The organism is Burkholderia sp. BCC1972, from assembly GCF_905339605.1.
Taxonomy (GTDB): Bacteria; Pseudomonadota; Gammaproteobacteria; order Burkholderiales; family Burkholderiaceae; genus Burkholderia.
This window is the reverse complement of the sequence record NZ_CAJPGH010000009.1, coordinates 55,048-112,718: the sequence shown is the minus strand read 5'-3', so window position 1 is coordinate 112,718 and position 57,671 is coordinate 55,048. Positions and strand designations below refer to the sequence as shown.

Here is a 57,671-nt window from a genome sequence, read left to right as displayed (position 1 = left end):
TGAATCCTTGGGTGCCGATGCCGGATCGGGCGATGCGCGGCAGGGCGATCGGGGTTACGCGCCGGCGCTCATGCGTCGCTGTCCGGCCAGAGCAATGCTTGGGCGACGACGACGTGATCGCCGTTGAAGGTGGCGGCGGGCGATCCGTACAGGCGATAGCCGAGCGCCAGCGCGTCCGACACACGATGGCAAAACGCGGCGTCGTCCTTGCCCGTCAGCAGGCGGTAGCGGGGCAGGTCGTTCGGCGGGGAATGCGACATGGGCGGGACTCCTGTGAAGGGGGCGGATCGCGCAGTATAAGTCGGACGATCCCACGGCGCGTCTTAAGGCGGCGGCACGGGAATTGACGATGTGAATACCCGCTCATTCACCAAATAAATTTTAAAAATGGTCGCCGGCTCGCTATGCTGAATCCTTCACTCAGGCGGGCATGCAATGGCTGAACTCTTTCTGGTACGGCACGGGCAGGCGTCATTCGGCACCGACGACTACGACCGGCTTTCTCCTGCCGGCGAGCAGCAGGGCGCCTGGCTCGGCGAATACTTCGCGCGGCAGGGCCTGGCGTTCGACCGCGTGATCTGCGGCACGATGACCCGCCACGCGCAGACGGTTGACGCGATCCTGCACGGGATGGGCCGCGAAGGCGTGCCGGTCGACCGCCATCCGGGCCTGAACGAATACGACTTCCATGGGCTGTTCGCAGCGGCCGCCCACGACTATCCCGAGATCGCACGGCTTGCCGCCGGTTCGATGAAGGAGCACTTCCGTGCGCTCCGGCAGGTGCTGCAGCTTTGGACCGAGGACAAGCTCGGCGACGCGGCCCCCGAAACCTGGTCGCATTTCCAGCAGCGCGTGGCCGATGCACGCGCCGCGATCCGCCACGGCGGCGGCCAGCGCGTGCTCGCGGTGAGCTCCGGCGGCCCGATCGCGGTGACCGTCCAGCAGGTGCTCGCTGCGCCGCCGTCGAGCGCGATCGCGCTGAACCTGCAGATCCGCAACAGCAGTCTTTCGCAGTTTTTCTTCAACGCCGATGCGTTCCACCTCGCGTCGTTCAACGGCATCCCGCACCTTGAGGATCCCGAACGGTACACATGGCGGACCTACGGCTGACCCACGAACGATCGCGACGATGACAAACCCTTCCCAGCAACTCGACGTAGCCCGCCTCACGCGCTATCTGGAAACGCACGTGCCGGGCTTCGAAGGCCCGGTCGACACGGAGAAGTTTGCCGGCGGCCAGTCGAATCCGACTTTCCTGCTGAACGCGAAGAGCGGCCGCTACGTGCTGCGCCGCCAGCCGCCGGGCGAACTGCTGAAATCCGCGCATGCGGTCGACCGCGAATTCCGCGTGCTGACCGCGCTGTCTGGCACCGCGGTGCCGGTCGCGCGCCCGTATCACCTCTGCGAAGACCGCGACGTGATCGGCAGCCTGTTCTACGTGATGAGTTTCGAGGACGGCCGGATCTTCTGGGATCCCGCGCTGCCGGAACTGCCGCAGGCCGATCGCGCGACCTGCTACGACGCGCTGCTGCAGACGATGGCCGCGCTGCACGACGTCGATGTCGATGCGGTGGGCCTCGCCGACTACGGCCGCCCCGGCAACTACTTCGAACGCCAGATCGGCGTGTGGACCAAGCAGTATCGCGCGGCCGAAACCGGGCGCCTCGACGCGATGGAAACGCTGATCGACTGGCTGCCGAAGGCGTGCCCCGAGGACACGGGCCGGCCGGCGCTGGTGCACGGCGATTTCCGGATCGACAACCTGATGTTCGCGCGCGACGGCTATCGCGTGCAGGCCGTGCTCGACTGGGAACTGTCGACGCTCGGCAACCCGCTCGCCGACCTCGCGTATTTCTGCATGTGCCTGCGGCTGCCGTCAGGCGGGCAGGTGCGCGGGCTCGCGGGCCAGGATCGCGCGACGCTCGGCATTCCTGACGAAGCGGCGATCGTCGCGCGCTATTGCGAGCTGCGCGGCATCGCGCCGATCCGCGACTGGCACTTCTACCTCGCATTCAGTTTCTTCCGGCTCGCGGCAATCGCGCAGGGCGTGAAGGCGCGCGCGCTGCAGGGCAACGCATCGAGCGAGCAGGCGCTGCGCGTCGGCGAAATGGCCGGCCGGCTGGCCGAACTGGCCGTCGGCGTGATCGACGCGCATCGCTGATATCGGCACGAATCGCAACGCGCGCCGAGCGGCGACACGACAATCCAATCAATGGAGGAGCACAGCAACATGGCAACGAACCTGTTCGACCTGACGGGCAAGATCGCGCTGGTGACGGGCGCAAGCCGAGGCATCGGCGAGGAAATCGCGAAGCTGCTCGCGGAGCAGGGCGCGCACGTGATCGTGTCGAGCCGCAAGCTCGACGACTGCCGGGCCGTGGCCGACGCGATCGTCGCGGCGGGCGGCCGCGCCGAGGCGCTGGCGTGCCACGTCGGGCGCCTGGAGGATATCGCCGCGACGTTCGAGCATATCCGCGGCAAGCACGGGCGGCTCGACATCCTCGTGAACAACGCGGCGGCGAACCCGTATTTCGGGCACATCCTCGACACCGATCTCGCCGCGTACGACAAGACCGTCGACGTGAACATCCGCGGCTACTTCTTCATGTCGGTCGAAGCCGGCAAGCTGATGAAGGAACACGGCGGCGGCGCGATCGTCAACACGGCGTCGGTGAATGCGCTGCAACCGGGCGACCGGCAGGGCATCTACTCGATCACGAAGGCGGCCGTCGTCAACATGACGAAGGCGTTCGCGAAGGAGTGCGGGCCGCTCGGCATCCGCGTGAACGCGCTGCTGCCGGGGCTCACGAAGACGAAGTTCGCGGGCGCGCTGTTCGCCGACAAGGACATCTACGAGACGTGGAAGGCGAAGATCCCGCTGCAGCGCCATGCGGAGCCGCGCGAAATGGCCGGCACCGTGCTGTATCTCGTGTCGGATGCGGCGAGCTACACGAACGGCGAATGCATCGTCGTCGACGGCGGCCTGACGATCTGAGCGCGCGATGAAGATCGACAGCTACGCCGGCCAGGCCGTGATGATCACCGGCGCCGCGAGCGGCTTCGGCGCGCTGCTCGCGAGCGAACTCGCCGCGATGGGCGCGCGGCTCGCGCTCGGCGACCTGAACGGCGAGGCGCTCGAACGCGTGGCCGCGCCGCTGCGCGCGGCCGGTGCCGACGTGATCGCGCAGCGCTGCGACGTGCGCATCGAAGCCGACGTGGCGTCGCTGGTGCAGGACGCCGCCGCGCGCTTCGGGCGGCTCGACGTCGGCATCAACAATGCAGGCATCGCGCCGCCGATGAAGGCGCTGATCGATACCGACGAAGCCGATCTCGACCTGAGCTTCGCGGTGAACGCGAAGGGCGTGTTCTTCGGGATGAAGCACCAGATCCGCCAGATGCTTACGCAGCGCGCAGGCGTGATCCTCAACGTCGCGTCGATGGCCGGGCTCGGCGGCGCGCCGAAGCTCGCCGCGTATGCGGCGTCGAAGCATGCGGTGGTCGGGCTCACGAAAACGGCCGCGCTCGAATATGCGCGCCACGGCATTCGCGTGAACGCGGTGTGCCCGTTCTACAGCACGACGCCGATGGTGACCGACAGCGATATCGGCGACCGCCAGGACTTTCTCGCGCAAGGCTCGCCGATGAAGCGGCTCGGCAGGCCCGACGAAATCGTCGCGACGATGCTGACGCTGTGCGCGAAGGAAAACACTTATCTGACCGGGCAGGCCGTCGCCGTCGACGGCGGCGTCTCGGCCTTCTGAACCGAACGAACGGAAACACCGAATCTCGAGGAGTCGATCATGGAATTTGGCTACACCCCGAAAGTGGAAGCACTGCGCGAACGCGTGCGCGCATTCATGGACGCGCACATCGTGCCGCGCATCCGCCAGTGGAATGAGGAAGTCCATGCGGGCCAGTACCCGGTGTCGTTCATGGAGGAACTGAAGGAGCGCGCGAAGGCGGAAGGGCTGTGGAACCTGTTCCTGCCGCACCTGAAGGACGACGAGCCCGGCACGGGCCTGACGAACCTCGAATACGCGCCGCTCGCCGAGATCATGGGGCGCGTGGGCTGGGCATCGGAAGTGTTCAACTGCAACGCACCGGACACCGGCAACATGGAGCTGCTGCACATGTTCGCGACGCCCGAGCAGCGTGAACAGTGGCTGCTGCCGCTCTTGCGCGGCGAGATCCGCTCGGCGTTCGCGATGACGGAGCCCGACGTCGCGTCGTCGGACGCGACGAACATCACGACGCGCATCGAGCGCGTTGGCGACGAGTACGTGATCAACGGCCGCAAGTGGTTCATCACGAACGCCGCGCATCCGAACTGCAAGATCTTCATCGTGATGGGGAAGACCGATCCCGAGGCCGAGTCGCACCAGCAGCAGAGCATGATCCTCGTGCCGCGCGACACGCCGGGCGTGACGGTCGTGCGCAACATCACGGTCGTCAATCACTACGCACCGGAAGGGCACTGCGAGATCACGTTCGACAACGTGCGCGTGCCGGCGCGCAACCTGCTCGGCGAGGAAGGCAGCGGTTTCGCGCTCGCGCAGGCGCGCCTCGGGCCGGGCCGCATCCACCACTGCATGCGCTCGATCGGCGCGGCCGAGCTGGCGCTGGAATTGATGGTCGACCGCGCGCAGTCGCGCGTCGCGTTCGGCAAGCCGCTGAACCGGCACGGCACCGTCGGCGAATGGATCGCGCGCTCGCGGATCGAGATCGACCAGGCGCGCCTGCTCGTGCTGAAGGCCGCGTGGATGATCGACAAGGTCGGCGCGAAGGCCGCGCGCAAGGAGATCTCGATGATCAAGGCGCTCGTGCCAACCGTCTATACCGATGTGTGCGACCGCGCGATGCAGGTGTTCGGCGCGGCGGGGTTGAGCCCCGATACGCCGCTCGCCGATCTGTGGACCTGGGGCCGCGCGCTGCGCTTCGCCGACGGCCCGGACGAGGTGCACCTGCAGGCCATTGCGCGGATGGAGATCAAGGACGGCGAGCCCGGTTCGACCGCGCCGTACCTGACGCCGCCGCTGCGCGGTTGACCGGCTAGCCTTCGCCTGGCGAACATGGACGAACGGGAGGCGCGCGCCGTAAGATGCCGGCAAGGAGATCCGGCGATGCGCCTTACGAAGATTGATCTGAACCTGTTCGTCGTATTCGAGGCGATCTACAACAAGCGCAACCTGACGCGCGCGGCCGAGGTGCTGAACCTCACGCAGCCGGCCGTCAGCAATGCGCTGGCACGGCTGCGCAAGACGCTGGACGATCCGCTGTTCGTCAGCACGCCGGCCGGGATGATGCCGACGCCGATGGCCGAGAACATCGTCGGCCGCGTGCGCGAGGCGCTGCAACTGCTCGATTCGAGCGCGCACGAAGGCGACGTGTTCGATCCGGCGTCGTCCGAGCGCGTGTTCCGGCTCAGCATGAGCGACCTGACCGAAGCGCTGCTGCTGCCCGCGCTCGGCGAACTGCTGCAGACGCAGGCGCCCGGCATGCACGTGCGCAGCTACACGATGGACCGCCGCGAAGTCGCGACCGCGCTCGCGAACGGTTCCGTCGATATCGCGATCGACGCGCCGCTGATCGGCGATCCGCATCTGCACCAGGCGCTGCTCGTGCAGGACCGCTATGCATGCATGATCCGCGACGATCATCCGTTCAAGGGCGACACGCTCACCATGGACGACTACCTGTCGATGGGGCACATCCACGTGTCGAGCCGCCGCAAGGGCAGCGGGCACGTCGATGCCGAGCTGACGCGGCTCGGGCTGCGCCGCAACATCCAGATGCGCGTGCAGCACTACATGGTCGCGCCGCTGATCGCGATGCGCGGCGATCTCGCACTGACGGCGCCGCTGCGGCTGCTGCAGCGCTATCCCGCGCGCATCCTCGAACTGCCGTTCGAGATGCCGGGGCTCGATTACTTCTGCTACTGGCACCGCAGCGCCGATCAGGACCAGGGCAGCCGGTGGCTGCGCGAGCAGCTGATGACGTTGATGGGCGGGATCGGCGAGGTGCGGTGACGGGTGGGGCGTGCGCGTCGCACGTTCGTCCGCCCTTGCCGGGTCAATACGAATCGTCGTCGAAGCGCGACGAAGCCGGCCGGCGCTTCATGTCCTTCAGCCAGTCGCGGACGTTGTCCGGATCCTCGAACTCGCGCAGCGCCACGGTCAGGTCCTGGTTGCTCCGCTGCATGCCGGCGATATCGCGCGTGAGCATCCGCATCACGGTATCGGGCGCGACCTTCGTGGACGACGCGATGCCGTACGTTCGCCTGAAATCGTTCTCGACGTGCACGATCTCCTGATCCAGTTCGCGGATCTGCTCCTCCAGGATGCCGTTGTAGCGCGTCAGTCGCGCTTCGCTCAGGCCGTCGATCGCGCGCCGGTCGATCTGTTCGATTTCCAGCTGCAGTTCCAGCAGTTGCAGCAGATTGCCCTTCGCGTACGCGTGGTTGACCCGCTGCATCAGCACGGTCTTGCGTTCCTGCTCTTGCGGATCGGTTTCGCGATCGGGGTGCAGCGCGCTCGCGAGCTTGCGATAGATCTCGCGGATCGACTTGCTCGATTCGGCCTGCTCGGCTTCGCGCCTGGCGGTTGCGGCCGATTGCCGGGGCGCTTTCTTGCGCTTCGCGCGCTGCGCCTCCCGGGCCTCGTGGGCGGCCATGTCGCGCTCGAACTGCTCGTCGAGTTCGGCTTGCATGCGCTCGGCGAGTTCGTCGGGCGACAGCGCGTCGAGATCGTCCGCAGGTTCAGCGGCAGGCATCGGCCCCGGTTTCTGCGTTGCCGGTGTGCGGTCGGCCGCTGAGGGGGCGTCGTCGCCCGATGCGCTGTGCCGGTTGTAGATGACTTTCAACGCAGCGTCGTCGGTGAAATCCAGCAGGTTGCGCGCCATATCGGCGATCAGCCCCGACAGCGTGCGCTGCTCGGCCTTGCTCAAGCCCTTCTGCAGGAACGCGTCGTCGAGCAGATTGAGCAACCTGATCCGCAACGCCGTCGACGCCTGTTCGAGCGGCAGCAGCCCGTCGACGTATTTCTTCTGGAAGGCCGGCATCACGGCGTCCCACGCGGCGAGACGCTCGCGCCGCTTTTCGATCTGCTTGACGAGCGTATTGAACGTGCTCTGGGCTTTCGACAGGCTGGCTGTCTCGTGTCCGGGTGCGATGGCGACCGCGGCACCGCGACGTGCGGTCATGATCAAATTCCTCCAGCCGCGGCGGGACGCGCAGCAGGCCGGTATTTTAGCCGGACGGGCTGCGGAGCGGCCCGCAAGGGCGCTTTCCCCCGCAGCGGCCGGCGGCGCGTTACTGCTTCACTGTCGCAACGGCCGCTGCGCCCGACTCCGCGCCCGGTGCACCGTTCGACCCGTAGGCCGCTTCGGCGCTCTTGCGTTCGGCGAGGCGCTTGGCGGCAAGGCGTTCCTGCGCGGCGACGATGTCGCCCGGATAGTTCTCGCCGTCGGCGGCGATCGGCTCGTAGCCGACCGATTCGAGGTCGAACAGCTCCTGGCGTACCTGGGCGCGCGTGAGCGTCGAGTGCGACGACTGTGCGTACGACACGGCCGGTGCGGCGAGGAGAACGGTGGCGGTAGCGGCGGCGGTGGCGATAGTGGCGATGATGGATTTCACGGTTTCCTCAGACGGTTTCGTTGCGGTTCGGCACGCATTTGCGTGGCTGAACCGACGACACAAGTTTAGGAACCCGGACGGCCCGGATAAATGGAGAATCCGTGCCAGCTGTGTTACAGAACGAGCAAGAGTGGATGGGGCGGTACCGTTGCGTCAGTCGCCAAACAGTTGCCCTTGTCCCGAGATCACGCGCTCGAAATCGTCCCGCAGGAACGGCAGGATCGCATCGGCAACCGGCTGAAGCTGGCGGCTGAGGTAGAACGCATAGTCGATCGGCGCGCGCATCGTTTCGAGCGGCTCGGGGCCGGCCGTTGTCATCACGTAGCTGATCCAGCCGCCGCGCTGATACTGCAGCGGCCGGCCCTGCGCGAGGTTGAACTCGTCGGCGATCCGCGCCGCACGCACGTGCGGCGGCACGTTGCGTTCGTATTCGCGCAGCGGCCGGCGCACGCGCTTGCGGTAGACGAGCTGGTCGTCGAATTCGCCGGCCAGCGTGCGCTGTACGTAGTCGCGAATGAAATCCTGGTACGGCTCGCGCCGGAACACGCGCCGGTACAACTCGCGCTGGAACTGCTGCGCGAGCGGCGTCCAGTCGGTGCGCACCGTTTCGAGCCCCTTGAACACGAGGTCCTCGCTGCCGTCGGCCGCGGCCGCGAGGCCCGCGTAGCGCTTCTTGCTGCCTTCTTCCGCGCCGCGCACGGTCGGCATCAGGAAGCGGCGGTAATGCCGCTCGTATTGCAGCTCCAGCGCGCTGTCGAGCCCGAAGTGGTCGCGCAGGTGCGCCTGCCACCAGCGGTTCACGTGCGCGACGAGCGCGCGGCCCTTGGCGCCGGCTTCGTCGTCATCATGCGCGCGGCCGAGCCACACGAACGTCGAATCGGTATCGCCGTATATCACTTCGTACCCCTGGGCTTCGATCAGCTCGCGCGTGCGATGCATGATCTCGTGGCCGCGCATCGTGATCGACGACGCGAGGCGCGGGTCGAAGAAGCGGCAGCCCGTCGAGCCGAGCACGCCGTAGAACGAATTCATGATGATCTTCAGCGCCTGCGACAGCGGTGCGTTGCGTTGTCGCTTCGCGTCGTCGCGGCCTTCCCATACGCGGCGCACGACGTCGGGCAGGCAGTGCGCGGTGCGCGAGAAGCGCGCGCCGAGGAAGCCGGGCACCGACGCGTCGTCGCCGGGGTTGGCGAGCCCTTCGATCAGGCCGACCGGATCGATCAGGAAGGTGCGGATGATCGACGGATAAAGGCTCTTGTAGTCGAATACGAGCACCGAGTCGTACAGGCCGGGGCGCGAATCCATCACGAAGCCGCCGGGGCTGTTCTGTCCCGTCACGTCGCCGAGGTTCGGCGCGACATAGCCGAGCCGGTGCATGCGCGGCAGGTACAGGTGCGTGAACGCAGCGACCGAGCCGCCGGTGCGATCGGCCGCGAGGCCCGTGACGCTCGCGCGTTCGAGTGCGAAGGCCAGCAGGCCGGCCTTGTCGAAGATGCGCGTGACGAGTTCGCAGTCCTTCAGGTTGTAGCGCGCGAGCGCAGGCTTGTCGTGATCGAAGCGGCGCTGGATCTCGTCCATCCGCTGGTACGGGTTGTCGATCGACTTGCCTTCGCCGAGCAGCGCCTGCGACACGTATTCGAGGCTGAACGACGGGAACGTCCACGTCGCGGATTTCAGCATGTCGATGCCGTCCAGGATCAACCGGCCGGCCGCGCCCGCGAAAAAATGGTCGGGCTGCTGGCCGTGCGCGCGCCAGTCGAGCACGCTGCCGCCGCGGCCGAGCTTCAGCGGGATGCCGTATTGCTCCGAATGCGCGTGCAGGATGCGCAGGTCGAACTGCACGAGGTTCCAGCCGATCACCGCGTCGGGATCGTGTGTTTCGAACCAGTCGTTGAGCCGCGCGAGTATCGCGGCCCGGCTGTCGCAGTAGTCGAGGGTGAAGTCGAGCGCGCCTGCATCGCCGCTCGCGTCGCCGTTCGGCGGGCCGAGCATGTAGACCTGCCGTTGCCCGCAGCCTTCGAGCGCGATCGAATACAGCTCGCCGTGGACGCTGGTTTCGATGTCGAGCGACACGCAGCGCAGCGTCGGGCGGTAGTCGTCGGCGGGCTTCAGCTCGCAACCGGTCAACGTGCCGTCGCGGCCGGGCTGGCCGCGGAACTGCACGGAGGCCGTGATGAAGCGCTCCATCGCGTAGCGGTCGGGCGGCTGCACATCGGCTTCGTAGACATCGACGCCGGCGGCGGCCAGGCGCTTCTGGAGCCCGGACAGATGGCGGTAGCGCTTGCAATAGAGGCCGACGACGGGGCGCTGCCGGAAGTCGCGCAGCGCGAGCGGGCGCAATTCGGCCTCGCGCTCGCCGGCCAGTGCGCGTTCGGCGAGCGCCTGCTGTTCGGCGGGAATGAACGCGACGGCTTCCTGCGGGCGCAGGCGCACGCGGCGCGGACCGTGTTCGGTTGCCAGCCAGAACTCGATCTCGATGCCGGATGCGGTGTCCCGCCAATGGCGGGTGAGGATGAAACCCTGCTCGAACGCCGTCAAAACGCTTGCTCGTCGTGGATGCTCAGGCGGCGGATTTTAGCGCTTGGGCGGGGGATGTGCAGGCGCCGGCCGCCGGAGCGAGCTTCATGACGCCGCGGCATCACGACGGCCGCGTCAGCACCCGCATGCCCGGCGCGATGTAACGCGTCACTTCGCCGAACCCGGTGAAGTCAACGCGCGCGGACGCCTGCCGGTCGGCCGCGGACAACCGGCTGCGCGGCTGGACGACGATCTCGCGCATCTCGTCGGGGATGCCGTCGAACACGTCCTTGGTCGTTTTTCCCGGTTCTTCGCCATCTGCAGCCACGATTGCTGATACCGAATCCGCGCTGCCGCTTTCAGGAAGTCGCCGATTTCCGGATGGCGCGGTGCGAACGACCATGGCAGGGCGGAAGGGGCGGGGATCGTAGCCCACGGGCGTCATGCGGGGGGGCGAATGTCAGGCGACGGGTAGCCGCTCGGTGACCTTCCATGCCGTACGCGTAGCGTCGGCGGGCCGCAGCAGCCAGCGGCGCGCGATGACCTTGTGGCGCTTCTGCGTGGCGTATTCGTCGACGGCGAGTTCGAGTGCATCGTCGTCGACACGGGAAAGCGTCGCGGTCGCACCCGATCCGTCCGCGAATTCGATCATGGCGAGATGCGGTTTCGCGTTGTGCGGCGCGTCATGGCCAAGCGTCACGATGCTGCCGGGGTACAGATGCGAATGGGTTGTACGGAGCAGTAGGGAGTGGTTACTAAGTCCATTCATATCGATGACTAAACGATTACAGTTTTCAATTATTTGAATTCCACCCGATTGACGTCACAGAATCGTCATTCGTAGAATCGTCAGTCAAGAACAACATAATTCTGAGAGAGGCGCTATGGATGCGCACAGCATGATCGGGGCGGTCACGGGAGGGCTGGTTCAACAGGAGCGACTTCTCAAGCTCGATACACCGCTTGGCAGCAACGTGTTGATTCCGCACCGCGTGTTCGGGCAGTCCCGCATCGGTCGAGATTACCTGTTCATGATCGACTGCGTGTCGACGTCGAACGATGTCCAGCTCAAGACACTGATTTCGCAGCCCATCACGCTGTGGATTCAGCAGACCGACAAGACCTATCTTCCTCACCACGGCTACGTTCATACCGCAAGAAAGCTCGGCGTGGACGGCGGCCTCGCGTGTTATCAACTCAGTTTTTCGTCGTGGCTGCATTTCCTGAAATTCCGCCGCGACCAGCGTCACTGGCAGGACAAAAGCGTCGACGCGATCATTACCGATGTATTCAATGATCATCCGCAGGCACGCGGGATGTACCGCTTTGAATTGTCGCAACCGCTGCCTTCGCGCTCCTACTGCCGTCAGGACGAAACCGACTGGAATTTCCTGCACCGGCTTCTCGAAGCCGAGGGCCTGTACGGCATCTGGAAACAGGCGCAGGACGGAAAGTCGCATACGCTGGTGATCACCGATCGTCTTCAGACGCTCGAGCCGCTTGCACCGGCAACGGTCGAGTTTTCCCGTGCGAGCGTTCATGGTGAAGTGGACGCTTTTACGCAGTGGGCGGGAACCCGGACGCTGCAGTCCGTCCTGCTGTCGACGCGAACGTTCGACTACAAGAATCCGGCCACGCCAGCCAATCCGAAGGCGACGTCGGTTCCCACGATGGCCAATCAGGGGGATCTCCCGCCGCAGGCCGAAGTGTATGAATACACGGGCGGCTATACGTACCCCGAACAGGAGCGTGGCGACCATCTCACCAAGATCCGCATGGAGGAATGGGAGTCGCAGGCCAAGCGCTACGATGGGATCGGCGGCGTGCGCCGCATCGATGCAGGGCGGCGGTTCACGCTGAGCGGACATCCCGAGCATGATCAGGATGCGGCTGACCACCGGGAATTCGCAGCGATCGAGGTCGAGTGGATCATCGTCAACAACGTTCCACTTTCCGGCCACGAAGCGAATTACCCGCATAGTCTTTATCAGGCCGTGAAGCAGGCCGATGCGGATGACACGGACAAGCGGTTCTCCGTGACGCATGCCGACGGCTCGACGGGCTTCTATCGAGTCGCCGTCGAAGCGCAGCGCACGTCGGTCCCGTATCGCAGCCCCCTCGAACACAAGAAGCCCGAAGCAAAGCTCGAGTCGGCCATCGTTGCCGGTCCGAAGGGAGCGCAGGCGTATACCGACGACCTGAACCGGATCAAGGTGCTGTTCATCTGGGACCGGCACAACGAAGGCGACGAGCGGGCTTCGTGCTGGGTGCGAGTCGCGCAATCCGACACCGGCGACGGGTACGGCGGCGTTCACATGCCGCGCGCGGGCGAGGAACTGCTGATTGGCCATGTCGGCAACGACATCGATCGTCCGATTGCGCTGCACCGCGTGTACAACGGGGGCGCGAAGCCGCGATGGCATTCGAACGCCCTGCTATCGGGTTACCGGTCCCAGGAGTTCTCGGGGAGCGGTTACAACCAGATGGTGATGGACGATTCGACGGGCCAGAATCGCGTGCACTTGTACAGCAGCAGTTCGAACGCGGCGTTGCATCTGGGCTACCTGATCGACCAGACGGACAACACGCGCGGCAGTTATCTGGGCAAGGGCTTCGATCTCAGTTCGGATGCCTATGGTGCGCTGCGGGCCGGGCGGGGGCTGTTCGTGACGACGCACCCGGTCGCTAGCCAACCGCTCGATACCACATTGGCCACGCGACAATTGAACGGCTCGGTGAATATCCTCGATGGCCTGTCGCAGGCGAGCGAGACGTCGAAGGCGGAAAGCCTGAAGGATGGCCACGAGACCTTCAAGGCCTTTGCCGATGCAACGCAGCACAACGAATCAGGGGCGACGGGCGGCGGCGGGGTGACAGCCGGTGGAGGGACGGGCGATGCCGGTGCGTTCAAGCAGCCGGTGATCCTGGTTGCCGCGCCCGCGGGCATTGGCCTGTCGACGCAGAAGTCGATGCACGTTGCAGCCGATCAGCACGTCAATATCGTCAGTGGGCAAAGCACGCACGTGGCGACAGGTAAGTCGCTCGTTGCCAGCATCACGGAGAAACTGAGCCTGTTCGTGCAGAACGCCGGGATGAAGCTGTTCGCGGCGAAGGGGAAGATCGAGGTTCAGACCCACGCGGACAATGTCGAAGTGACGGCGCAGAAGTCGTTGTTGCTGGCGTCTGTTACCGAGAAGGTCCAGGCTTCGGCGCAGCAGGAAATCCTGTTGACGTCGGGCGGCGCGTACATCCGGCTCAAGGGCGGCGACATCGAGATTCATGCGCCGGGCAAGATCGACGTGAAGGGAGCGCAGCATGCGTTCAGCGGCCCGACGAGCATGGACGTGACCAATCCGGCGTTCAAGGATTTGCCGACGCGGCGGCTGATGCTGAATACGATGGCGTCGCCGTCTGCCACCGGTGTCGTTCCGGTCGGCATGCCGTACAAGCTCTACGCGGACGGGGCGCTGGTCAAGCAGGGCGTGTTCGACAAGACCGGGCAGTTGCCGATCGATCATCAGGTCACGACGCAGAAATACACGCTGGAGATGGCCAATGGTGTGAAGCACGAGATTCCGGTGCCGGGGGAGTATCGGGATGCGGTGAATGGGAAACTTGCTAATCAGGGGTTTCAGTTCCTCCAGAGTTCGCCTGACGACGAAGTCGCTCCCGATCGGGCCGTCCACCGACAACAGTACAACGATCTGCTCAACCCTTCTTCGGACGCATAGCTCATGGCAATGCCGAACAACACCTTCACTACGCCGCTGGCTCTGAACCACACGTCGAACGCGACGGCGACGTTGCCATGGTTTCTGCAATTTACGGAATACGCGGCGAAACAAGCGACATTCAGGCCCTTGGTAAACGGTAAGGAAGCATTCGGGACGCTCTACGATGTGCTCATGAAAGCACAGCACACCATCGACATTATTTGCTGGGGGTTTCAGCCGTCCATGTATTTCAAGCGCGACGGTAACTCACTTCGGATCGGAGAGTTGCTTGAGCAGAAGGGGCAGAAAGGTGTCAAGATCAGATTGTTGTGTTGGCGGGACCCGTTGTACCTCACCGAATTGGGTGAGAACAACATGCCGGGCTACGACGCGGTGACCGGGTTGAAGCAACATCTATCTGACGACATCTATCGTCGGAGCACGATGTTGTCCCGTGACTATCAAACTGATGAGGAAAGAAAATTCGACACGGAATGGTATTGGCGGGCTGACTTGAATAACGTAACAAGCGTTTCACTGGTGTCGCCCGTGACGCCCCTGAAGCCGATGGCGAAACTGGCCTATGAAAAAGCGCGTGCAATGTACTACAAAGACCACGCGCTAAAGAATATCGACTTCGCCACTCGGGGTTTCAGTCCCGCCAATCGGGCGGAGATTGCATGGCGTACTTTCTGGCATGGGAAAGACAAGGACCGCGACCTCGAAACCAAGGCGATGAACAGTGTCGGCATGGGTGCCGGGATTCCTACACATCACCAAAAGATGGTGCTTGTCGATTATGAGGACCCGGAGAATGCCGTCGGCTTTGTGATGGGACATAACATGCTTGATCAGTACTGGGATACGGATGATCACAGTTACAAGCCGAAGACGCCTTCGACCGGGCGAAATGGTCCAAGTCCGTGGCAGGACATCTCCAGCTATGTGACCGGTCCGGTACTGCAGTATCTGAATGCGAACTTCTGCCAGGCATGGGACGATGCCACCGGTCAAGGCCTTGGCAAGGCACGGGACGGTCTTAAGGATCGCCTCAAGGTTCGATATGCTCCGGGCGGTGATACGCCGATGATGGCCCAGATCGTGCGCACACAATCCCAGAAGGGGCGACGCGACATCGAGAAGCTTTATCTGCAAGCGGTGAACAACGCAACACAACACGTCTTTATCCAGAATCAATATTTTCGATGGCCGCCGCTTGCGGATGCAATCAAAGCGGTCGCTGCCAAGCACGTCAATTGGGGGCGTAACGTCACCAAGGATGGTCCGCTGTATCTGTTTGCCATCACGAATTCAGGTGAAGAGGCAGTAGGAACCGGGACCGTCAATACTTACCGGATGCTGAACGCGTTGGGGAAGGCGCAGAGCATTCCGGGTGTCGCGACGTTGGAGCAAGAGGATGCTCGCCAGTCGGATTTGAAGAATCAGATGGCGGCGGTTGTGGATCAGCAATCGCAGGCAAACCAGGCGTTGCTTGGGGCGTTCGAAGTACAAGGCGTCGTCGACTCGCCCGACTCGGCAAAGCGAGTTGCCGATGCGAAGGCGAGAATCGAGCAATTGAAACAGCAACGGGAATCGATTGCATCGCAAATGAAGAGTGCGCCGCAGCCTGTTCTCAACAAGGAATACGATGGCCTCAAGGTTCATGTCTGTACGCTCGTGGCTCCGGATTCCCCGCCGGGCAACTGGGTGCCCGTCTACGTTCATGCAAAATTGATGACGATCGACGATGTGTTTACGACACTGGGTTCGGCGAACATCAACACACGTAGCATGGAAGCGGATAGCGAACTCAATATCTGTCACGAGAATGGTGACGTGACTAAGAGATTACGCCGGCAGTTGTGGAGCCTGCATACAAATAAGGAGGGGGCGCAGGATGATCCCGGACAAGCTTTTAATAAATGGGAAATTATTCTTAACAATAACACCGACCTGCAGGGTGGAGGAAAGCATTCACCCGTCGCTTCGATTGTTCGTTTCATGCGCACGTCAAACGAACGCACCTACAAAGACTGAAAAATGAGAAAGTCGCTTGTAATTTATACGGTCGTGTTGCTAGCGTGCGCCTGCACCAACAAGGAAAACTCTGTGGAATCGAATCTACCCGATATGTCGGCTGTACGGGCCAATCTCGCATTTACTTGTACGCACGAGAGTGAACACCTTCCGCCTTTGGATTCGCGGGCAGATCAGTTGTTTCAGTACGGTCGTTATTTGCAGAAAATAGATGGCCCAAAAGACTTTAATGAGATTGTCCGTTACTATAGAATAGCGGCAGCGTATGATCACTACAAAGCTAACACCAACGCACAGAAGCTGATTTCCCAAGGACTGGCCAACTCTCCTGACGGAGCAAAAGAAACCATTGCGCTGGCAAAGAAGTTAATTGATGATGGAGTGCCTGGTGGTTATTACGATATCGGACACTATCTCGAAGTTGGCTATGGGTTAAAGCAAGACACCGAGATGGCCTTGCGGTATTTCAGGAAGGCTGCAGACATGGGAAGTCCTGAGGCACAAACTTATGTTGCCGAGCAGCTAGCGCCACATGATCGGGCTCCCGAGATTGCACTTCAAATGAGGCAGTGTGCGACCGGTCAAGGTTATGGAGATGCCGCCAATTATTTGGGAATTAATTTAAAAAACGACTCAAAATATTCAGATGCCGTTTTATCCTTTCAAAAAGGTGTAAAGGCAGGGAGTGCTCAGGCTGCGTTGGCACTCGAAGACGGATTCAATGGCCCCGAGGCATCAAATCGTCTTTCGTACCTTGCGCTTGCGCACGATCCGGAACGCTCGCGTCGTTATCGTTTGATTGGCAAATTTCTCGATAGTAACGAGAGCCGCAACCCGAAGATTCCCGATCTCGACAAGATCGTTCCGCTGCCGCCAGCAAAGCTGCCACCGTGGGACGGTACGTTCCAGTGGCAAAAGGAGCAGGATGCAGCCACGCCGCCCCAGAAGCCTTCAGACGAACTCATCAACGAGATGGCGAAAGCCAAACATCTCGATCCCGCGACAGGGTTACCGCTTCTAGGATCGGCGGACAAGACTTCGCAGATCGAGCAGCCTGAAAATGTTGCATCTCGCCTGCCATTGGGTACGGTCGCGCACACCGGCCAGACCTGCCCGGAAGACGGCGTATGGTGCGCGAAACTCGGCGCGGGTCAGATTGGCGATACGCAGCGCCGGTTTCTCAAGGGAGACGCATTGCCGTCCGTGGTCGTGCACGAACCGAGAAAACTGGCGGTGCTCGACAGCGTGATGGGAACACGTCGACACGTCGAACAGGTTTCATGGGAACTCGTTGCATACATTGACCAGGCTTGATCGACTCGTGCGGCAAGGCTGCGTAGCCAATCGCTCGCTCGGTTCCGGCCACGGGAAGCAGGCACGGTCAATCGTGCGTAGAACGCCTGTTGTCCTGCTCGTTTCGTGCCTGTTGGCAGCTTGATCGAAGAGCGAGAATGCTATGAACCCATTGCCAGATGTAAGTGCGGTACGTCTGAATTTGGCCTTCACTTGCGTGCACGAAGTCGATTATTTGCCGCCCTTCGATTCGGACGCAGATAAGCTGTTTCAGTATGGTCGATATCTTCAGAAACAGACGGGAGAAAAAACTTCGATGAAATCGCTCGTTGCTATCGAATTGCGGCGGCGTACGATCATTACAAGACCAACATCAATGCGCAACTATTGATTTCGCAAGGGCTTGTCAGCTCTCCAAATGCAGAGGGGGAGTCGGTTGATCTTGCGTCGCAGCTTGTCGATAAAGGAATACCTTCCGGATACTATGATATAGGTCATTATTTGGAGGGAGGGTATGGATTGAAGAGAAATCCGGAAATATCGTTGCGTTATTTTAGGAGGGCGGCTGATTTGGGGAGCCCAGAAGCGCAATACTATGTGGCGGAGCTGCTCGCCCCGATGGATAAGGCCCCTGAGATCGTAAAGCAAATGCGCGAATGCGCAACAGCCCAAGGGTTCGGTAAAGCGCGAGTACGTTGGGAATTGATCTGAAGACCGATAAGCACTATGAGGAAGCAGTAAAGGCATTCCAGAAACGATTTGAGTCAGGGAATATTCAGTCAGCGTCATTCCTGGAAAATGGGTTTGAAGCGCCACCCGAGAGCGATCGCCTGTATTACCTTGCTCTCCCTAGAGATCCGGAGCGAACTCGGCGTTACGATCTGATCGCGAGATTTCTTGACCACAACGACGGCCGCAATCCCAAGGTCCCGGACATCGACAAGATCGTTCCGCTACCACCTGCAAAGCTGCCGCCGTGGGATGGCACGTTCCGGTGGCAAAAGGAGCAGGATGCAGCCGCTCCGCCGCAGAAGCCTTCGGATGATTTCATCAACGAGATGGCGAAGGCGACGCATCTCGATCCCGCGACGGGGTTACCGCTTCCGGGATCGACGGACAAGACTTCGCTCACCGAGCAACCGGAAAGCATCGCGTCTCGTCTGCCATTGGGTACGGTCGCGCACACTGGCCAGCCCTGCCCGCAATACGACGCATGGGCGCGTCACACGAAACCGCCCAGATTGACGATACGCGACGCAGGTTTCTCGGGAGTGACGTGTTGCCGTCCGTCAACCGACAGGCCGGGAAATCTGGCGCCGTGAATCTGATCACCTCATTGACCCAGGAGTCCAAATGAATTCCCCCACCCGGCCCGTTTCATTACCCGGGGCGGCGGCTCTTGTCGCGGCGCTCATCATCACGCTGCTGTTTCTATCCGGCCTCTACGTGCAGTTGACGAGGTTCTCGCTAGATTCGCGGATGCTGGCGATTCAACTGACCAGTTTTATCCAGAACCTGGTGTTTCGAACCGGCCTAGTTTATCTGATTGTTAGCTGGCACGGCGAGCATCGAGATCAGCTTGCGTTCCGTCGACCCGCTCGGCTGCTGACGGCCTATGCGTTATGCCTGCTGGTCTGGCAGATCGCGCAGATATTCATCATCCAGATGGTGGTGGTGAGCCTAGCCGGCAACGGCACCCATCTGACGGCTATCGTGAAGCTCATCGCGCCGGTGAGTGCCGTCCTTTATGCGTTCGTGGCCTGGCTTGCGTGGTGGTTCGTCACGCGGACGTTTCGCCACGATGCGTTACCCGATGTGCCTCGTAGTCATGCAGCGCGGTACATTGCGGGCCTCGCGGCATGGCTGTTCGCCAGCGGATGGTTGCTTTTGATCACGTGGACGGTGCCGATGTTGCTCGACAACTTTGACGACAACCTCGTGCGCGTGATGGTCAGTTACGTTGGCGCGGTTGCCGTTCCCGCAGCATTGGCCTTTGCGGGAGCGAGACTCGGCCTGCCTCGTGATGTCGATCGACTGCACGGCTGGCGTTGGCTGGGCGCATCGCTTGCAGCGATGGCATCTCTCTCGGTGCTGTTCTATCTCGCGTTGCGCTTGCTGGACAGCCTGCTCGGGATCAGCGTGTTGTCCGTCACGATGGCGATCGTGGTCCTCGGAGGCGCTTTTGTGGTTTACCGGGTATGGTTCCGCGTGTTCTACGCTCCCGTTGGCCGCGACGCCGTCGAAACGCCTCAGGGAATGCCGTCATCGTAGAAGCCGACCGCGGATGGGCGCGATTCGCCTGCGCACGGCACGACGGCGGATCACCGGAAGAATTCAGATCCCGGCACCCCTCAAACATGCCCCTCATGCTCGATCGCCCCACCACGCCCCGTCGGTACTGCCACCCTCACGGGCACGCCTGACGCTTTAGCCGCCCGATTCGCCCACATCGCCGTCAGAATCGGCACGAGAATCGCCGTCACGAGGCAGGCCGTCGCGACGATCGCCGTCGCGGCCGGCACCATCGGCTTGAACTTCGGAATCATCTCGCCGATGATCGCCGGGTTCGCGACCGCGGCGCCGGCCGTCGACGACGCGGCGAGCCCGGCAGTCCCGTTGCCGCCGCCGAAAAACTTGTCCGCGAGAATCAGCGGCACTCCCGTCACGACGATCACCGCGAGCCCGAGCGCAATGCCCGGCAGCCCGCTCTTCGCGATCACGTTCAGATCGATGCCGTTGCCGAGCGCGAAGCCGAAGAACGGGATCAGCGGATGCACGCAGCGCCCGAACAGCTCGCGCAAATCTTCATCGAGGTTGCCGAGCGTGAAGCCGATCATGAACGGCAGCACCGCGCCGACGAACAGCCGCGTCTCGAACACCGCGACACCGGCCGCGCCGAGGATCAGCATACTGACGAGCGGCCCCGATTCGATCGACATCAGCACGAACGCGCCGGCTTCTTCCTTGCTGCCGTACTGCTGCATCACGGCCGCATAGAGGCCGCCATTGGTCATGTCCATCGACGTCGTGATCGCGAGCAGCGACAGGCCCGCGAAGAGGCCCGTGCGGATGCCGTCGTCGGGGATGAACCGAGCGGCGATCAGGGTCGCGAGCCACGCGACCACGATCTTCGTCGCGAGCAGCGTACCCGACTTGCGCAGCACGACACCGGTCGCGCGCAGGTTGATCGTCGCACCCATGCAGAAGAACCACACGGCGAGGATCGGCACGGTGCCCGCGATCAGCCCGTTGGTAAACGAGCCGAAGTACTTCCCGGCGTTCGGTGCGAGCGTGTGCACGCACGCGCCGAGCAGCATCGGGACCAGCATGAGCCCGCCCGGAATGCGGTCGATGGCCTGTTTCAGCTTCACGTCTCCTCCGTGGACGTCGTTGCGTCCCGTTGTCGAATGATGTCTGCTGACTGACTATAGGAGAATATTCGGAACGATGGTCCGTTTTTGTGAATTCCAATGATGGTCGTATACCCGTAATCCACGACGGCATTGAAACGACAGGAATCTATCGATCGTTGCCGCTGGATAACGAATCCGGATCGACGTTCCGAATTTTGAGGATGTGTGCTTCAATCTTCATCGGGGTGATCGGTGGCGACGGTGTCGGCGGCGTACCCCTTCCCCATGGAAATCCGGCTCGCGCGCTGACCGTGCCGCGTAGCCGACGCGTTATGCTCTCCCGCTTCGCACTTACGGATTCACGGACATGACAGCAACGCCCAGGCAGCGCAAAGGCGATCAGGCGAACCAGGGGGCCGAAGCCGACGCTTCGGCGGCAGGGGCCGCCGAAAAGGCCGATTCGGTCGCGGCCGTCGGCAAGGTCTTCACGATCCTCGCCGCGCTCGGCGATCGCCGCGAGATCGGCATCAGCGAACTGTCGCAGCATCTCGGCATGTCGAAGACCACGGTTCATCGTTTCCTGCAGACGCTGAAGACGCTCGGCTACGTTGCGCAGGAGGGCGAGACCGACCGCTACCGGCTCACGATCCGGCTGTTCGAGCTGGGCAGCAAGGCGCTGGAAAGCGTGGACCTCGTGCGCGAGGCCGATCTCGAGATGCGCCGCATCGGGCAACTGACGCGCGAAGCCGTGCACCTCGGCGCGTTCGACGAGGACGCGATCATCTACATCCACAAGATCGACGCCGATTACGGGCTGCGCATGCAGTCGCGGATCGGCCGGCGCAATCCGCTGTACAGCACGGCGATCGGCAAGGTGCTGCTCGCATGGATGACGCCCGACGAAGCGCGCGCGGTGCTGGCCGGCATCGAGTTCAGGAAGTCGACCGCGAAGACGCTCGCGTCGGCGGACGCGGTGATGAGCATCCTGCCGCACGTGCGGCAGCAGGGCTACGGCGAGGACAACGAGGAACAGGAAGACGGCCTGCTGTGTCTCGCGGTGCCTGTGTTCGACCGTTTCGATCGCGTGATCGCGGGGCTGTCGCTGTCGTTCCCGACGATGCGTTGCGGTGCGGACACGAAAGCGCATTACGTCGCACTGCTGATGGAAGCAGGTCGGGCGATTTCAGCGCGGCTCGGGCATCGTCAGGAGGTGACGACTATCGAGGCGGCAGCGATCCTGCACGACTGAGCGTGCCGCATGCGGCGCTACAATCAGTGCCGCGCCGGCCGCGAACCGGCGAACCTCGATCACAACGTGAAGGACCAACCATGCGGATGAAAATGTCGATGCGCACGTGCATCGCGATGCTGGCGATCGGCGCGAGCCTGGGCGCGAACGGCGTGCATGCAAAAAGCACGGTGGATTGCGGGCAGCTCAATGCCGCCACGAGCGGCCCGGACGACAACTTCCGGCCGCCGGCGTCCGGCACGGTCATCGGCACAGGGCGCGCGTATTTCTACTCGGCACCCGACGCACAGTGCATGACGAAGCGGACCTTCATCGTGCCGGGCGATTCGGTGACCGTCTACAAGTCGCACGGGCGCTGGTACAACATCATGTACGTGAACGGCAAGACCGGCGACGACTTCGAAGGCTGGGTCGAGCTGGGCCGCGTGCGGCTCGACGGTCAGTACGGCGCGCAGTAACCGCCGGCCGTAAGCGCCGGGCGCGAGGCCGCTATGCCGACGCCCACGCGAAATGGCGTTTCAGGTTCTCCGCGCGCTGCGGCCGCCGATACAGATAGCCCTGCGCATACTGAATCCCGACCGCGTGCAGCGCGCGATGCTGCGCTTCCGTTTCCACGCCTTCCGCGATGATCTTCAGGTCGTAGTGATGCGCGAGGGCCGCGATTCCCTCGATCAGCCTTGCGCCGCCGCCGTTCAACTGCGCGACGAACTGCCGATCGATCTTCACGTAGTCGAACGGGAAGCGCGACAGCATGTCGAGATTGCTGTGATGCGTGCCGAAGTCGTCGATCGCGAACTTCGCGCCTTTCGATCGGAGTGCGTGGAATATTTCGGTGGTCCGCGCATTCTTTTCGAGCAGGATGCGTTCGGTGACTTCGAGCACCAGCGTGAAGCCGGGCGGCAGCGCGCGGATCGCGTCCTCGACGACGGCCACGAAACGCGCACGCTCGAGATCCTGCGGCGCGACGTTCACCGCGATGCGCAGCGGCGCGGACGGCGTCAGCGCGGCCAGTTCGGATACGGCCGTTCTCAGCACGAATTCGGTCACCTTCGGCAGCACCGTGCTCGCTTCCACCTGCGGGATGAACACGGCCGGGCTGATGGCCCCCCACTTCGGATGCTGCCAGCGCAGCAGCGCCTCGACACCCACTGTCCTGCGCGTCTGCACATCGACGATCGGCTGATACACGACATGAAACTCGTTGTGCCTGAGTCCGTGACGAACGGCTTTCAGCAACAGCCGCCGCGGCGCCATCGCCAGCAGGTAGGCGGCCATCACGAGGCCGTCGGCCAGCAGCACGATCGTCACGGCGATCAACCGGTAGTGGCCCTGGACGTGCGAAGCGTACTGAGCCGACTCGACGACCGACACCGTGAACGGCCAGCGTTGCGATGCAATCGAGGTGCCGCCGGCGGGGCCTGCGCGCGATTCCGGCGTGAACTTTCCTTGCTGGTCGAGACGGCCCGATCCGGCGATCGACAGCGTGGCGGTTTCCGTCCCGTTGCGGACGCTCGGTGCGAGCGCGTCGACCACGTAGTCGCCTTCGATCAGGTACAGGACACCCGCGCCATGCGCGGTGGCGCGATACATGGCCAGCACGGGAACACCGTGCTGAAAGGGCGTCTGGCGCAGCAGCGTGACGATCGTCGAGCCCGGTTCGGGCTCGCGCGTGTACGCGTCGAGCGGCAGATCGATCGCACCGAGCGCCGACGAGCACATGACGCGGCCATCGTTCACCAGCGCGACGGCGCGCAGGTAGCGCAGGCGAGTGCTCACTTCGGCGAGCGTTCGGAATATCGTCGGGCAGGGGCGCCCGACGAGTGCGGTCAGTTCGTCCGCATGCCGCATGCGAGCGCCGTCGAGGATGCGGTCCACCGTGGCCACGATGTCGTTCGCGGCGACACGTTCCTGCATGGTGACGGCATCGCGGGCGTAGCGATCGGCAAGCACGATCGCGCCGGCAGGCACGAGCACGCAAACGATTACGGCGATGAAAAAGACGGCCCGCGGCCACGCGCCGCTGCGCTGGAAAACGGACTTCGAGCCTGGTATGAGCGCCGGCATTCCCGCGTTGCCTTTGATGTTGTACGCATGGAGAGGCAAGTCGAACCGATGGGGTGCGCGTGCGGCGCGCACGCGTCATGCCCGGTTCGGGCGATCCGGCTTGCGCATCGATATCGCGATGCAAACCGGGTCAACGATCGTGATGGGCCTCGGCCACAGCTCCGTCGCGATCGGTCATGCAGTCCGGCGGCGCGCGTCGATAACATGTGCCTTCCGCACATCTATATTGACGTAGCACACCGAAAAAAACCCCGACCGCAGGGTCGTGCGGCCGGGTCGAAAGACACCGTCTCTTGGCACGAGGATGGTGCGCGGCAAGTATAAGATGCGGCGCGCTATTACGAAATATTATTGATTAAAAATTGGTGCAGTTTTGTGATTGTGTCTCAAAACGAAACATTGTCGCGACATGCCGTTTTCAGACGACGTGTCGCCGGCGCGCATTTCCGAAAGGATTGCGAAAGAATGGGCTGCCGCTGAAGAGGCTTGACGTGGAACGAACGATGCAGGGGCGTCGGTCGGCGCGGCCGCGATTCAGAAATCGTTGCGCATCTGATGAAGCAGGGCGCCGGGCGACTGGTGCGTATCGACCGCGGTGAGGACATCGGTCAGGAACCACGGCAGGTTCAGTTGCGTATCGGAATCGCCGACGCAGACGCGGATCGGCGGGGCCTTCGACGGCGAGCGGGCGTCCTGCGCGGCCTCTCGCGACGGGACACAGTTTTTCCCATGTGCCTGGACGGGAGCCGGCGCGGTGGCGCCGGACGGTGCGCCGGCGATTGCCGGGAAGCTGACGGCGGCAAGCAGGGTCAGGACAGCAGCAGTGGCAACGCGTTTCATGAGGATTCTCCGGCGATGCTCGTTCGACCGCGCGGGCCGGCGCGAGTTCGTCAGCCGCGCGCGACGCTGGCCGGCCGCGCCGGCTGCCGGCTGCGCCACTGCTGCGGCGATTCGCCGGTCCAGCGCCGGAACGCGCGCGTGAATGCGCTGTGTTCCGAATAGCCGAGCAGCCAGGCGACTTCCGCCAGCGTCAGCCGCGGGTCGTTCAGGTGATCGATCGCGAGCCGTCGCCGCGTGTCTTCGCGCAGGAACCGGTAGTTCAGCCCGAGTTCGGCCAGCCGGCGATGCAGCGTGCGCGACGACACATGCAGTTCGGACGCGATCTGCTCGATGCTGGCTTCGCCTTGCGTCAGCAGGCGCGCGACGGCTTCGCGCACCGACTGTTCGAGGTCATCGGTCTGCCGCAGTTCGGCGAGCAGCGCGCTCGCCTGGCGTTCCATCATGTACCGCAGTGCGTCGTCCGGCTGTTGCAGCGGCTGCGCGAGCAGGCGCAACGGAAAGGCGAGCCGGTTCACCGGCTGGCCGAACCGCACCGGGCAGCCGAAGTAATCGACGTACGGCTGCGCGTCGCCGGGCGACGGATGCACGAAGCAGACTTCGTCGGGCCCGTTGCGCGTGCCGGTGATGTTGCGCGCGAACTGGACGATCGCGGTCAGCGCGACTTCGTCGACGAGCGGGCCGAGCGGCTCGGGCGCATCGTGCCATTCGATCGCGACCGACGTCGCCTCGACCCGCACTTCCATGCGCGCGACGTTCGCGATCAGGTGTTCGTATTGCTGCCAGCGCGCGAGCGCGGCACCTGCGTCGCGGCATGCATGCAGCGCATAGCCGAGCGCACCGAGATGCGCGGGCGTGATCCGCTGGCCCACGTGCAGGCCGAGCAGCGGATCGTCGAGCGCCCGGACCGCGCGTTCGAGCAGGCCGCGCCAATGCGCGCTCGCATACAGCGTCAGCCCGCGATCGTCCTCGGGCGGCCGCGCCTCGCCGAGCACGCGGACCGCATCCTGGCCGCGCTCGGACAGATAGTCGAACAGCAGCCGCACGTAGGTGCTCGAGTAGTAGACGCGCTGGGTCGCGAGCGGAGAAGCGGCGGGCATGGCGGAAAGTGTCAAGTAATCGTCGGCAAGTGTCAACGCGGGCCGACCCGTGCGCGACCATACTGCCCGGCAGTTCCTGATCGAGACTGCCGACATGCCGACCGAGTTGATGACGTGGCTCCATGCGTTCCTGGGTAACGACGTGGACTGGAAGCAGGTGCTGCTAATCGGCATGACGCCCGTATTCCTGATCGCGTTCGCGATCGAATACGCGGTGATGACCGGGCGCGGGCGCCGTGGGCCGTTTCGCTGGAAGGAGATCGTCGCGAACCTGTCGCTCGGCGCCGGTTATCAGGTGGCCGAGACCGTGATGGGGCTCCTGTTCACGGGCGCGATCTTCGCGTGGGTCTACCGGCACCGGCTGTTCGACGTGCCGGTGAACGGCTGCACGATCGTGCCGATCTTCGTCCTCGTCGAATTCTGCTACTACTGGTTTCATCGCACGTCGCACCGCGTGCGCTGGTTCTGGGCTGCGCATGTGCCGCATCACAGCGGCGAAGTGATGAACTTCACGACGGCGATGCGGCAGTCGCTGCTGAATGCATTCGTCGGCGTGTTCGTGTTCTACCTGCCGCCCGTGTGGCTCGGCATTCCGCCGGCCGTCGTGCTGTTCCTGCTCGCGGTCGATCTCGCGTACCAGTACTTCGTGCATACCGAAGCGATCGGGCGGCTGCCGCGCTGGTTCGAGTACGTGTTCGACACACCGTCGAACCATCGCGCGCATCACGGCCGCAATCCGCGTTATATCGACAGGAATTACGGCGGCGTGCTGATCATTTTCGACCGGATGTTCGGTACGTATGTCGAGGAAACGGAACCGGTCGACTATGGAATCACGCAGCAGATTCGTTCGTACAACTTCCTGGTGCTGAACGTGCACGAATTCGTCGACATGTGGCGCGACGTGTTCGCACCCGGGCCGGTGCTGCAGCGTTTGAAACACCTGTGGATGCCGCCCGAGTGGGAGCGACCGGGGCATCGGCCGATCCATACATGGAGCGTCGAGAGGAAGGGAGAGGACGACGCCACGGTGCCGCGCATCGCGCCGGGCGAGGACGCGACGGCATCCGGGCGCAAGATCGTACAAGCCGCCCGGACGCGTTCGGGCTAGGCTGGGCGTTTTCCTCGACGAAAGGCGCGGCGGGCGATGACAAGGAAAGTATTCTGGGACGATCCCTACCGGACCACGCTGGATACCGTCGTCACGCACGTCGACGGCGATCGCGTAAGAGTGGACGCGACCATCTTCTTCGCGTTTTCAGGCGGCCAGGAAAGCGATGCGGGGTCGCTGGGCGACTATCCCGTCATCCAGGCCGAGAAGCAGGGCCTCGACATCGTCTATACGCTTCCGCATGACCACGCGCTGCGCGCCGGGGATCCGGTGACCTGGCGCATCGACTGGGCGCGCCGTTACCGGCTGATGCGCCTGCACTTCGCGGCCGAAATGGTGCTGCAACTGGTCTACCGGCTCAGGCCCGGTATCGAGCGCATCGGCGCGCATATCGCGCAGGACAAGGCACGCATCGACTTCGCGAGCGGCACGAGCCTGTCGCCGCTGTTTCCGGAGATCGAATCGGCAGCGGCCGAGCTGTCGAAGCGCGACCTGCCCATCGTGACCGACTTCAGCGATGTCGTCGCGCAACGCCGCTTCTGGAAGGTCGACGGCTTTGCGACGATGGCGTGCGGCGGCACGCATCCGGCGACGACCGGCGAGATCGGCATGCTGACGCTCAAGCGCAAGAACACCGGGAAGGGCAAGGAGCGGATCGAGGTCGTGCTGCTCGAGCCGTCGGTGGCGGCCCGACCTTCAGGTTCATGATCGACGCGAACGGAATCACGATCTCCGCTGCGTGATTGCCGCCGGATCGATGGCCGGCTGCCGCCGGCCGGTGTGCCGGCGCTCAGTGCAGATCGGCCGATGCGATCGAGCGCACGGTGTCGGTGATGTTCACGCAGCGCGACAGGCCGAAATGCTCGGCTTCGCGGCGCTCCGGCTCGCTGCTCGCGATCGCGAGCGCGCGCTCGGGCGGCACGCCGAGCGCCTGCAGCGCGACGTCGAAAGGATGCTGATTTGATCGGGACTCCTTTTGATTGGAATCTGTGACGACGACCGAGAAGCGGTCGAGGTTCGCACGGCCGAACTGGCCTTCGAACATGTCGCTGAGCCGTGTGGCCGGCAGCGTCGTGACGAGACCGAGCCGATATCCTTCTTCCGATGCACGGTCGAGCCACTGGATGATCGCGTCGCGCTGATGGCGCGATTCGCGCGAATCCGGTGTTGCTTCGATCTGTGCGAATGCTGCGTCGAGACGGGTGACGATGGCTTCGATAACCACGGTGATTCCTCTTCAGAGACGTGATGATCCGTTCGCCGACGGGAATGCCACACACCTTAGCGTCGATCCCGAAAATACGACCAATTAATATTTTTATCCGACTCATACGATCTGACTAATGAATCGGGTTGCGAGCCAGAGTGGGCGCGGGAGGCGTGTCTTGTGGCGTTTGCCTCGCACATTGCGTCGCATCGACGGCCTTCGATGTGATGCACCGGCGTGGCGCACGGTCTGAATGTATCGGGCATATGCATATAGAAAAACGGCATATCGAGCGAGGGCCGCCTGATATGCCGTCATGCAATGCCGCGCGTACGTCGTCGATCAGTGCAGCTTGATCGACGGCTGGTTGCGGCTTTGCAGCCAGTGGCTCAGCGACTGGAACAGCGCGCGCTTCACGCCGACCACGCTGAACAGGTGCTTGCGGTACAGGAACTTGTACAGCCCGATCGCGGCGAGCCCGTCGACGATCAGCGAGCGCGAACGCACGCTGATGTCCGCCTGGTACACGGCGCCCGCATGCCCGAGCGACACGACAGTGCCCGCATCGTGGAACGTGAAGCCGGTCACCGGCTTGCCGGCGATGCGCCGCGCGAATGCATTGACCAGGTACACGGCCTGCTGGTGCGCGACTTGCGCGCGCGGCGGCAGGAACCCGCTCGCACCGGTCGACGGGCACGCGGCGCAGTCGCCGAACGCATAGACGTGCGGATCGTCGGGCGTCTGCAGCGTGTCGGTCACGATCACCTGGTTCGAGCGGTTGAGCGCGAGGTCGCCGATGTCCCGCAGGAGCGCGGGGCCCGCGACGCCGGCTGCCCAGATCGTGATGTCGCTCGCGAGCCGTTCGCCCGTCGCGGTCGTCACCGCATCCGCGCCGACTTCCGCCACACGCGTATCGGTCAGCACGTCGACGTTCAGCGCGCGCAGTTGCGCGTGCATCTTGCCGGACAGCCGTGCGTCGAGTGCCGGCAGGATGCGCGGGCCGCCTTCGATCAGCCGGATGTGCACGTCGCGTGCGGACACCAGCGCCTTGAAGCGATACGTCGTCAGTTGCTGGACCGCGTGCCGCAGCGCGGCCGCCAGCTCGACGCCCGTCGCACCCGCGCCGATCACGTTGATGCAGATCGGCGCCGCGCGTCGTGCCGGCTGCTGCTCGGCGAGGTGATTCGCCTTCGTGCAGGCCGCGAGGAACTTGCGGCGGAAATCCTCGGCCTGGTCGAGGTTCTCGAGCGGCAGCGCATGACGGGCAGCACCCGGCACGTTGAAGAAGTTCGTCACGCTGCCGACGGCGAGCACGAGATCGTCATAGCCGAGTTCGCGCTGCGGCAGGACTTCGGTGCCGTCCGCGTCGTGCACGGCCGCGATCGTCGCGGTGCGGGCCGCGCGGTCGACCCGCTGCAGCGCGCCCTGCACGAAGCGGAAGCCGTGGCGCTTCGCCTGCGCCGCGTATTCGATCGTGTGCGAGGCCGGATCGCGATGGCCCGACGCGGCTTCGTGCAGCAGCGGCTTCCAGAAGTGCGTCGGATAGCGGTCGACGAGCACGATGTCGGCCTGGCCGCGACGTCCGATCGTGTCGCCGAGGCGCGTCGCGAGCTGCAGGCCGCCGGCGCCGCCGCCGACGATCACGATGCGCGGCAGGCGCGGTGCGCGGTCCGTTGCAAGGTTGGGCGTGGTGTTGTCCATGTTGGGCTCCCGCTGAATGACGATTCGGATGACATTGCTCAAGAACCGACGATATAGTTTCGAACCCACTCGAACAATTTAATGTTTATAAGCGACTCATATGTATTCACTTATAGGAAAGACCGCGACGTTCCGGCAGCTGAAGGCGCTGGACATGATTGCGCGGCTCGGCAGCGTCTCGCGCGCGGCCGAGGAGCTGAACCTGACGCAGCCGGCCGTGTCGCTGCAGGTTCGCCTCCTCGAGGAGGCCGTGGGCGCCGCATTGCTGCAGCGGGTGGGGCGCGGCGTGCAGCTGACCGCGGCCGGCGAGATCGTGTCGCGCTATGCGCGCGAGATCCTGCATCTGTGGAGCGAGGCCGGCGACGAAGTGGCCGCGCTGACCGGCGACCTCGGCGGCACGCTGCGGATCGGCGCGATCACGACGGCCGAATACCTGATCCCGCCGCTGCTCGTCAAATTCACCGCGACGCGTCCGCACGTGAAGACGTACTTCAAGGTCGGCAACCGCGACGACATCATCCGCATGCTCGCGACGCATGAAATCGATCTCGCGGTGATGGGTAGTGCACCGAAGGAGCTGCGCACGCATGCGGTCGAGTTCGCGAAGCATCCGATGGTGTTCGTCGCGGCGCCCGGCCATCCGCTGATGCAGCGCAAGCGTGTCGCGTTGAAGGATCTCGAATCCGCGCACCTGCTCGTGCGCGAGCGCGGCGCGGGCACGCGCTCGACCGTCGAGAGCCTGTTCAAGAACGCCGGCTACCGGTTCCATGTGGGCTCCGAACTGTCGAGCAACGAGGCCATCAAGCAGATGGCCGAAGCGGGGCTCGGCATCGCGTTCCTGTCGTTGCACGCGTGTGCACTCGAACTGCGCACGGGGCTGCTCGGGCAATTGCCGTTCCCCGGCAACCCGATCGAGCGCGAATGGTACGTGGTCACGCTCGCCGACCGGCGGATCTCGCAGGTGACGGGCCTGTTCCGCGATTTCCTGATCAAGCAGGGCGCGCCGGTGATCGACGGCGCGACGGTGGCGCTGCACGAGCGGCGGCGCAAGTAGGCGGATACGGCGGCCGGCCGGTCAGACGAGCCCGAAGTCGTCGTTGCTGTCGGGAATCGACGCGAGTAGCCGTTCGAACCGGTACCAGCCGATGACGCGCAAGCACCACGCGGCGACGGCGGTGCGGCCGGTGCGGGAGTGGGGGCCGGATGACGGGCAGGAGGCGGAGGGCGAGCGCGCGATGAACGACGCGTGTAGCGGGCAGGAATAGGGCATGACGGGCTCCGTAGGTGTCGGATGGGGCGATCGTAAGCGTCGCGGCGCCCGCCGGCGCGCACGCAAGGATCGTCGTGAGCAGAAACGGATGATCTTTTTCTGCTCGATGCCGCGGCAGGCGCGCAGGCCCGGCACGCCGGCTCAAAACGCGTCACAATGCGCGTTCGTCACCTGATCTGGTGGAGACAAGCGATGAGCGATCCGATTCTTGCCGCGCCGACGGACAACGGCATTCCGGTCAGCCTGCGCTCCAGCCGCGGGCTGGGCTGGCAGGGCTTTGGCGCGTCGCTGCTGGAGATCCGCGCGGGCACGTACCGGATCCCGGCGGCCGAGCATCACCGGATCGGTGTGCATATCGGTTCGCCGGTTCGTGCGGACTGCGTGTGCGACGGCGAGCGCGTGTCGCGCATCCAGGCGCACGGCGACGTCGACGTGATTCCGGCCGGCCTGCCCGGCCAGTGGACCGACAGCGCCGACTGCCGGATCCTGCATATCGCGCTCAGCGACACGTTCGTGCGGCGTACGGTCGAGCAGCTCGAACTGAAGCCGTCGCAGGCGCAGATCCGCCGCCGGCTGCAGGTGCGCGACCCGCGGCTGCAGCACATCGCGTGGGCGATGGCCGCCGAACTCGAAGCGGAAGACGCGTCGGATCCGCTTTACGCGGAAAGCCTGTGCACGGCGCTCGTCGCGCGGCTGGTCGACGGCCAGCCGGCGTTCCGCGAACGCCGGCGCACGCTTGCGCCGAAAGCGGCCGCGCGCGTGATCGACTATGTCGAAGCGAACCTCGAGCGGCGCATGACGCTGGCCGAGCTCGCGGCGCTCGTGTCGATCAGCGTGCCGCATTTCAAGGTGCTGTTCCGCGAAACGCTCGGGATGCCCGTGCACCAATACGTCGTGCGGCGCCGGGTGGAGCGCGCGAAGGCGCTGCTGCTCGAAGGCCGGCTCAGCATCAGCCAGATCGCGCTGGAAGCCGGGTTTGCACACCAGAGCCACATGGCGAACTGGATGAACCGCGTGCTGGGCGCGACGCCGACGGAGATTGCGCGGTCGGGCGCGCGGGGCGGGTTGCGGCTTGCTTATGACGGTCGGGAAGGCGAGAAGCCTGCGCGTCGATAGCTGACGGGCGGATTGCACGATCCGTGTGCGTCCTCGTATCCCGTCATCCTTTCCTGCTCGATTCATCCCTCCCTGCGCGCCTTTCCGGCCGCGCATGCCGACAATCACAACACTTTCATCCCTCAGGAGCAGATCGTGTTCGTGATCTTCGGAGCATCCGGCAACGTGGGCCTGTCGACCGTGACAGCCTTGCGCAACGCAGGCCATTCCGTGCGCGCGGTGCTGCGCGACGCACGCCATCGTGAACGTTTCGTGCAGCTCGGCTGCGATGTCGCGATCGCGGACCTGACGGACGCGAACGCGATCGCCGCGGCGATCGACGGCGCGCAGGCCGTGCAGATCCTGTGCCCGGTGCCGGCTGCCGACCCCGATCCGGCCGCGACGATGACGCGGACGATCGATGCGGCGGCCGCTGCAATCGCCTCGAACCCGCCGCCTGCGCTGCTCGCGTTGTCCGATTACGGCGCGGAGCTTGAAGGCAATACGGGTATCACGCGTCTGTTCCATGACTTCGAGGAACGGCTGAGGGCGATCCCCACGCAGCTGACGCTGCTGCGCTCGGCCGAGCATCTGCAGAACTGGGCGCGTGTGCTGCCGGTCGCGCTCGGCACCGGCGTGCTGCCGAGTTTCCACCATCCGGTCGACAAGGTCTTTCCGACGGTCTGGGCGCCCGATGTGGGCGTCGTCGCGGCACGGCTGCTGCTCGATGCGCCGGAAGGCGGCAACGGGCCACGCATCGTCAGCGTCGAAGGGCCGCGGCGGGTGAGCGTGACGACGATCGCGGATACGTTGGGTGCGGCGACGGGGCGCGCGATCGTCGCGCGCGAGCTGCCGCGCGACACGTGGAATGCGACGCTGCTGCGCGCCGGGCTCAGCGAACGCCATGCGCAGTTGATCGTCGACCTGTACGACGTGCATAACGCCGGGCGGATCGATGTGGAGGACGGGGTGTCGGAGCGGGCTTACGGGACGACGTCACTGGAGGAAGCGCTTGCTGTACTTGTGCGCGCGCATGCGGCGCCGGCGTGACGCAGGCAGCCGGCATCTGGCGTTGATATCGATGGACCGGGATTCGCAAGTTGCGAAGCCCGGTCCGGACTTCCGGGAGCACTTCAATCGTGTTCGGTAATCCGGCGTTTCAACCACATACGCCCGGGCGGCTCGAAATACGTACCGAACCGCACGAGTCCGGCCTTCCGCAGATGGCACGTCATTTCAAAACTCACGAGCACACCAGGATCGTCGTTTTCGAGGATGGCGACGTCGATGGAGCGGATACGAGGCTCATATTTCAAGAGCGTCGCCTCCATCTGCTGCTTGAGCATGTGGGCTGACACGGGCAGGGCCTTGTAGATGTTCGTCAGATCCGGCAGACCATAGTCCGGCAGATGCTTCAGCGCTCCGGCACGCGAGTTCAGGATGCGCTGCACATTTTTCTGGACGCTCATGCACTCGAGTGTTCGGTCGTCGTAAGCATCGAGCGGCTCACCACTGATCTGACCGACCAACATGTCATGGAGAGAGGGACGCGCCGTCATGATCCTGGCCCCTGGTTACGCGGTCGCGCGTTTCGGTTCCGTCGCGCCCGCCGCGACGTCGCTCCGATCGATGAAATCGATCGTCAGGTTAGCATCGGACGAGCTCGACAGCACGATCCTTTCGGGTGTGGCCCCGGTGGCCATGCGCGCTAGCAGTTCACGCGACAGATTCGGCAGAATCCGCTGGTCGAGGAACGCATCGACGTTGCGTGCACCGAACTCGCGCGCGAGGCAAAGCTCGGCCATCGCGTCGATCAACGGCTCGTCGCACGTCAGCTCGACGCTGTGTTGTCGGCGCAGGCGGTCGGCGACCTTCGACAGCTTGAGCCGCACGATCGACGCGAGTGCGGCGGCATCGAGCGGCCGATAGACCAGCGACTGGAAGCGCGCGAGCAGGGCGGGCTGGAAATGCGCCACAAGCTGCGGGTGGATCGACTCGAGCAACGTCGCCTGGGAAATCTGCGGATCGTCGGCGGTCATCTCGTCAATCCGTGCGCTGCCGAGATTGGATGTCATCAGAATCACGCAATTGCGGAAGTCGATCTCGCGTCCTTCGCCGTCGCGCATCGTGCCGCGATCGAAAACCTGATAGAACATGTCGAGCACGTCGCGGTGAGCTTTTTCGACTTCATCGAGCAGCACGACGCTGTACGGACGCTGCCGCACGGCTTCGGTCAGGATGCCTCCGCGGCCGTAGCCGACATAGCCTGGTGGCGAACCTTTCAGTTGCGACACCGTATGTGCTTCCTGATATTCCGACATGTTGATCGTCGTGAGCGCGACCTCGCCGCCGAACAGCAGGTCGGCCAGGGCCAGCGCCGTTTCGGTCTTGCCGACGCCCGATGGTCCCGCGAGCAGAAAGACGCCGAGTGGCGCATGCTCATTCTTGAGGCCTGCCTTCGCGGTGCGCAGGCTCTCCGCGAGCGCAGCCAGGGCATCGTCCTGTGCGACCACGCGCGTGGCCAATTGCTGTTCGAGATTCAGTAGGCTCAGCAGTTCGTCTTCGACGAGATTGCCGACCGGCACACCTGTCCATTCCGCGACGACGCGCGCGATGGCCGTCGCGTCGACATCGACAGAGATCAAGGGTGTCTTGCCTTGCCGGCCGGCCAGTAGGCGTTTGATGTCGTCGAACTGGCCATGGCTGGACGACGAGCCGCCTGCGGCGATGTCGGCTCGATGCCGGTGCAAGAGGCGGACCAGCTCGAGTTCGCCGACGTGGCGCGCCTGCAAGGCGGTCAGGATGTTCCGCGCTTCGGAAAGCGCGTTCTCCAGCGTCACGCTCCGGGGCCCAACGTCATCGATACCAGCCCGTGCATCCGCGTCGAGCGTCGCCAGTTCGAGTTCGAGGGCGGAGACTGCGGCGCGCGCGCGCTGCAGTTCCGCGGGCGGCGATTCGAGTCCCATTCGCACCCGCGCCGCAGCGGTATCGATCAGGTCGACTGCCTTGTCCGGCAGTTGCCGCGCTGGGATATAGCGTCGAGAGAGTTTCACTGCCGCGATGAGCGCGTCATCCCGAATGTGCACGTTGTGATATTCCGCGTAGCGGCTCTTCAGCCCCCGCAACATCAGGCACGCCGCGTCGTCGTCGGGTTCGTCGACCTTGATGATCTGGAAGCGGCGCTCGAGCGCGGCGTCGCGCTCGAAGAATTCCTTGTACTCCGACCATGTAGTCGCCGCGATCGTACGCAATTCGCCACGCGCGAGCGCCGGCTTGAGCAGGTTCGCGGCGTCGGCGCCGCCGGCGGTATTGCCCGCGCCGATCAATGTGTGTGCCTCGTCGATGAAGAGCAGGATCGGCTCGGGTGAGGACTGAACCTCGTCGATGACGTTTTTCAAGCGTTGCTCGAATTCCCCTTTCACCCCGGCGCCGGCCTGCAGCAGGCCCAAATCGAGTGTCAGGATGCGCACGTCGCGAATCACGTTCGGAACGCTTTCCTCCGCGACGCGCAGCGCGAGGCCCTCGACGAGCGCGGTCTTGCCGACGCCCGGCTCGCCGACGAGGATCGGATTGTTCTTGCGCCGACGCGCGAGCACGTCGACCATCTGCTGGATTTCGCGATCGCGGCCGAATACCGGGTCGATCGCGCCGCGTCGAGCCTTGTCTGTCAGATCGATCGCGAAACGGGAGAGGGCGCCGCCGTCCGTGGTTCGGCGGCGCGTGAGCGTTGCTGCCGCGACGGGGGCGGCCGATTCCGGCGTCTGGTCGGCGGCGGGGCCGATCGGGTGATCCTCCGCTTCGGCTTCGATGTTCTCGGGTCGCGCGCTCTCGCACGAACGATGGGCCAGACGCGGCAGGACGCGCTGGATCTGCGTGCTGCTGACGGACAGCAGGGGCCACGCGTTTTGCGCACGCAGTACGTGGGGGCGATCGACGATCGCCTGCAGCAGATCGCCGGACCGGATGGTCGCGTCGTCCGTCTCGGACGCTGCGCGCACCCATGCGTCCTGCAGCATGGCCGCCAGTTGCGGAGACAGGGCCGGCTTGCCCCGAAGATTGCGTGGAAGATGCTCGATCGACGCGAGCAGCGCATCCCAGACGGTGTCGATATCGATGCCGTAGTGCCGCAGAATCGCCGGGATGTCTCCATCACCGGCCTCGATCAGTTTCAGCAGCCAGTGCTCAACGGTGATCTCGTCCGCGAGACGCGTCTGGCATAAGCTCACGGCCGCTTCGAGCGCCTTCGCACAGTGGGGGTTGAGTCGACGGAGCAGGTGGGTCGTGTCGCGCGGCGTCATGTCGATGTCTGAAGAGGGAGTGGGCCAGGCGCAGTCGTTGCGGCCGGACTGGGTCTTGAGGACAGGAAGGCCAGCCTGAACCGGTCAGGCTGGCAAAAGAACCGCGCGAGGAGCCGGCGGTTCGACCATCGATGGGGATTAGGACCGCTCGTTCCAGGTGTCCTTGTGGATAATGTTGCCGTCCTTGTACGACCAGGTGATCGTTTCGTAGCGAAGCTCCACGTTTTCGAGGTGGTTGTGCTTCTCGTAGTCCGGATTCTTGATGTCGTGCATGACCGGACTCACGGCGACGATCTTCACGTTGTCGAGCTTCGTGTTGAAGTACTCCTTCTCCTTGCCCGCGTCGTCGATCTTGTACCACTTGATCTCGACCGACTTGAGCGTCTGGCCGCTCGTCACGGCCTTGTACAGATACGGTGTCGACGCGTCGGTTTCCTTCGTCAGCGTGATCGGCTTGTGGACGCGCGTGCCGGTCAGCTTGCCGGTATTGCCGTCGGTCGGGATATGCACGCCATGGTCGAATGCGACGAGTTCGACGCTGCCTTCGCGGTCCTGAACCGTCACCGAACCCTTGATGTCGGCGCCGCCGTCGTCCTTGAGCCACATGTAGGCCGGAATTGCCGTTGCCTTGCTCCTTTATATTGCACTATACGTACTACTAAACTCGCCAGGAGCGAGCCCCTGAGCTTGAGAATCCCGAAGCGGGTTGCTTCGGGGACTAAACCTGGTCGCTACCTTCCCGTATCCGGTACCAGGGTAATTTCCACGCGACGATTTCGCGCGCGTCCGTCGGGCGTGTCGTTGCTCGCGAGTGGGCGGGTCATGCCATAGCCCTGAATCGCAAACCGGGTAGCGGAAATGCCGGATGCGTCGACCAGCCAGTCGCGCACGGCTTCCGCGCGCGCGGTCGAAAGCTTCAGGTTGTTGTCCGGATTGCCCACGTTGTCGGTGTAGCCGGCGACGAGGATGCGTTTATCGGGATGCGCGTTGATCATGTCGAGCGCGCCGACCATCGCTCGGTTGGACCCCGGCTTCAGCAGTGCCTTGCCACTGTCGAACAGCGACATGCTGTCGAGCGAGACGACAGCAGGCGGAGGTGGCGGCGGCTCGTAAGAGGCGATCGCGTCGTTCAGCACCGGCATCAGCTGCGCCCCCCGATACATGCCGAACGACAAGCGCAGCGGGATACCGGTGCGCGCGTAGCGATCGAGTTGATCGCGATCGGCCACGAGCGCTTGCAGTGCGTCCCGCTTCGCCGCATCGTGCTTTGCCGGGATCGTCGAATAGCGCCCGAGATCGGCGGCGATACGATCCAGCAGCGCTTCATTGTTCCTGGCCGCACCCCAGAATGCGACGGCAGCGGCGCAGGCGAGCAGGGCGAGTGCGTGGCCCGCGGCGGCCCCACGCGGAGACATCCAGTATCGTCGCGGCATCGCTTCGATCAGCGACTGCGGGAGCGGCCACGGCGTCGGCGAGGCGGTGGAGGCTACACGCGCCACGCGCGTCTGCATTTCGACATCGCGTTCCCAGAGGTTTCCGGACGCACTCGCTGGCCCGCAGTCGATCCAGCCAGCGCCGAACAGCGCCCATGGCGCCGCGGGCTGTTGCCGGTCCGACAGTGCGCCGAAAACCACGCGCTGCGTCCAGCCGACGATGGAGGCCAGTGCGGCGGCGCGTGTCGCCGCGACGCGATCGCCGGCCGCACACTGGACCTCGCATTCCGCCGCGCGAATCACGGGTTCGAAACATGCACCGCCTGCCAGGCGGGTGGCCGACGACATGCCGTACCACGCCGGCGTCGAGAGGTCGACAGAGCCGGTGGTGAGCCGCTGGTAGCCGGCTACATAGCCCGGCAGTCGCGTACCCAGCATGCGGGCGGCATCGGCGACGACCTGCCGTACGGCACGCAAGTTCTGGGTCAGCGTGTCGGTTTCCGCGTGCAGCGCAGGCGCGACCGACAGTATGACGCCGTCCGGGGCCCGCCCATCGCGCCACTGCCTGACTGCAACGGCCAGGCGCGGCAGATCCTGAGGGCGATCGACGCGCAGCCAGATGCCGCCGTCGCCGAGGTGTACGCGCCGGACTTCTCCCGTACGGTCGAACAGCGCGGGCAGCCCGTCGCCGGTCACCAGCACGAGCGGCATGCGTGTGCGCAGCTTCACCGGGATGTCGGCCGTCGCAGCGCCCAGCGCGGTCAGCACATGCGCGCTCTGGCTACGCGCGCGGCCAAGCTTGCACGTACACCACACCATTAGCGCGAGCGCGGCCATCCCGGCGATGGCCGAAAATGCCCAGGCGATGCCGGAACCGAGCGGAAGTACCAGCCAGATCACCGCGAGCGCCAACAAGGTTGCGAACGCGATCATGAGCCGCGACGGATACCCGAGGCCTTCGTGCCCGCGATCAGGCGGCCGCTTCGATTCCGTGGAGAGAACAGGCAGGTCGGATTTCACTGGCGAACGGCCTTTGCCGCCACAAGATGCGCGAGCTGCCCGTCGAGTGTGGCCGACCAGACGCTCCATACGATCGTGGTGGCCACGCACGCGAGTCCGGCGATCGCCCATGGAGACAGCCGGTAGAACCAGTCGGACACACGTCGTCCGACGCGATCCGCGATGAATGGCCGATCCGGGGCGGGGCGCAGCGTTTCCAGTCGGGCATTCAACGACTCGATGAACGCGATTCGCTTGGCTTCACCGTCACGGGCGTACCGGCCGATGAATCCCATCCCGAGGATGGCCGAGTAGCACTCGAGCAACGCGACGGGCGGCGCTGGTTCGCGCATGCGCATGTCGAGCCGCTCGAACACGCGTTCACCGGCTTCGTGCAGATTGAACTGCTCCACCTGCAGCGGCTCGCGTTCCCATGCGGACCGGGATTCACTGGGCAAGTGTCGCAGCGCTGCCTCGTCGAGCAGCCCGCACTGCGCAACCAGCGCCTCGTTGCGCACGTCGTCGGGAAACCCCCGGTGCTGCAGCGCGCTCGCGAATTGCTCGACAAGCTGCTTGCACCGGGCCCGCAACGCGGCTGCGTCCTGAGTCTGCCCGCCCGAGGCGAGCGTCGTCACGAGCAGTGCGGTGTCGCGCAACAGATCGCGCATCCCGTCGCTGGGTGGGCTGCTTGCGCCCGTCGCGTTCGGCATCAGGGCGGTGTCGTTTCGGGGGGAAGTCAGTGCATTCATGAACGCAGCACGGCATAGAGTTCGAGCGAGGCGTCCGGTACCGACGCGGGCAAGTAGATCTGGCACGCTCGCGCGGCGAGCATCTTCGCGTGCACGGCACTAGACGCGTCCAGCGCGAAATAGTGATTGTCCAGGCGCACAGGGATCGCGCCAGGCACGCGCTGGACGGCCTTGAGCGGGACGCCCAGCAGAGCCGAATTGATGATGTGCTCGACGTCGTCGGGAGCGCCGATCTTGCAAAGCCGTGGAAACTGCTCGATCAACTCGAACGCGGGCATCGACGCGTTGACCGACAGATACCAGTCGGCGGCATCCGCGACGATCCGCTCGTCGAGGAACTGGCCGGCCCACGTGGTCGGCCCCTTGCGGGTAAGGCCGATCGACACGACCCGCGACGGAATGATGGCGTCGAGCAGAGTGCGAATCAGCGATTCCAGTTTCGCGAACACCTCGTCGGCTCGCACATGGTCGTACACCGGAATGTCGGTGAGCTGCGCTTCGGTCGAGAACGTCATCAGCGAGCTCGTCAGTTGCGCGAGTGTCGCGTACAGATGCTCCGGAGGGCGGCTCGGATGCGTCGCGAACAGCCGCAATTGCGGCCATGCGGCGTGGATGCAATGAAGCAGCCAGAAAAGCTGCACGTCGGCCACGCCATATTCCGCGACCTCGGCGATGCGCTCGCTACGGCGCGTCCCGAGCGCGAGGGTTCTGGCGTGCAGGATGTCGATCAGGCGATTGATCCGCTCGATGTGCAGCGGATGGCTGGCGAGCGTGAGGCACGGCGGCACGAACTGTCGATCGACCTGGAACTGGCCGCCGGACCCGCGCGTCAGCCGCGCGATCGCACAGACCGTGTCGTCGGCGTGCGACTCGAAGTCGAACACGAGCCGTACTGCATGCCGTTCGACGGCGATTTCGGCCTCGCCGGCCCCGTTCAGGTCCGCGACCTTGACGAATTCACGGTAAGCCCGCCGCGGGCGGGCGAGCGACGTCTCGTCGAATCGGCAGTTGCTGCCATTCGCGTCCGGCAACGCGAGCGCTGCGAACACGACGACGCTCTGCATGTCCGCGGGCACGCCTTGCGTCAGATCGCGCGCAGACGGCAGCGTATCGGCGACGGTCGTATCGATCGGCGTACCGTCCGGAAAACACAGCCGCAGGCGGGTGAGTTTCAGGCGCCCTGTCGACAGCGCTTCTTCATCGACCTCGACAGCAAGCGTTCCCCACGGCTGTGCGATAGCCGCGCTGACGTACTGACGTAGCGCAAATTCAGCCCATCTATCCTGTTGCTGAAAATGCTGCTGGGTCAGGATGAGGCCCTCGTGCCATAGCGGCTTCGCGATTCGCATGGTCTCTCGTGTGATTTGTTTGTTCGTTATTCGGTTCAAGGGCGTAATCTATACATGACTTCTTTTTGGATGCGCAACCAATTTCTATAATTCCCATATAGTTTGGTTTACTAACTTAAATATATGAAATGTGAACAAACTTCACAATTCGTCCGGTGATTATTTTTGGGATATATGATTTATCGGGCGAATTTGAGCGGCGCTGAAAAGATGGCTTGCGATCAATGGGAAAGGCGCGGGTAACCGTGTAAAAAAGGGATGCGGCGGGAATGCCGGTCGCTTTGAATAGCATCATTCGGCTCGAATACAATTTATCTCGAAAATAATCGGCGCCTTTTGAATTTGTAAATTGTTTCGGAATGTTTGCGATTTTTTGCATTTGACCGTTGTGGTTTTTGAACGACGCGCTTTGACTCATTCGTAGTTTGCCGTGTATAAGTCACATGCGATTTCGCCGTGCGAACGGAGACCATGCGATGAAATATCGATAGGGACACGCTGGACATTGCATCCACGCGTGACATATCGAAGAGACCAACGTGCCGAACACGCCGTGTGCCCGCCCAATGCTTGACCATCACTAAATAAGGACTACAAATGGATAGCTTCCAGAGAGAAATTCCGAAGAGCCGCGTCTCGATTACGCTGGATTTGCATACGGGCGGGGCCCAGAAGAAGGTCGAGCTGCCGTTGAAGCTGCTCGTCGCGGGCGATTTCAGCGTGGGCCGCGAACAGGCGCCGCTGGCCGAACGCAAGAAGGTCAATATTGACAAGAACAACTTCGACGCGGTCCTGGCCGACCATGCACCGGATCTCAAGATTGCCGCGGAGAACACCCTGGCCGGCGACGGCTCCGAACTGCCGGTGAATCTTTCGTTCCGCTCGATGAAGGATTTCGAGCCCGAGCAGGTTGCTCGTCAGATTCCCGAGCTGCAAGCGATGCTGGCGATGCGCAATCTGTTGCGCGACCTCAAGTCGAATCTGCTCGACAACGGCATGTTCCGCCGCGAGTTCGAGAAGATCCTGAAGGACAAGCGCCTGTCCGACAAGCTGCGCGGCGAACTGGGACAAATCGCCACGGCAACCCTGCAGCAGGAAGGCCATGCGTGAACGCGGCCGGCCCAAGACGGCCGTCACCGCCTCCCGCAACCACGCAGCCATACCAAACGTGACTGAGAGAAACATGAACCAGAATGAATCGCGCCAGGGCGCCACGGAAACCATCGCGCTCGACAACGACAGTGTCTATGCCGCGCTGTGCAACAAGATCAACCTGAAGCCGGTCGCCGAGGCTCGGCCGCTGGAAGCGTTCCGCGACAACGACGCGTTGTCGGAGGCATCGGCCGACGAACGGGTCGCACGCGGCATGGACGCGCTGCTCAGCCTGATCGCGAAGGAAAGCAAGCCGGTCGACCGACTCGACAAGTCGCTGCTTGATTTTTATATCGGGCAGCTCGACCGGCAGATCAGCCGCCAGCTCGACGCGGTCATGCATGCGCCGGATTTTCAGGCGCTCGAAGGTCGCTGGCGCGGCCTGAAGATGCTCGTGTCGCGCACGGACTTCCGCAAGAACGCGCGCATCGAGGTGCTGGATGTATCGAAGGATGCGCTGCAGCGCGACTTCGAGGATTCGCCGGAACTGATCCAGAGCGGCCTGTATCGTCTCACATACATCGAGGAATACGACACGCCGGGCGGCCAGCCGATCAGCGCGATGATCAGTGATTTCGAATTCGCGAACTCGCCGGTGGATGTCGCGCTGCTGCGCAATATTTCGAAGGTCGCGGCTGCGGCGCACATGCCGTTCATCGGCTCGGTGGGCGCGGCGTTCTTCGGCAAGAATTCGATGGAAGAAGTGGCGTCCATCCAGGATATCGGCAACTACTTCGATCGTGCCGAGTACATCAAGTGGAAGAGTTTCCGCGACACCGACGATGCGCGTTACGTCGGCCTGACGATGCCCCGCGTGCTCGGCCGCCTGCCGTATGGCAAGGATACGACGCCGGTGCGTGCGTTCAACTACGAAGAAGCGGTGAAAGGCCAGGACCACGACAAGTATCTGTGGGTCAACGCGTCGTTCGCGTTCGCGGCCAACATGGTGCGCAGCTTCGTCAGCAATGGCTGGTGCGTGCAGATTCGCGGCCCGCAAGCGGGCGGCAAGGTGGAGGACCTGCCGGTTCACCTGTATGACCTCGGCACCGGCGTGCAGCCGAAGATTCCGACCGAAGTGCTGATCCCGGAAACGCGCGAGTTCGAGTTCGCGAATCTCGGCTTCATTCCGCTGTCGTTCTACAAGAACCACGACTTCGCGTGCTTCTTCTCGGCCAGCTCGGCGCAAAAGCCGGCACTGTACGAGACGAAGGAGGCGACGGCCAATAGCCGCATCAATGCGCGCTTGCCGTACATCTTCCTGCTGTCGCGCATCGCACACTACCTGAAGCTGATTCAGCGCGAGAACATCGGCACGACCAAGGACCGGCGTCTGCTCGAACTCGAGCTGAACAACTGGATCAAGGGGCTCGTCACCGAGATGAAGGATCCGGGCGACGAGCTGCAGGCGTCGCACCCGCTGCGCGAGGCGAAGGTGACGGTCGAGGACATCGAGGACAACCCCGGCTTCTTCCGCATCAAGCTCTTCATCGTCCCGCACTTCCAGGTCGAGGGCATGGACATCGGCCTGTCGCTTGTGTCGCAGATGCCGAAGGCGAAGGGCTGATCCGACGTTTCATGCATGACCCGTCGGGGCGCTGATGGCTGCCCCGGCGGCGCCGTTATGTTCGTGCACCTGAGAGAAGATCCATGTCGATGATACTGCCGTCGCAGGCTTATGAATTGAAGCTGGCGCCTCATCCGGCGCCGACGTCCGTGCTGCGGTTTACGGGCCGGGACGCCGTGAGCGAGTTGTACCGCTACGACGTCGAATTCACGAGCCCGATGGCCGGTATCCCGATGGATCAAGTGATCGGCCGTCCCGCGAAATTCATCATCGCGCCGGTCGATCCCAACCTGGACTATCTGCGCAGGATGTTCGGCGAGAACGCCGGGCAATTCAGCACGATGTCGCCGGCTTATACGATCCACGGCGTCATCACGCAGTTCGACGAGTTCGGGAGTTCGACCGATCAGACCCACTATCGCGTGCGGCTCGAGCCGAAGCTCGCCGACTTGAACCGGGGCGTGACGAGCCGGCTGTTCCAGAAGCAGTCCGTCGAGGAGATCGTGACCGACACGCTGCGTCATTACGGCTACCGCGCCGGGGTCGACTTCCTGTTTAAGCTGCGAGGCGAATACAAGCGGCGCGAGTACATTACCCAGTATCACGAAACGACATGTGCCTTTATCCAGCGAATTTGTGCGGAGGAAGGGATCTGGTTTCGCTGGGAGCAGAAGAAAGATCACGCGGTGCTCGTGTTTGGCGACGATCTTGATGCCTATGCGCGCAAGCAGCGCACCGTGTCGTATCGGCGAGACTCGGGGCTCGAAAGTGCGGGCGCGGACGCGATCAAGACGCTCGAGAAGCGGACTCGGCGCGTGCCTGAAGCCGTGCGTCTGCACGACTACAACCATCGGCAGGCCGGTGTGTCGCTGCTGGTCGAGGAAAACGCCGCGCGCGACGACACGACGACGAGCGGCGTCGATTACCGCTGGGGCGAGCATTACGAGACGCCGGAAGATGGTAAAGGTGTGGCGCGCCGTCGTCACGAGGAACATCTCGCCGCGCAGATCACGTTCAAAGGCACAGGGAATCCGTTCTGGCTCGAAGCCGGTGAAGTGATGCGGATCGAGCCGAACCCGGCTGATGCGAAGCACGGGATCTTCATCACGGCGGTTCAGTCGCAGGGTGGTCGCGATCAGTCGTATTGGATGACCTTCGAGGGGATTCCGTCTGATCGTGTTTGGCGCACGTCGATCGATACCATCAAGCGACCGGCTATCGACGGCATCCTGCCGGCGCGTATTACATCGCCCGGTGATTACAAGTACGCGTACCTGACCGAACAGGGCTGGTATGTGATCAAGCTGCCGTTCGACCTCGATGAGTGGAGCCCGGGTGGGACAAGCCGGCCGGTGCGGTTCGCGAAGCCGTATAGCGGTGACGACTATGGGCATCATTTTCCGCTGATTGACGGGGCGGAAGTGGCTGTTGTTTTCACGCAAGGTCATCCGGATCGGCCTGTGATCATCGGAGCGATGCATGACAGTCTGCATCCGGATCTTGTCACCAGTCAGAACCATACCCGGAACCTGATCCGCACCGCCGCGCGGAACGAGATGCGGATGGAGGATAAGGAAGGGGTCGAGCACGTTCATCTGGCGACGCCGTTTCAGACTAGTGAGCTGAACCTCGGCCATATGGTCGATGGTGAGCGCGAGGAGCGCGGGCGTGGTGCTGAATTGCGCACCGATGGACCGGCGACTGTCAGGGGAGCAAAGGGCGTGTTGGTTACTGCGGAAGGGCAACCAGGTGCCTCCGGCCAGCAACTTGCGATGCAGGATGCCGACACGACGCTCGAGCAGGCCGAACAGATTCTGAAGGCGCTCAACGACTCCGCAAATGCTGCGAAAGCGCTTCAAGCCGACATCGATCAACAGCGAGTGCTGATTCAGCAGAAGCTGAGGCGACTGCAGAAGCCGGTTCTCGTCGCAACGGCGCCCGATGGTATCGGACTAGCCAGCGGACAGCAGATGCAGCTTGCCGCTCGCAACCAAATGTTCGTTACGGCTGGTGATGGGCTCGATATCGGCGTCATGAAGCGAATCGCGATCGCAGCTGGCGAGGCAATTTCGCTTTTCGCGGCGAAGCTTGGGATTCGTATCTTTGCCGCGAAGGGCAAGGTCCAGATCCAGGCGCAGTCCGACGCAATGGAATTGATGTCGATGCAGGACATGACAGTGAGCTCGTCGGATGGCGAGGTGGTCATCACGGGCCGCAAAGGCGTCACGCTCGGCGACGGGGCCGGCGCCTACGTCAAGCTCTCAGGCGGCAAGATCATTCTCGGTAGCCCTGCAGGAGAAATCCAGATCAAAGGCAACCTGACGATCGACGGTGCAGACGGCGGCAACTTCAAGTTCGCGACTTGGTCTCAGGCGCCGCTCAACGATGTGAAGAAAGTAACGAACTTCGGATTTTCTGAATAACGAACGACTATGGCAAACCGACCCGCACCGACGCAGCCGCAAGCACCGACGCCGACTCCGGTCAAGCTGAAGCCGTTGCCGTTTGCGTTTCCATTCCTTCGAAAGGGACGGGGCCAGTCCGAAGCATCCGCACAGTTCACGGACGAGCACGAGATATATCGGCTGCTGGCTGAGCGCGAGCCCTCAGGCGCGTATCTCGTTAGCCGCACCGGGATGTGGCACGGTGGAATCCACATCACGGAGGCTGGTGCGGGGCAAGCGCTGGATCTTGATGCAGGGCTGCGCTGCATCGCTGACGGCACGCTGATCGCATTTCGCGTCAACAAGAGATACCCGATCAGCGAAGTCGCTGAAGCCGGGGGCGGGTCGCCGCTTCAGGCACCGTACAGCACGGGTTTCGCGTTGGTGCAGCACACGATGGAGTTCCCGCGTGGCACGACGCTGACGTTTTACAGCCTGTATATGCATCTGATGTCGTGGGAAGACTACGCAAACTTCCCGAACCGCAGCAAGCCGTCGTACTGGCCACGGCAATGGCAGGTCACGCAGTACGCGCAGGACAAGCCGTTGGTGGGTCGCAATGGGCAAGTTCCCGATCCGTCCCAGCAGGGGCTGCGGGTTCGCAAGACTCCCAACGGAGGCCCTGTTGGCGTTCTACCCCAGGGTGCCAAAGTTGGCATCGGGAGGATTGAGATGAAGCGTGGAAAGCCGTGGGGGCAGTTGACTGATATCCATGGGGCGTTGCCTTATCCCCAAGAGGCCGGGGAATACGTCGAACCGTCGAGCGTGATCGGGAAGTGGGTATATCTCGGAGAGGAAAACGGTGGGCCGGTTGTCGAGGAGGTCGTCGAGGACTCAATGTTCGATAGGGTTGTGGCAGTGACGGACCAAGTCAATCCAGGCAACCCCCCCGGAATTCCAATCAAGGCGGGCGATTTGATCGGCCACCTCGGCTGCTACGATTCACTGAACGACCGCACGTCCGGAACCCGGATGGCGCACATCGAGGTGTTCTGCGACGACGGTATCCAGTCGTTCCTGGAGCGGGGGCGCGCGTGGGTCAACCAGTACGGTCCGCGTAAGGAGGACTGGACGGCGCTGGGACTGCCGTCCGAGCCGACGCTTCTGCGGATCGCGTCGGGAACGGTGCTGTATCAACGTACCCAGGGCGACACGTTCGTCCCCGGCGCTGACCCGCAGTCAAGAAAGACAGACACCGTCCAGTTGTATTCGATCGCCGAACTTGCGCGCGATTCGAATCGACGCGTTCCCCAGCAGCACCCGAGTCCCGATCCGGGCTACCCGGTGAACTGGTGGCACGTCGAGGGGGTGAACGCGCAAGGTCAGCCGATCGACGGCTGGGTGTGCGATTTCAACCACCCGAGCGGCCGGGTGACACGGGAGTTCGCGCAGAAGTGGGTGGATTTCGAGTGCGTAGCGGAAGCCCATGATCCGACGCACACGATTTTTGCGACAACCCAGGAATGGGTTAAATGGAGTCGCGGTGCCGAAGTTGCGGAGCTTGCTTCGCGTTCGAAGCTCAGTCCGTTGATGGCCAAGGTATACGACGCATTGTTCACGAGAGGCGATGGCAGGCAAGCGGTTAGCGAGCTATGCGCGCTGTCGCAAACCGAGCGTGGCGGATATCCCTGGCTGATGCAGGCGGCGTCTCGGTTGATCGTGAAGCACGAAAGTGAGTGGGCCAATCCGTCGAAGTGGCGACGGCTGACCGCTGAACTGGAGCAGCAAACTGGACCCCAGTCACAGCACGAGGAAGAGCAGAAGCGGATCGAAAAGCTCGCATGGTGGGATGACGTGAAGGCAGCGGTGCCCGGCTTCCCCGGCCCTGATGTTTTTCATATTCATCCGATCGCGGTAGGGGGGAATTTTTTCAAGAGCGATACTTGTGCCTGTGGATGTTGTCTTGGCAAGGTATTTAATCGCTATCGTTGGGTAAGACGCCGGCGTCACTATCCGCCTCAGACATACTATGGCCCGGTTTTTGCGGGTACAAAGAAGTTGGACAAGTTCACAGGATGGGACGATCTCATTGCTAAGTCTAAGGCCACTGAGGACGAAAAGGCAATCGTGATCGCCATGTCATCCAACGAAGGCAATATGGATGCTGTGCAGGCTTGGGACTGGCAGACGTTCAGTGCCGGTGCCATGCAGAAGACCGTGACACCCGAAGGCTACGGAGAGCTCCCACGACAGATCTGGGAGTTTCGGAACGAAAATCCTAGTCTGTTTGAGGAAGTTTTTGGCCGATGCGGATGGTCCGTTGTACAGGAAGAGGGCGCGAGGATTTATTATTCATCCAGTGATACGGAAAGTAGAAAAATTACCGGGCAGGAACTCTATGACTTCATCAAGAAGGGGTTTCAAGAAACAGACAGTGGATTTCCAAAAGAGTCAAAACCGTTGGCTTCCATTGCACACGCGATGATCAATGAGGAGTATCAGAAGAAGCAGGTGGTGGATTTCATTGGTCGTTTGCATATTGCCATCGCTAAGAAGCCGCGTGGCTATATTAATTCTGCAAGCGACTTCTTTCTATCCCGGTTAGGTCGCGCACTTGTTCTTGATCAAGACGTCAACGCACCCGGTAATGTCTCTAAAGATATTGGAGCATCGATTAATGCACTTCGGGCACGGCACACGGGATTGGGCGCAGACCCGACGCAATGGGGTGACAATAGATCGCAGTATGAAGCCGAACTTATTCAAATCTATGGCCCATCACGCCATATGGACTCTCCTGTAGAACGTTACAGCCACCTTCGCGGGATGCTATAGGACTTCAAATGATTCGTAGATCCCTACTTTTGTTCTCGGCAGTACTGCCTGCCTGTGTGCAGGCCCAGGTAAGTGTCTCGGGTGAGTCAAGTGTTTTGCAGTATACCAATCGCGGGCACGACGCCTACCAAGATCTTCACTTTAAGCGATCAGATGGCACGATATTTACCCCTTTCGATGAAGGATTGAGATTTTACGATCCCGGCTCAAACAGTCTGTCTCCAGACAAACAGTACTCGATCGTGAATTTTTCTGCTGAAGGAGATCTCGCTGATTCCAGCGGGGTGTCGGTGCATTCCGAGTATCTGTGTGCCTTCGTACGTATGAAGGACGGTTGCGTTGTCCATGTGGCGCAAGACGCAGTCTGTGGTGGAGAGTGGCGCCCACCTCACGAGTGGTCCGTCAACATTGAGCCGATCTTCGATCATCCACCTATTGCAGCCGACATCTATGCCGCTTACTCATCGAAACACAAAACCGGATACCAAATTTCACAGCCGCCAATCTTGGCATATTTGGCGGAAGGTACCGCATTTGACAATCTGCTTGCGTGTGATCCACCGAGTGTAGGTAACAGAAGTGCTTATTTGAAACTACTTGTCCAATTACAGAGGGATGGAGACACCGAAAACGCCGACAAGCTGAAGAGGACTCTGACCAGCGGCCGGAACGGCACATCTATCCACGTAGCACCGGTTGAGCCGGGTGCCTGGGTCGGACATGCAGTGATTTCAAAGAGGGCATATCTATACGCGATGCCTGAGAAATCATCAGTTACTAGAGCCTATCTTGTGCAAGATGATTCAGTATTGGTGAATGAATCTAGCTTGTCGAGCGGGTTCGTGGTGTCAAGGTATCGTCAGAAGAACGGGAATGTTATCGAGCGATGGATTCGTTGTGAAGACGTGAATGCATGCTCCATAGATAATTGAATCATCGAGTCTTAATTCTATAGGCAATATTTTCTTAAGATGTCCGATGCTTCGTTTCGCTAATGAGCGGGTAAGCGAGATTGCTGGAATTGTGGGCAATGACACGGATGGCCGTGGTAAGCGCGTCGGCAATTTAAAGGAAGTAAACAGTCGCGGGAATTTCAATTGAATTATCGATCACTACATGCGTCAATTGGTCTTCTTGGTGCAATTTTTGGATGTCAAGTAGTAAATGCCGATGAAATTACATTGTGCCAGCCACACGAGGAAGTCTATTTCAGCTGTCCACTTGGTGGGAAAGTGGTCTCGTTGTGCGCATCGGGGAATATTTCGCCAAACAATGGATATGTACAGTACAGATATGGGGTGCCGGGTCGTGTCGAGTTGCAGTTTCCGGAAAAACCAAGCCCCCCGAGGAATCTCTTCGAAATTAGCGATATTTCTACAGGGAATTTGAATTTTACACACGTAAAATTCACGGTCGGAGCGTACGACTACGTAATTTATCAAGGTTCTCCAAATGGAATTTATGTAAAAAGGCGTGGGGGCCTTGTGTCAAATCATATGTGCACGCCGGGAATTTATCAGCAGCTAAATCAACGAGTATTTCGTGGGTTAAGAACGAATCGACCTGTCGATGGTGTAGATGACTGACTGCATGCTTTTCCCTTCTTCGTGTCGGGTTTGAAAACACTCTGGAATCGATGAAAAATCTCGTATATCAAGGTGACGCGACGAGTCACGGCGGCAAGATCCTGACCGGCTCGGATCGCATCAAGGTAAAAGGTCGTCGAGCCGCACGTGTCGGCGACAAGGTCTCATGTCCGATCCACGGCGATAACGAAATCGTCGAAGGGAGCGGCAGGATGAGAGATGGCACGTCGCCGCTATCGCGCGACGGTGATCACACGCGATGTGGCGCGGAACTCATTGCGTCGACCGGCGGAGCGCGGGTTCGCTAAGCGATGCCTGTCGATTTCAATCGCGTGCCGCCGCGGGTGGCTGTGCCTCCGCCGCCCTATGTCTCCACGATCGCCTGGCCGATCCTGCTGGTGCTCGTCATCGGAGCAGGAGCGACCCTGACGGTCATGCTCTGGCCAGCGGGTCGTCCGACCAACACGCTGTGGTTTTGGTTCTGTGCCGTGGGTTACCCCTTTCTGGCTTGGGCATTTTTGCTGTTCGCATGGCTCGGATACGGTTACGTCCGCCGCAATCAGGCGCTTGCGACGAATCGCGTCAGCGACGAAGCCGAGCAGCGCTGCCATGCATTGGCGGCCAGACCGCTGGCGATATTGGGTCATACCTGGTGCTTCGCCGCGAACGATTTGGAAAACTCGCTTGGGGGCATCCTCAAAGGCACCCAATTGTCAAAGCTACGGCCGAGTGGCGCAGTCGCGGATAGCGAAGTCAATGCGCGTTGGCTCGACATTCCCGATCAGCCTTTTCATCCGGGCAACGAACTCGCTGAACATGCTCGCCATCAAGCGGTGTGTATGTGGCTGCTCGAGCGCTTGATCGACGGTCTCCTGCCGCAACTTAGGGCGCTTCCACCGCGAACAACGCTGCTTGTCGAGCTTCAGCACCGCTCCAGAGTGGAGTTTGGGATCGTCGAAACCCGCATACAGGAATTGATTGCGGAGCGTGTGCCTGCTTTGAAGATAGACCTGAGACCGGGAAAGCACCAGTCGTCCCTCTTTCGAACGGACGCGTGGCTTGATAGGCGAGACGTCAATACGGCCCACCTGTTGATCGCCGTTGAGCTTCGCGACGCAATCAGTGCTGTTCTGTCTGATGGCGTCGCAGAGGTAGGCGTGGCCCTGCTCACGGGGCGACCACGACTTGAGTCACAGGCAAATCCTGTCGGACTGCGGTTGCATCGTCCTGCCAAAGATGCGCTTGATTCGTCCGCCCGAACGTTCAGCCTGGGTGCTCGCTGGGGGCAGTCTTCGCTCGACCGTTTGCACACGGTGTGGACACACGGCCTGACGCATGACAGCGTCGGCGCCGTTCGGCAAGCCGCGCCATTTCTCGACCAGACGCATTGGAATGTGGTCGAGGAATCAGTGGGCGATTGTTCAGGCGCGGGACCGTGGCTGGCCGTTGCCCTTGCCGCAGAAAGTGCCCGGATAACGGGCGACCCGCAAATGGTGCTGTGTGGCGAAGGAAAAGATTTGATCGCCCTCGTGTGCAGAAAACAGACATGAATGACAACAAGAACGACACCAAGACTCGACCTGTGGGCCTCTTTATTGGCATCGCGGCCGCCATCGTCTTCCTTGCACTCGGTATCGCAGTATGGGTGGAAGGGCCTAGGCATGGCTGGTCCAGTGAGATACGGATCATCATCGAGCTTTTCCTGTTCTCGGTCTTGCTGGTGGTGATCCTGCTGGTCAAGTACTTCGAGGGCGTGCTGCTTTGGATCGCATCGTTGAAAGCTTCCCGCTGGTTCGCCCGATACGACGCTGGCCAGCGTGCTGTGTCGGCTGACCGTGACGATCGGGGGCAAGCGCTAGGACAGGCCGACCGGGTTGCAGCGCTTCGTGATGAACTGCGCGACCGCCACGGATGGCGCTGGCGCTATTGCGCACGATGGGTGCTGATTGCCGGTGATGAACCGCTCGCGAAGCGTCTCGCGCCGGGCCTGCTCGACACCGGCTATGCAATATCCGGCGATACGGTACTGTTGTGTGCAAGGCAAACGAGCAGCACGCTCGATACCGCATGGCTCGACCAAATCCGCCGTTTGCGCCGCCGCCGTCCGGTCGATGCAATTGTCGCAGTCACACGTAACCGCAATTCCGTCGATGCCCCATTCGATACCGACAATCTGTCGCAGTGGCTTGCGCGCCACGCGCGTGCGCTGCGCTGGGCCGCGCCGGCCTATTTGCTCAATGTGACGGATTTCGGCAGCGATACGTCGAGTCCGGAGGAGGCAATCGGCTTCACCTGGACCAACGCGCGCTTCAGCTCGGATGCGATTGACGCGTCGCTGCAAGACCTGGCCGACAACCTTGCGGATGCCGGTGTCGTGCGCCTGACGAAGGACGCAGGTGACCGCTATCCCGCTGAGCTGTCGCAGCATATTTCGAACCTCGGACGTGCGCTGTCGGGTCTGGTGCTACAAACCTCCCAATCACGCATCTGGCGGCATTCGGTCCACGGACTTCTGTTCGCACCGCTATTCAAGGAACGGGAACTGGCATCGCCGCAGGCACCGGCCAGCGCGAACGATGATGACCAGCCCGTCGACCCGCCACACCGCACGATATGGCAAACCGTCGCCGAGCACAGTCGCAAGGTCCACGGTCGCCGCGTAGGCTTCTCGTTGTCGACTGCGGCCGCGTGGTTAACAATCGGCCTGCTCGGTTGCTGGATCGCCGGCACGATGCTGTCTGGTTTCGTCAACCGCGCAACGATCCAGAGCACCGCGGACACGATCACCAATCTCTCCACGGTTCAGGACCACACACAGGCGTTGCAAGCCCTGAGCACCTTGGGCCAACAGATCGACACGCTCGAAGTCCATCAGCGCGAAGGCGCGCCGTGGTCATCGCGATTCGGCCTGAATCGCGACGGCGCACTGCTCGACGCGTTGTGGCCGAGCTACGCCGGCGCGACGAACCGCATTCTCGTCGCCCCGATTCGCCAGAAGCTCGAAGCGCGCCTGCAGGAGCTTGCATCCCTGTCCGATGCTCAAATCGCCGACGGCGGAAATGCACAGATCCAGGCCGCCTATGACACGCTCAAGGCCTACCTGATGCTCGCGAAGCCGGAGCGCGCCGTCGCCGCTTTCCTGACGCCCCAGCTTGCCGCTACAGCCGTGCCCGCGCGCCCGTCGAATTCGCCTCTGTCGCCGGGCGCCTGGGAAGACCTGCGTCTGCACGCTATCGCGTTCTTCGCCAGCCATCTTGGCCGTGTCCCCGCACCCAATGCTTCCGCGTTCGCAATCACGCCGGACGGCAACCTGATTGCGTCGGCTCGCCAAACCGTGATCAGTGTGCGGGGCATCCAGCACTCCACGGACGCGCTCTACGAGCAGATCATCGACGAAGCGACGCCGAAATATCCGCCGGTGTCCCTCGCGACGCTGCTCGGCGACACGACGAGTCGTGGCCTGTTCAATACGACCGCGACCGTCCCCGGTGTTTTCACGCGTGCGGCATGGGATGAGCGCATCTCGAAGGCGATCGACGACGCAAGCGCCAAGCGCGACGTGTCTGGCGACTGGGTATTGCGGCCCGAAGGAAACTCCGTTGGCGCATCCGACAACAAGGACAGCAGCTTCCCTCCGCCGACATTGAAAGCCGAATTGCGCCAACGTTACTTCGACGACTACGCGCGCGCATGGGCAGTATTCCTCAACAGCTTGCGCTGGCAATCCGCGCCGACGCTGTCAGCCACGGCCGACCAGTTGACGCTGCTGGGCGACTCGCAACGTTCGCCGCTCGTCGCGCTGATGAATGCGATCGTCTATCAGGCAGGCGCCGGCGCGAGCGCACAGTCGCTCTCCGAGAGCCTGATCAACAAGGCGCAGCAACTGGTCGGTGCCGACGAAAAAGATCCGTCGAAGCAGGCTCAACCCCAGCTCGCGCCGCTTGCCGTAGCCTTCGGCCCGATCCTGCGCCTGACCGGCAGCGATCTGGCGTTAGGCGCGTCGGCTAACGGCAAGGCCGCCACGCAGCTGGCCGCGACCGGCGACCTCAGTCTCGCACGCTACCTCGAGCGGGTCACGGCGATGCGTCTGAAGGCATCGCAGATCGTTTCCGGTGCCGATCCGGATGCGATCGCGCGGCTGGCCGCTCAGTCGGTCCTGCAGGGCAAGACGTCCGATATCTCGGATAGCCGCGACTACGCGAGCCGTGTGGCCGCGAGCCTGGGCGAACAGTGGGCGGGCTTCGGCGCGCTGTTTCGCGCGCCGTTCGATCAGGCGTGGCAAGTCGTCGTGCAGCCGGCCGCGTCGAGCCTGAACGAAATCTGGCGGACGGCGATCCTGGCCGACTGGAACAAGTCATTCGGCGGCCGATATCCGTTCGCGGACGCTGACAACGACGCGTCGCTGCCTGAGATGGCGCGCTTCATGCGGCCCGACAATGGCGTGATCGCACAGTTCGTTGCCACGCAGCTCGCCGGCGTCATCGAGCGGCAGGGCGATCGGTGGGTCGTCGCGCAAGGTGCCGACCAGGGTGCGCTCACGATCGATCCGGTCTTCCTGAGCAGCCTGAACAAGCTCACGCGGATCTCGACCGTGCTGTTCCCGTCCGGAGACGCGCGCGTGCGGTACGAACTGCAGGCCGTACCGACGCCGGGCGTCACCGGCATGAAGTTCGTGTTGTCCGGGCGCGAGCTGCACTACTTCAACCAGAAGCAGGAGTGGGTGCCGTTCGAGTGGCCGGGTCAGTCGCTCGAGAACCTTTCGCATATCGAATGGCAGACCGAGCAGGGCGGATTGCGCACGGCGCTCGACTCGCAGGGGCGTTTCGGCCTGATCCGGCTGCTGGAGCGTGCGAAGGTCGCACAGCAGGACAACGCGCGTTACTTGCTGACCTGGATGCCGGACACGAGCCAGGGCATTCCGCTGAAGGTGCAATTGCGCAGCGAGGCGGGCGCCGGGCCGCTCGACGTACTCCAGTTGCGCAACTTTGTGCTGCCAGCGCGGATTTTCGTGACCGGGGCAGCGGGTACCGGGCCGAAGATGTCGACAGCCAGTCCGCCGCCGTTGCCGGCTGCGGCAATCGCTGCGGCGAAGCATGCTGTCGTGCCGTTGCCGCCGGGACTTCCCGGGGCGATGTCGTTGCCGGATGAGCCAATGCCGGCGACGCCGGAGCCGGCGCCTCGTCGAACCGCAGCGGCGGAATCGGCTCGAGCGGACGCGCAGCCGGGCACGTCCGGGATGAAGTCGCCCACGGCCAATCCGGGGATGACGGTGTCGTCGCTGGCGACGACTTCGATGTCCCCCGACGCTTCCTCCAAACCGTTCGGACACGCCCTCCGTTTGCTGGGCGACGCATTTGCGTTTTGAGACCTGCCATGACGCTAGCTAATTTCGTAAAGACACTCGTCGGCGGTCCACGCATCGATTCGCTGCACGAAGCGCGCCGGAATACCTGGGCGGCATGGCTTGCCCCGATACCGGGGGAGCACGCGCATGGTCGCGATCCCGGTTACGAGGATGCATTCTTCGAACTGAAGGACGAAGCGACCAAGCTGTCCGGAATCGACGACGGGTTGGTTACCCGCGCATGCGAACAGCTTCTCAAGGAAACCGGAAAGGATCTGCGTCTGGTCGGTTACTACGCATTTGCACGGCTGCGTCAGGATGGTCCCGCCGGGTTCGCCGACGGACTCGAGCTGGCTGCTTCACTGGTCGACCGGTTCGGCGAGACCTTGCTGCCTGCGCGGGCCGAGGCAAAGCGCGCAGCGCTGGAAATGCTGTCGACCGCGCGAATGATCGAAACGCTGGACAGCCGCGGAGACTTCGCGCCCGCGGATCGCGAGCGCGCGATTGCCGCGCTCGATGTGCTTGTCACCCGCACCGGTACGTGGTCCGACGCCGCCCGTCCGAACCTGCATCCGCTTGTTGCCCGCTTTGGGAACAAGGATGAACCGGTTCGCAACGTGAGCCCGAATTCGGCGATGCCGCAGACGCCCGCTTCGACAAGCGTATCGAGCGGATCGATCGCATCGGCGCGCGACCTGCTCGACCATGCCCGCTCGATGTCGGCATGGCTGCGCGATCAGGAAAACGGCTATTTGCCGTCGGTGCGTATCGCGCGCAGCGTTCGGTGGGACACCTTGCACGACGTGCCGCCGTCGGATACCGCGTCGCACACGCGTCTGACGCCGCCACGCGCCGAGTTGCGCCAGCAACTTAAGCGCCTCGTGCTGCAGAAGCAATGGCACGAACTGCTCGAGCGCGTCGAAGGGGCGTTCATGGAAGGCGTGAATCACCTGTGGTTCGACCTGCAGTACTTCCAGCACGTCGCGCTCGATCGTGTCGGCGCACCCTACCACGCGTGGAGCGAAGTGCTGCGCACGGACTTCGCGTTGTTCCTCGCGCGATTGCCCGGCATCGAGCGGCTTTCGTTCAGCGACGGCACGCCATTCTCCGACGACGCGACGCTCGAGTGGATCGCCCGCCACGCGGTCGTGCGCGACCTCGAAGCGGGCGAGACCGTTGCGCAGTTGCCGTTATCCGCGGACGGCGAAGGCGATGCGGGCGACTGGCCGGAAATCGAGGCGCAGGCTCGCGAGCTGGTCGCGCGCGACGGCGTCGAGGCCGCGTTCGCATGGCTCGAGGCGCTACCCGGCCTGAAGACCGAGCGTCACCGCTTCCTGCAGCGGCTGGTGATGGCGCGCGTGGCCGATCACGCGGGACGACCCGATACGGCCCTTGCGTTGCTGGTCGAACTCGACACGTCGTCGCGTTCGCTGCCGGTGATGCGCTGGGAGCCTGCTCTGGCGTTCGAGGTCAAGCAGCAACTCGTGCGAGCGTTGAAAGCGACGAGCAACCGCAAGGACGCCGACAAACCGGCGCTCGCGCGCCGCATCGGCGAACTGCAGGCGGAACTTATCGTGCTCGATCCGGCTCGAGCGCTGACTCTTTCGTAACGAGAATCCATGGCAAACGACGATCCCATCCTGCGTTACTACGAAGCCGAAATGCGCTATTTGCGCGAGTCCGGCAAGGAATTCGCGAAGGCGCATCCCGATCGTGCACGACTGCTGAACCTCGACCGTGTCGGCGATCGCGATCCGTACGTCGAGCGGCTGTTCGAGGGTTTCGCATTCCTGACGGGGCG

The 57,671-nt window shown here is 62.9% G+C and carries 47 protein-coding genes and 1 pseudogene (1 of these 48 running past the window's edge); 29 read left to right on the top strand and 19 right to left on the bottom strand.

Features of this window, described 5'->3' with window-relative positions; genetic code table 11:
* Positions 1 to 68: 68 nt before the first annotated feature.
* The gene (locus tag U5798_RS15445; RefSeq protein WP_124454278.1) at positions 69 to 260 is read right to left on the bottom strand and encodes a DUF1737 domain-containing protein; all 192 of its coding nucleotides are present in this window, start codon (positions 258 to 260) and stop codon (positions 69 to 71) included.
* A gap of 175 nt (positions 261 to 435) precedes the next feature.
* Between U5798_RS15445 and U5798_RS15440 the strand changes: the two genes are divergently transcribed.
* The 6 genes from U5798_RS15440 to U5798_RS15415 all read left to right on the top strand — a co-directional run bounded on the left by U5798_RS15440 (position 436) and on the right by U5798_RS15415 (position 6,026).
* Positions 436 to 1,110, top strand: coding sequence for a histidine phosphatase family protein (locus U5798_RS15440; protein WP_124454279.1), 675 nt, complete (start codon positions 436 to 438; stop codon positions 1,108 to 1,110).
* Between the two features lie 19 nt (positions 1,111 to 1,129).
* Positions 1,130 to 2,161, top strand: a complete 1,032-nt coding sequence (locus U5798_RS15435; RefSeq protein WP_322082557.1) for a phosphotransferase — start codon at positions 1,130 to 1,132, stop codon at positions 2,159 to 2,161.
* 69 nt (positions 2,162 to 2,230) lie between these two features.
* Complete coding sequence (locus U5798_RS15430; RefSeq protein ID WP_124454284.1) at positions 2,231 to 2,995, top strand: SDR family oxidoreductase; 765 nt, start codon at positions 2,231 to 2,233, stop codon at positions 2,993 to 2,995.
* A 7-nt stretch (positions 2,996 to 3,002) separates the two neighbouring features.
* Positions 3,003 to 3,761 carry a glucose 1-dehydrogenase gene (locus tag U5798_RS15425; RefSeq protein WP_322082556.1) on the top strand — a complete coding sequence of 253 codons (759 nt, stop codon included), beginning with the start codon at positions 3,003 to 3,005 and terminating at the stop codon, positions 3,759 to 3,761.
* A 39-nt stretch (positions 3,762 to 3,800) separates the two neighbouring features.
* A complete protein-coding gene (locus U5798_RS15420; protein ID WP_322082555.1) occupies positions 3,801 to 5,045 on the top strand; it encodes an acyl-CoA dehydrogenase family protein in 1,245 nt (414 codons plus the stop codon).
* Between the two features lie 75 nt (positions 5,046 to 5,120).
* A complete protein-coding gene (locus U5798_RS15415; protein WP_322082554.1) occupies positions 5,121 to 6,026 on the top strand; it encodes a LysR family transcriptional regulator in 906 nt (301 codons plus the stop codon).
* Positions 6,027 to 6,069: 43 nt separating this feature from the next.
* Here U5798_RS15415 and U5798_RS15410 read toward each other — a convergent pair whose 3' ends face one another.
* The 5 genes from U5798_RS15410 to U5798_RS15390 form a co-directional block, all read right to left on the bottom strand.
* Positions 6,070 to 7,197: a J domain-containing protein gene (locus U5798_RS15410; RefSeq protein ID WP_322082553.1), complete on the bottom strand. Its 1,128-nt coding sequence runs from the start codon at positions 7,195 to 7,197 to the stop codon at positions 6,070 to 6,072.
* A 109-nt stretch (positions 7,198 to 7,306) separates the two neighbouring features.
* A complete protein-coding gene (locus U5798_RS15405) occupies positions 7,307 to 7,630 on the bottom strand; it encodes a DUF4148 domain-containing protein (RefSeq protein WP_322082552.1) in 324 nt (107 codons plus the stop codon).
* Between the two features lie 153 nt (positions 7,631 to 7,783).
* A complete protein-coding gene (locus U5798_RS15400; RefSeq protein WP_322082551.1) occupies positions 7,784 to 10,168 on the bottom strand; it encodes a DNA polymerase II in 2,385 nt (794 codons plus the stop codon).
* A gap of 100 nt (positions 10,169 to 10,268) precedes the next feature.
* Positions 10,269 to 10,583: a hypothetical protein gene (locus U5798_RS15395; protein ID WP_322082550.1), complete on the bottom strand. Its 315-nt coding sequence runs from the start codon at positions 10,581 to 10,583 to the stop codon at positions 10,269 to 10,271.
* 24 nt (positions 10,584 to 10,607) lie between these two features.
* On the bottom strand, positions 10,608 to 10,916 hold the full coding sequence (locus U5798_RS15390) for a hypothetical protein (protein ID WP_322082549.1): 309 nt from the start codon (positions 10,914 to 10,916) through the stop codon (positions 10,608 to 10,610).
* A gap of 115 nt (positions 10,917 to 11,031) precedes the next feature.
* Between U5798_RS15390 and U5798_RS15385 the strand changes: the two genes are divergently transcribed.
* From U5798_RS15385 to U5798_RS15365, 5 genes and pseudogenes are all read left to right on the top strand, one after another.
* The gene (locus U5798_RS15385) at positions 11,032 to 13,878 is read left to right on the top strand and encodes a type VI secretion system Vgr family protein (protein WP_322082548.1); all 2,847 of its coding nucleotides are present in this window, start codon (positions 11,032 to 11,034) and stop codon (positions 13,876 to 13,878) included.
* Positions 13,879 to 13,881: 3 nt separating this feature from the next.
* Positions 13,882 to 15,897 carry a phospholipase D-like domain-containing protein gene (locus U5798_RS15380; RefSeq protein ID WP_322082547.1) on the top strand — a complete coding sequence of 672 codons (2,016 nt, stop codon included), beginning with the start codon at positions 13,882 to 13,884 and terminating at the stop codon, positions 15,895 to 15,897.
* A 3-nt stretch (positions 15,898 to 15,900) separates the two neighbouring features.
* A complete protein-coding gene (locus U5798_RS15375) occupies positions 15,901 to 17,211 on the top strand; it encodes a sel1 repeat family protein (RefSeq protein ID WP_322082546.1) in 1,311 nt (436 codons plus the stop codon).
* A 142-nt stretch (positions 17,212 to 17,353) separates the two neighbouring features.
* Positions 17,354 to 18,547, top strand: a pseudogene (locus U5798_RS15370) (sel1 repeat family protein).
* Positions 18,544 to 19,461 carry a hypothetical protein gene (locus U5798_RS15365; protein ID WP_322082545.1) on the top strand — a complete coding sequence of 306 codons (918 nt, stop codon included), beginning with the start codon at positions 18,544 to 18,546 and terminating at the stop codon, positions 19,459 to 19,461. Before U5798_RS15370 ends, U5798_RS15365 begins: the two are co-directional and overlap by 4 nt.
* A gap of 80 nt (positions 19,462 to 19,541) precedes the next feature.
* Here the strand turns inward: U5798_RS15365 and kdgT are convergent, their stop codons facing one another.
* A complete protein-coding gene (kdgT, locus tag U5798_RS15360; protein WP_322082544.1) occupies positions 19,542 to 20,561 on the bottom strand; it encodes a 2-keto-3-deoxygluconate transporter in 1,020 nt (339 codons plus the stop codon).
* Positions 20,562 to 20,910: 349 nt separating this feature from the next.
* Here kdgT and kdgR point away from each other — a divergent pair, with 349 nt between their 5' ends.
* Positions 20,911 to 21,792 carry a DNA-binding transcriptional regulator KdgR gene (kdgR, locus tag U5798_RS15355; protein ID WP_322082543.1) on the top strand — a complete coding sequence of 294 codons (882 nt, stop codon included), beginning with the start codon at positions 20,911 to 20,913 and terminating at the stop codon, positions 21,790 to 21,792.
* Between the two features lie 86 nt (positions 21,793 to 21,878).
* A complete protein-coding gene (locus tag U5798_RS15350) occupies positions 21,879 to 22,250 on the top strand; it encodes a hypothetical protein (protein ID WP_322082632.1) in 372 nt (123 codons plus the stop codon).
* Between the two features lie 31 nt (positions 22,251 to 22,281).
* Here the strand turns inward: U5798_RS15350 and U5798_RS15345 are convergent, their stop codons facing one another.
* Positions 22,282 to 23,766 carry an EAL domain-containing protein gene (locus U5798_RS15345; protein ID WP_415859501.1) on the bottom strand — a complete coding sequence of 495 codons (1,485 nt, stop codon included), beginning with the start codon at positions 23,764 to 23,766 and terminating at the stop codon, positions 22,282 to 22,284.
* A 16-nt stretch (positions 23,767 to 23,782) separates the two neighbouring features.
* On the opposite strand from U5798_RS15345, the gene U5798_RS15340 reads away from it, so the two are divergent.
* The gene (locus tag U5798_RS15340; RefSeq protein ID WP_185658207.1) at positions 23,783 to 24,091 is read left to right on the top strand and encodes a hypothetical protein; all 309 of its coding nucleotides are present in this window, start codon (positions 23,783 to 23,785) and stop codon (positions 24,089 to 24,091) included.
* Between the two features lie 299 nt (positions 24,092 to 24,390).
* Here U5798_RS15340 and U5798_RS15335 read toward each other — a convergent pair whose 3' ends face one another.
* Together U5798_RS15335 and U5798_RS15330 are read right to left on the bottom strand one after the other, a co-directional pair.
* Complete coding sequence (locus U5798_RS15335) at positions 24,391 to 24,696, bottom strand: hypothetical protein (protein ID WP_322082541.1); 306 nt, start codon at positions 24,694 to 24,696, stop codon at positions 24,391 to 24,393.
* A gap of 50 nt (positions 24,697 to 24,746) precedes the next feature.
* Positions 24,747 to 25,793 carry an AraC family transcriptional regulator gene (locus tag U5798_RS15330; protein WP_322082540.1) on the bottom strand — a complete coding sequence of 349 codons (1,047 nt, stop codon included), beginning with the start codon at positions 25,791 to 25,793 and terminating at the stop codon, positions 24,747 to 24,749.
* 94 nt (positions 25,794 to 25,887) lie between these two features.
* Between U5798_RS15330 and U5798_RS15325 the strand changes: the two genes are divergently transcribed.
* Together U5798_RS15325 and U5798_RS15320 are read left to right on the top strand one after the other, a co-directional pair.
* Positions 25,888 to 26,904, top strand: coding sequence for a sterol desaturase family protein (locus U5798_RS15325; protein ID WP_322082631.1), 1,017 nt, complete (start codon positions 25,888 to 25,890; stop codon positions 26,902 to 26,904).
* Between the two features lie 36 nt (positions 26,905 to 26,940).
* On the top strand, positions 26,941 to 27,612 hold the full coding sequence (locus U5798_RS15320) for an alanyl-tRNA editing protein (RefSeq protein ID WP_322082539.1): 672 nt from the start codon (positions 26,941 to 26,943) through the stop codon (positions 27,610 to 27,612).
* Between the two features lie 82 nt (positions 27,613 to 27,694).
* Here U5798_RS15320 and U5798_RS15315 read toward each other — a convergent pair whose 3' ends face one another.
* Entirely contained in the window at positions 27,695 to 28,129 is a 435-nt protein-coding gene (locus tag U5798_RS15315; RefSeq protein WP_322082538.1) for a phosphatase, read from the bottom strand.
* A gap of 324 nt (positions 28,130 to 28,453) precedes the next feature.
* Positions 28,454 to 29,812, bottom strand: coding sequence for an NAD(P)/FAD-dependent oxidoreductase (locus tag U5798_RS15310; RefSeq protein WP_322082537.1), 1,359 nt, complete (start codon positions 29,810 to 29,812; stop codon positions 28,454 to 28,456).
* 100 nt (positions 29,813 to 29,912) lie between these two features.
* Between U5798_RS15310 and U5798_RS15305 the strand changes: the two genes are divergently transcribed.
* Positions 29,913 to 30,866, top strand: coding sequence for a LysR family transcriptional regulator (locus tag U5798_RS15305; RefSeq protein WP_124454319.1), 954 nt, complete (start codon positions 29,913 to 29,915; stop codon positions 30,864 to 30,866).
* Between the two features lie 21 nt (positions 30,867 to 30,887).
* Here the strand turns inward: U5798_RS15305 and U5798_RS15300 are convergent, their stop codons facing one another.
* The gene (locus U5798_RS15300; protein ID WP_322082536.1) at positions 30,888 to 31,082 is read right to left on the bottom strand and encodes a hypothetical protein; all 195 of its coding nucleotides are present in this window, start codon (positions 31,080 to 31,082) and stop codon (positions 30,888 to 30,890) included.
* 192 nt (positions 31,083 to 31,274) lie between these two features.
* On the opposite strand from U5798_RS15300, the gene U5798_RS15295 reads away from it, so the two are divergent.
* Together U5798_RS15295 and U5798_RS15290 are read left to right on the top strand one after the other, a co-directional pair.
* Entirely contained in the window at positions 31,275 to 32,198 is a 924-nt protein-coding gene (locus tag U5798_RS15295; protein ID WP_322082535.1) for an AraC family transcriptional regulator, read from the top strand.
* A 135-nt stretch (positions 32,199 to 32,333) separates the two neighbouring features.
* Positions 32,334 to 33,227, top strand: coding sequence for an NAD(P)H-binding protein (locus tag U5798_RS15290; protein ID WP_322082534.1), 894 nt, complete (start codon positions 32,334 to 32,336; stop codon positions 33,225 to 33,227).
* A gap of 83 nt (positions 33,228 to 33,310) precedes the next feature.
* Here U5798_RS15290 and tssE read toward each other — a convergent pair whose 3' ends face one another.
* The 6 genes from tssE to tssK form a co-directional block, all read right to left on the bottom strand.
* A complete protein-coding gene (tssE, locus tag U5798_RS15285) occupies positions 33,311 to 33,736 on the bottom strand; it encodes a type VI secretion system baseplate subunit TssE (RefSeq protein WP_322082533.1) in 426 nt (141 codons plus the stop codon).
* 15 nt (positions 33,737 to 33,751) lie between these two features.
* Positions 33,752 to 36,475 carry a type VI secretion system ATPase TssH gene (tssH, locus tag U5798_RS15280; protein WP_322082532.1) on the bottom strand — a complete coding sequence of 908 codons (2,724 nt, stop codon included), beginning with the start codon at positions 36,473 to 36,475 and terminating at the stop codon, positions 33,752 to 33,754.
* A gap of 138 nt (positions 36,476 to 36,613) precedes the next feature.
* Positions 36,614 to 37,093, bottom strand: a complete 480-nt coding sequence (locus U5798_RS15275) for an Hcp family type VI secretion system effector (RefSeq protein WP_322082630.1) — start codon at positions 37,091 to 37,093, stop codon at positions 36,614 to 36,616.
* Positions 37,094 to 37,206: 113 nt separating this feature from the next.
* Positions 37,207 to 38,928, bottom strand: coding sequence for an OmpA family protein (locus U5798_RS15270; RefSeq protein ID WP_322082531.1), 1,722 nt, complete (start codon positions 38,926 to 38,928; stop codon positions 37,207 to 37,209).
* A complete protein-coding gene (locus U5798_RS15265) occupies positions 38,925 to 39,656 on the bottom strand; it encodes a DotU family type IV/VI secretion system protein (protein ID WP_322082530.1) in 732 nt (243 codons plus the stop codon). The genes U5798_RS15270 and U5798_RS15265 overlap by 4 nt, the downstream gene beginning before the upstream one ends.
* Complete coding sequence (gene tssK, locus U5798_RS15260) at positions 39,653 to 41,005, bottom strand: type VI secretion system baseplate subunit TssK (RefSeq protein ID WP_322082529.1); 1,353 nt, start codon at positions 41,003 to 41,005, stop codon at positions 39,653 to 39,655. The genes U5798_RS15265 and tssK overlap by 4 nt, the downstream gene beginning before the upstream one ends.
* A 597-nt stretch (positions 41,006 to 41,602) precedes the next feature.
* On the opposite strand from tssK, the gene tssB reads away from it, so the two are divergent.
* From tssB to tssF, 10 genes are all read left to right on the top strand, one after another.
* Complete coding sequence (tssB, locus tag U5798_RS15255) at positions 41,603 to 42,115, top strand: type VI secretion system contractile sheath small subunit (RefSeq protein WP_322082528.1); 513 nt, start codon at positions 41,603 to 41,605, stop codon at positions 42,113 to 42,115.
* 73 nt (positions 42,116 to 42,188) lie between these two features.
* Positions 42,189 to 43,721: a type VI secretion system contractile sheath large subunit gene (gene tssC / locus U5798_RS15250; RefSeq protein WP_322082527.1), complete on the top strand. Its 1,533-nt coding sequence runs from the start codon at positions 42,189 to 42,191 to the stop codon at positions 43,719 to 43,721.
* Positions 43,722 to 43,804: 83 nt separating this feature from the next.
* Complete coding sequence (locus U5798_RS15245) at positions 43,805 to 46,144, top strand: type VI secretion system tip protein VgrG (protein ID WP_322082526.1); 2,340 nt, start codon at positions 43,805 to 43,807, stop codon at positions 46,142 to 46,144.
* A gap of 9 nt (positions 46,145 to 46,153) precedes the next feature.
* Positions 46,154 to 48,940 carry a hypothetical protein gene (locus tag U5798_RS15240; protein WP_322082525.1) on the top strand — a complete coding sequence of 929 codons (2,787 nt, stop codon included), beginning with the start codon at positions 46,154 to 46,156 and terminating at the stop codon, positions 48,938 to 48,940.
* A gap of 8 nt (positions 48,941 to 48,948) precedes the next feature.
* Positions 48,949 to 49,872: a hypothetical protein gene (locus U5798_RS15235; protein ID WP_322082524.1), complete on the top strand. Its 924-nt coding sequence runs from the start codon at positions 48,949 to 48,951 to the stop codon at positions 49,870 to 49,872.
* A 704-nt stretch (positions 49,873 to 50,576) separates the two neighbouring features.
* Complete coding sequence (locus U5798_RS15230) at positions 50,577 to 50,834, top strand: PAAR domain-containing protein (RefSeq protein ID WP_322082523.1); 258 nt, start codon at positions 50,577 to 50,579, stop codon at positions 50,832 to 50,834.
* 3 nt (positions 50,835 to 50,837) lie between these two features.
* Positions 50,838 to 52,076, top strand: a complete 1,239-nt coding sequence (locus U5798_RS15225; protein WP_322082522.1) for a hypothetical protein — start codon at positions 50,838 to 50,840, stop codon at positions 52,074 to 52,076.
* On the top strand, positions 52,073 to 55,891 hold the full coding sequence (locus U5798_RS15220) for an ImcF-related family protein (RefSeq protein WP_322082521.1): 3,819 nt from the start codon (positions 52,073 to 52,075) through the stop codon (positions 55,889 to 55,891). Before U5798_RS15225 ends, U5798_RS15220 begins: the two co-directional genes overlap by 4 nt.
* A gap of 8 nt (positions 55,892 to 55,899) precedes the next feature.
* On the top strand, positions 55,900 to 57,480 hold the full coding sequence (tssA, locus tag U5798_RS15215) for a type VI secretion system protein TssA (protein WP_322082520.1): 1,581 nt from the start codon (positions 55,900 to 55,902) through the stop codon (positions 57,478 to 57,480).
* Positions 57,481 to 57,489: 9 nt separating this feature from the next.
* A protein-coding gene (gene tssF / locus U5798_RS15210) for a type VI secretion system baseplate subunit TssF (protein WP_322082519.1) crosses the window boundary here: on the top strand, positions 57,490 to 57,671 show its beginning. 1,633 nt of this gene lie beyond the right edge of the window; 182 of the gene's 1,815 nt are visible here — the first part of the coding sequence; the start codon lies at positions 57,490 to 57,492; its stop codon lies beyond the right edge, outside the window.

Coding starts and splice junctions, on each gene's coding strand:
- U5798_RS15445 (WP_124454278.1), bottom strand. CDS start 260: ATGTCGCATTCCCCGCCGAACGACCTGCCCCGCTACCGCCTGCTGACG.
- U5798_RS15440 (WP_124454279.1), top strand. CDS start 436: ATGGCTGAACTCTTTCTGGTACGGCACGGGCAGGCGTCATTCGGCACC.
- U5798_RS15435 (WP_322082557.1), top strand. CDS start 1,130: ATGACAAACCCTTCCCAGCAACTCGACGTAGCCCGCCTCACGCGCTAT.
- U5798_RS15430 (WP_124454284.1), top strand. CDS start 2,231: ATGGCAACGAACCTGTTCGACCTGACGGGCAAGATCGCGCTGGTGACG.
- U5798_RS15425 (WP_322082556.1), top strand. CDS start 3,003: ATGAAGATCGACAGCTACGCCGGCCAGGCCGTGATGATCACCGGCGCC.
- U5798_RS15420 (WP_322082555.1), top strand. CDS start 3,801: ATGGAATTTGGCTACACCCCGAAAGTGGAAGCACTGCGCGAACGCGTG.
- U5798_RS15415 (WP_322082554.1), top strand. CDS start 5,121: ATGCGCCTTACGAAGATTGATCTGAACCTGTTCGTCGTATTCGAGGCG.
- U5798_RS15410 (WP_322082553.1), bottom strand. CDS start 7,197: ATGACCGCACGTCGCGGTGCCGCGGTCGCCATCGCACCCGGACACGAG.
- U5798_RS15390 (WP_322082549.1), bottom strand. CDS start 10,916: ATGAATGGACTTAGTAACCACTCCCTACTGCTCCGTACAACCCATTCG.
- U5798_RS15385 (WP_322082548.1), top strand. CDS start 11,032: ATGGATGCGCACAGCATGATCGGGGCGGTCACGGGAGGGCTGGTTCAA.
- U5798_RS15380 (WP_322082547.1), top strand. CDS start 13,882: ATGGCAATGCCGAACAACACCTTCACTACGCCGCTGGCTCTGAACCAC.
- U5798_RS15375 (WP_322082546.1), top strand. CDS start 15,901: ATGAGAAAGTCGCTTGTAATTTATACGGTCGTGTTGCTAGCGTGCGCC.
- U5798_RS15365 (WP_322082545.1), top strand. CDS start 18,544: ATGAATTCCCCCACCCGGCCCGTTTCATTACCCGGGGCGGCGGCTCTT.
- kdgR (WP_322082543.1), top strand. CDS start 20,911: ATGACAGCAACGCCCAGGCAGCGCAAAGGCGATCAGGCGAACCAGGGG.
- U5798_RS15350 (WP_322082632.1), top strand. CDS start 21,879: ATGAAAATGTCGATGCGCACGTGCATCGCGATGCTGGCGATCGGCGCG.
- U5798_RS15340 (WP_185658207.1), top strand. CDS start 23,783: ATGAAAAAGACGGCCCGCGGCCACGCGCCGCTGCGCTGGAAAACGGAC.
- U5798_RS15335 (WP_322082541.1), bottom strand. CDS start 24,696: ATGAAACGCGTTGCCACTGCTGCTGTCCTGACCCTGCTTGCCGCCGTC.
- U5798_RS15330 (WP_322082540.1), bottom strand. CDS start 25,793: ATGCCCGCCGCTTCTCCGCTCGCGACCCAGCGCGTCTACTACTCGAGC.
- U5798_RS15325 (WP_322082631.1), top strand. CDS start 25,888: ATGCCGACCGAGTTGATGACGTGGCTCCATGCGTTCCTGGGTAACGAC.
- U5798_RS15320 (WP_322082539.1), top strand. CDS start 26,941: ATGACAAGGAAAGTATTCTGGGACGATCCCTACCGGACCACGCTGGAT.
- U5798_RS15310 (WP_322082537.1), bottom strand. CDS start 29,812: ATGGACAACACCACGCCCAACCTTGCAACGGACCGCGCACCGCGCCTG.
- U5798_RS15305 (WP_124454319.1), top strand. CDS start 29,913: ATGTATTCACTTATAGGAAAGACCGCGACGTTCCGGCAGCTGAAGGCG.
- U5798_RS15300 (WP_322082536.1), bottom strand. CDS start 31,082: ATGCCCTATTCCTGCCCGCTACACGCGTCGTTCATCGCGCGCTCGCCC.
- U5798_RS15295 (WP_322082535.1), top strand. CDS start 31,275: ATGAGCGATCCGATTCTTGCCGCGCCGACGGACAACGGCATTCCGGTC.
- tssE (WP_322082533.1), bottom strand. CDS start 33,736: ATGACGGCGCGTCCCTCTCTCCATGACATGTTGGTCGGTCAGATCAGT.
- tssH (WP_322082532.1), bottom strand. CDS start 36,475: ATGACGCCGCGCGACACGACCCACCTGCTCCGTCGACTCAACCCCCAC.
- U5798_RS15265 (WP_322082530.1), bottom strand. CDS start 39,656: ATGAATGCACTGACTTCCCCCCGAAACGACACCGCCCTGATGCCGAAC.
- tssK (WP_322082529.1), bottom strand. CDS start 41,005: ATGCGAATCGCGAAGCCGCTATGGCACGAGGGCCTCATCCTGACCCAG.
- tssB (WP_322082528.1), top strand. CDS start 41,603: ATGGATAGCTTCCAGAGAGAAATTCCGAAGAGCCGCGTCTCGATTACG.
- tssC (WP_322082527.1), top strand. CDS start 42,189: ATGAACCAGAATGAATCGCGCCAGGGCGCCACGGAAACCATCGCGCTC.
- U5798_RS15245 (WP_322082526.1), top strand. CDS start 43,805: ATGTCGATGATACTGCCGTCGCAGGCTTATGAATTGAAGCTGGCGCCT.
- U5798_RS15240 (WP_322082525.1), top strand. CDS start 46,154: ATGGCAAACCGACCCGCACCGACGCAGCCGCAAGCACCGACGCCGACT.
- U5798_RS15235 (WP_322082524.1), top strand. CDS start 48,949: ATGATTCGTAGATCCCTACTTTTGTTCTCGGCAGTACTGCCTGCCTGT.
- U5798_RS15230 (WP_322082523.1), top strand. CDS start 50,577: ATGAAAAATCTCGTATATCAAGGTGACGCGACGAGTCACGGCGGCAAG.
- U5798_RS15225 (WP_322082522.1), top strand. CDS start 50,838: ATGCCTGTCGATTTCAATCGCGTGCCGCCGCGGGTGGCTGTGCCTCCG.
- U5798_RS15220 (WP_322082521.1), top strand. CDS start 52,073: ATGAATGACAACAAGAACGACACCAAGACTCGACCTGTGGGCCTCTTT.
- tssA (WP_322082520.1), top strand. CDS start 55,900: ATGACGCTAGCTAATTTCGTAAAGACACTCGTCGGCGGTCCACGCATC.